Below are 57,671 nucleotides of genomic sequence, written 5' to 3' on the forward strand. Positions count from 1 at the left end.
AGTGAAGGATCGCTCTTTCAAACGGAACAAACAGACAAAAGCTAACAAATTCACGAAGACCAAGCGGCGGGGGCTATAACCGCTTAACCTGACAACATTGGGGGCAATTCCCCTACTTTCTCCATTAAAAAATTTAACCCCCGCACCGATGCGGGAGGACCTTTGCAGCCCGCGGTAAGCATCGATGAGCGTTTTAATTTTACCTACAAGGATTCGAATGGGTTCACGAACCATTTGATGCATTGGGAAGTACAGCCCACTGCCCTGTTCTACGATGAAGCCAGCGGCGAATTGTTCATTATGGCGGAGGCGGGCGGTCCTTCTGCAAAAATATCTATTTTCTACCAAGTACTACCGTCAGTGAAATTAATCGGCTACAGTCTGGATCATGCCCTGGACCCTGCAAGCAACTTCTTTTCCAAGATCGACGAGAATCGCTATTACTTTAGCGACAAGCTCCAGAAACAAATTATGGAGGTTGGAACGGATGGGACCGTTCACTCGTTGGCGTCTCTGCCGCGGGAAACGCAAGGCCGCCTTTCGTCGATGGTCAAGGACGGAAAGCTGTACTATTTGAATACCGACAGCAAAACGATTCATGTCGTAGAGCCCGGTTCGACCCGCGTTAAAACCACCTTAAACATGGATACCATCTCCGGCGCAATCGCAAAAAACGGGTATTTTTACGCTTACGACAGCAAAGGTTTTTACCGGATCGATTTGAACGGTACCGTTGAAAATTACGTCAAACTCGATCAATTGACTTATAACAAAGGAATCTACAATCCCGAGACTAACTCTTACGATCCGGTACCATTTTTTAGACAAAGCGTTCCGACATCGGGAGAGGCTACCCCGGACAATCCGAGAGAACCCGGCAAGCTGATTCTCGGAACCAGCGAACAGTTTACGGTCGATGCAGATGGAAACATCATCATTTATGACAGCCTGTCAAAGAACCTGCGAAAAATTAATGTTTACGGGAAAAAGCAATAGCACGGCTTCCTGGCGCGCCATTTCTTGAAATTCCAAAAAGACCGTTTCCGCCGCTTTTTGGCAGAACGGTCTTTTTTTATAAACAAGCTTGACCTTATCGCAGCGTCAACCTTCACGAGATTACGACAGAAATAATGCAGGTTCTTCGCCCCAATGGCATGGTCGTTATTATGGACTGCACATGCTCAAAATATAAAGGCCCCCTCTATCATTCTCATGACTTAAGGGGCAGCCCACCTAGTACCAAGCCGCTCTATTTCGAATCCATCTTGATGTTATATTTTTCGGTAATAGGCTTCAATTTCGCCACGAAATCTCTTTCGGACTTTTGTGCATCGGACAACAATTGGTTGGCATGTGTAATTTTTGACATATCGTCTGCCGCAATTGCAGCGAATATTTCAGAAAAAGCTTGTTGATTCTTCTCCAAAGATGCAATATAAAGCTCATGTGCTTGACGAACCTCTTCTGTAGGCGTAGCGACTTTTTTCACTTTTCCCGCTAGTTCCGTAGTAGCCGGTAAAAACTTTTCCTCAACCAGTTGGCCGAAAGTATCGTTGTCTACCGCTCCGCTCGCAGAAGACTGGCGAAGTTGCTCCCAGGCAGTATTGACTTTTAAAACTTCCGCGGTTAGCGATTTAATATCATCAATATATTTGCTGACAGCTTCTTTTTCTTTCTTCTCTGCCTCTTCTTTTGCTTTCTTTTCTTCTTCTACTTGTTTGTTAGCCTCGTCCAGCTTTTGCTTCGCCTCCGCATTTTTAGGTTCTTCAGCTACAGCAGCGGAGAAAGCCGTAACGGCATCGCTATATTTTTTATCAGTCAAAGCCTTATTGCCGGTGTCCATACTTTCTTTAAACTTTGCTGATGTACACCCGGATAAAATGAATAGCAGTACAATCGAACCAATAAGCAATTTCTTCATAACAAACCACTCCCTCTGTAATATATATGCAAACAAATAATATACTAGCATCATTTTCCAATAAAGTCATGTAAAATTTTGTATGATAAACAAGTAAATTGTCGAACATTGCAAACAACTGACGAAACCAAATTCCTTCGGGAAAATTATGACAACCTGTCAAAAAACCTGCGAAAAATTAATGTTTACGCGAAAAAGCAATAGCACGGCTTCCTGCGCACATTTCATGAAATTCCAAAAAGACCGTTTCCGCCGCTTCTTGGCAGAACGGTCTTTTTTATAAACAAGCTTGACCTTATCGCAGCGTCAACCTTTATTGTTAGGGAAACAAAGGAGGAACAACGATGCCGAACCATGATGAGATCTATAAAAATGAAGCTGAAACGTATCACCGATTAATTTCCAGGCAGCCTGACTTAACCGGATACTTTGAAGATATTAGGGGATTTAAGGGACTCGATATTATCGATCTGGGAGCAGGTTCGGGGAGAGTGACAACTCTACTAGCCCCACATGCAAAATCAATCATCGCTTTAGATGCTTCAGAAGCCATGCTTCGTATCACTGCAGAGCGCTTGGAAAAAGCCGGATGCACGAACTGGTCCACTCAAACAGCCGACCATAGAAGGCTCCCTCTAAAAAGCGCAAGCGCAGATTTGATAGTAGCTGGCTGGACTATATCATATTTAACGAATACAGACGTTCCGAACTGGAAACAAAACATCCGCGAGATTATGGCAGAAATCATGCGGGTCCTTCGCCCCAATGGCACGGTCGTTATTTTGGAGACTATGGGTACAGGAACGGAGACGCCAAACCCGCCCCAATTTCTGGAACAATACTATAAAACATTAGTTGAAGAGTATGGGTTCCAGCACAAATGGATAAGAACTGATTATCATTTTGAAAGTATTCATGAAGCCGAAGAACTAACCGGATTTTTCTTTGGAAAAGAACTGGCTGCCAGAGTTGTTGAAGAAAGTCTCGTATGTTTGCCGGAATGTGCGGGCATCTGGTGGCTTCAGCTGTAGTTCCACGCTATGATGGAATGAGGCTTCCGGCCGATAGTACACTGCGCCGTTTCGCGAAGAAAACCTGCAAAAGTGCATCTTTTTGCCCGTTGATACACCGACCACGAAACAATTCCTGCAATTGTGCAGGCTTTTCACCGATCCCATGGGCTCGGGTTCATTTCTTTCTAAAATTCCTGCACAATCGCAGGTTTTTCACCAAAATGAACCATTTTCACAGAAATTCCTGTACTTTCGCAGGTTTTCTCCCCGTTCTCGCCCTGCTTTTGTGAAGCTTCCGGTCTCGACTATTTTCACAAACAATTTCAATTGTGAATGGGTCATAACAAATTTGTTATCTCCCCGATAATAAACATTCATTTTATTTATTTTAAAAGTCGTTGTATCATGTTTTAAGAAATAAAACGACAACAGGAGTTGAAGAACATGCCGCAACTTTCGCGAACACGTACAACTGTTTATTTATTGTTTCTTGTTATTATGTGGGGAGTCAACTGGCCGCTTTCCAAATATGCGCTCGAATTCACGCCTCCGTTGCTTTTTGCAGGTTTGCGGACGTTGATAGGCGGGCTTTTATTAGTTTTCTTCGCTCTGCCCCGTTACAAAAGGCTTGCTCTGAAAAATACTTGGCACATCTATCTCATCTCCTCCGTGCTGAACATTATTTTATATTACGGCTTTCAAACCGTAGGGCTGAAATTTCTGCCCGCAGGGCTTTTTGCAGCGATCGTTTTCCTTCAACCCGTGCTCCTGGGCCTCTGCTCTTGGTTGTGGCTGGGGGAAGAAATGTACGGTTTGAAAATCATCGGCTTGATTGTCGGCTTTATCGGAGTCGCCGCCATCAGCGTAAGCGGGGGTTCCGGCCATATTTCGGCTGCCGGGATTTTGCTTGCCATCGGCAGCGCGATTAGTTGGGCTCTCGGCACCGTATATACGAAGAAAACGGCAGCCCGGGTAGACGCCATCTGGATGGTTGCCGTGCAGATTACCGTTGGGGGCATCGTCTTAATAATTACCGGATCTTTCACTGAAAGCTGGTCCGCTATCGTTTGGACAACGCCGTTCATATCGACGCTGCTGTTTATTTCGATTTTCGTCATAGCCTTAGGCTGGCTTGTTTACTTCAGACTTGTCAATTCGGGCGAAGCAAGCAAGGTGGGTTCATTTACTTTTCTGATCCCGCTCATTGCGATTATGATCAGCGTCCTCTTTTTCGATGAAACGATTACGTTTAAACTGGTGGCGGGGCTCGTTCTGATTGTGTCCAGCATAGTCCTCGTTAACACTAAGCCGAAATCGTTGCGCAGGACAGGACATGTATAGTGCATAGAGGTTTATCTCATTGGCATATATCCTTCAGTTTGGCAACCACCCGATACGTCCCACGCATGGGCTCATAGCCTAGGCGGCGATTGATCCGCAAAATGGGCTCGTTCGTGGATTCATTGTCCGTGCGGATATAGGCGGCATTTCGCTGCTTGGCAAGAAGTATGGCTTTCATTTTCAGAGCCAGAGCAATTTTACGGCCGCGGTAGTCTCTGCCCACACCGGTATATTCGTGGTACATGCCGTTTGTCAACTTATTGTGCAGAACATTGGATACACCTACAAATTTGTCGCGATCTGCTGCAATGATGACTTGATCCGGGGCATAGCCGTCAACCATCAGGTACCATTTTCGCCATTCGTCGATGACGGGAACCTCTCCGGTAAACCCGGGTATATCCACCAGGGTCTCTTTGTACAGCTCATAAAGCTTCTGCTCGCTCTCCTCGCCCGCCTCATCCGCTAACGTCGTGAATCGCAAACCTTCGCTCTCCAGCGCTCGAATAACACCATCATCGCAGACGCCCACCAGGTCGGCCTTCTCCAAGTTAAGCACCGATTGAAAATAATGCCGTTCAACTTGAAACCCTCTATGTTCAGCAAATTGAAGCGACTCCGGGCTGTCATCCCAAACCTCCGTAACGAGTGTTGTCGCCCCAAGCCGGCTGCCCCAATCTGCAGCATGCCGAAAGAGAAGCCGCCCAACGCCCTGCTCGCGGTATCGTTCATCCACGACAAGCGTGTTATTGAGATACCCCGGTTCCGTCCAGGGCGCCCGCCAAGACCACACGTAACCTACGATAGCGCCTTGATCGGTAACCGCCACTTGCCGGGTACGGTCATATCCTGCGAGCAGCCCATTTTGATCCATATAGGTATGGCCTACTTCAAAAAGCTTTGCATCATCTTCCTCAAGCCTCTCCGCCGTCGTCGGCTCTGACCAGTGAGTATTCAACAGTTTGGCCAAATCGGCATAATCGTCCGGCAACCGTAAAACCCTTAGTACAATAGACATTCCGCGACCTCTCCCTACAACAAATTTTATCGTGATAATCATACCAAAAAATACCATTCACTTAGTATGTAGAGTTTAAGTAAAACAATGATTACGTTAGGCTGCACGGCAAGGAAATTGGCTTTTCTTGTCGAAAGCTTTAATGGTTGAAGAATTTTCCCAGTCCTTATGAAACGAATACAATAGGAGGCATATAAGCGTATGGCTTTTACAATAAATAATCTGAAAAATAACGGCAACATCGTCGTCAAAGAGCAGTTGGGCGGGTTTACGGTACTGGAGTATATCGAGGATTTGAGCTGTACGTCCCTTGCGGACGCAGAAGCCAACTATTTTATGAGCAGAAGCAACATGCGCAAAAAGCAGCTTATGATCGAGCTCAACAACAACGAGATCATGATGAGCGCGGGAGCCATGCAGTATATGGTCGGTAACATTGAGATGACTTCAGGCATAAAAGGCGTGGGCGGGTTAATGCGAAATTTGGTAGCCAGTGCGGTGACCGGAACTAGCGCCGTCAAGCCTGTCTACAAAGGCACAGGTACCATTATGCTGGAGACCACCTATAAATATTTGTGGTTAATTGATGTCGACAATGATCACATTGTTGTAGAGGACGGCATGTTTTTAGCTTGCGAAACGTCGCTGAACGTATCGGTAAGCGCGCGCAAAACCCTTTCCTCCGCCGCTCTCGGCAAAGAAGGCTTGTTCAATTTGAGCGCCAAAGGCAAAGGGATACTGGCGCTGGAGGCGCCGATCCCGGCCGAAGAAGCAGTCGTCGTGGAATTGCACAACGATGTGCTGAAGGTGGACGGCAACTTCGCGCTAATGTGGTCCGACTCCTTGGAATTTACCGTCGAAAAATCCGGCAAAAGCATGCTGGGATCGGCTGTTTCGGGCGAGGGGCTGGTCAATGTGTACAGAGGAACCGGCATGGTCTGGCTGGCGCCGCTAATGGATTACAAAGCCGCTCCCTCCCCAGCCGCCTCCAGGCAATAGCATATTGGCAGCAGGTCGGCCGGACATCGGCGAAGCATTGAAAAAGGCAGTTAAGAACCGGCGGACCAGTTTAACTGCCTTAATTATTCATGTGGTTGACGACCGTCATGCGGCGCCACACCACGCGCTGGGAGCTGCGCGCCGCTATCGTTCCCGGTTAGTTCTTAAATTCGAAAATCTCATCAGCAGCTTGATGATACCCGCCTGATTTTTGAAAAGATTCCTTCATATTTGCAGCAGTTTTCTTGAAGGATGGGTGGCTTAACACATGTTCTACGGCTTCATGCAGCCCATTTGCAGTCAAGCTTTGCATTTGTAATTGAATGCCTGCTCCGAGATTGGCGACTTGTCCCGCAATTATCGGCTGATCCGCGCTTTGATGGGATTACAATGAGCGGAACCCCGTAATAGAGACCTTCATTAGTACTGTTCATTCCACCATGTGTAATAAATAATTTAGTGTACTGCAGTACATCAGTTTGTGGAACATAATTTTTTACGATGAAGTTTTCAGGAATTTCCCCTAAATCAGAAATTTGGGTTCTATTCCCAATAGACATGACAATCGTATGATCAGTGTTCCCCAAAGCCTCAAAACAAAGCTTATAGAAATCAATTGCTTGGTTAAAAACTGTGCCCAGTGAAATGTAAATTGGGTTTTTCCCCGTGATTGCAGTAAAGTCGAAGCTTTCTTGAGTTAATCGCGAAGAGATGGATGGACCTACAAATTTATAAGTCTGGTCGAATGTTTCTCCATAAGGCTGAAACTCCCTTGTTGTATAAACGATTGTAAGCGGTGCAGGATTACAAAACACTTCGTAAGGAGAATGGATCTCCACATCGTATTTTTCCTTCAGCATTTCCGTCAGGCTTTGGAATCTATCGGTTATAGGTTTAACGATGTCCGCAGGGACCTTTATGGAAAATTGCTCCAAAATCTTATCGAATGATTCTTTTGTCTGCGCAAAAGAAGTACAGGAGTTGATAGCAGGAAGCTTAAGAATTTGAGCAAGCAAACGTCCGCAACCAAACATGGAATCATGGATGATGTAATCAAAATGCTCTCCTTTGATCTGTTCAAGAACGCTTGGTATGACTATATCCGCTGTAAGTAACAGACCGTTGACTCTTTCGAGTAAATAATCTCTTCCGCCTGAGATAAAGGCTTTTATAAATTTTTGATCGTCAAATGTTCGTACTGAAGCTCCCGTCTTCTCAATACGCTCCCGAAAAGCTTCTATAGAAAAGTACACTACCTCTTCCCCACGCGAAATAAGCTCTTGCACAACTGCAATAGTTGGATTGATATGTCCCTCTGATCCGCCATTAATAAATAAAACACGCGCCATTTCTACCACTCCCTAGGTACCATCGCTCGAATCAAATAATGGAATCAAGTTTATCATAGTACAATATTTGAAAATTTCAAAACTTTAGGCCCTTTAGCGTAACAAATCCTTATGGCCTCCCCTCCGCCTGCGCGATCATACGATATCCGTGCCGACTGATAAAAATCAACATCATACGCGGAGAATCGGCAAAACCGCCATTCTACTGTCCAATGCTCCAACATTCGGAAAAAACACATCTGCTTGGCAGCGCGGAGAAAGCCTGCAAAAGTGCAGCCGAACCCAAAACCCTGAAACCCGCGCTTCGCTGCCGATCCGTTACGCCCAGGTAAGTAACTGAAAGAAATTTCAGCTCTTATGCTCGGTCCCGGCAGAGGTTATAATGAAGCTAATCCAAGGTTGGGAGGCCAAATGATGAAAGTAATGCCGCTTGAGAAACGAGGAATATCGGACAGCCGGATCGTCTTCGGATGTATGGGGCTGGGCGGAGATTGGAATTATGAACCTTATACGCAGGAAGACGTCAAAGTCGCTGAGCAGGCCGTAGAAGCGGCGCTATCCTCGGGAATCACGATGTTCGATCATGCCGATATTTATAAGATGGGCAAAGCCGAGGCTGTGTTCGGGCAAATTTTGAAAAACAGGCCGGAGCTCCGGGAACGGATCGTCTTGCAGTCCAAATGCGGGATTCGCTTTACGGACGGCGTGCTGCCTCAGCGCTACGATTTTTCGAAGAGCCATATTTTGAGCTCGGTGGACAGCATTCTGGAGCGGCTCGGCATCGAATATCTCGACGTGCTTTTGCTGCACCGCCCCGATCCGCTGATGGAGCCTGACGAAGTGGCGGAAGCGTTCACACAGCTGAAAACGTCCGGCAAAGTGCGGCACTTCGGCATTTCCAATATGACTGCCGCGCAAATCCGCTTCCTGCAAAAGTCGATCGAGCAGCCGCTCGTCGTCAACCAGTTGGAGCTGCATCTGGCGAGGCTGGACTGGCTCGACCAGGGCATTCTCGTCAACCGCGCCGAAGGGTCCGGCTTGAACTTCGATGACGGCATCATCCAGCACTGCCAGATGGAGGATATCCAGCTTCAGGCCTGGGGGCCGCTCTCGCAAGGCCGCTTCACCGGCAAAAGCCTCGAAGGCGCTTCCGAAGAAGTGAAACAGACCGCCGCGCTCATCTCCAAGCTGGCGCAGGAAAAAGAGACGACGCCGGAAGCGATTCTGCTCGGCTGGCTGATGAAGCATCCGGCCAAAATCCAGCCGGTGATCGGGACATCTTCGGCGGAGCGCGTGCTCGCCTGCCGGGACGCTGTCCGCCAATCGGAGCTCATGACCCGCGAAGAATGGTACGAACTGTATACAAGCTCAAGAGGCCGCAAAGTGCCATAACCCGGAAAGCCAAGCCGCATAACGATGCTCTCTTAACCCGCCTGCACATGCACGGCGGGTTTAATTGCGTGCAGATGGCCGGCCTGCAGCACTTCCGCCTCAAATGTTCATTTCTGCGGTTGACACATTAAGTTCAATTGACCGCCACTTTTACCATAATTATAATAACATTGTAAAATGTTTCAAATAAGACAAATAAGCTGCATGTAACATTATTACATTGAATATTATTCAGAAAGGAGGATTAGCTCTACAAGCCAAACAACCGTTGTGCCAGCCCGCCCGCTTGAGCTCTGCACTGGCAAGCCGCGATTGACAAAAATCCTACATGAACAATAGGAGGTATTATGATGAATATGAATGGACATTCAGAAGCAAACGTACAGGTCGCCGCGCTTAACATTCCCCCTAGAGGTTTGTTTGAAGCGGAAACCCCCTTTCATTGGTACAAGGAAATGAGAGAGAATGGCCCTGTCTGTTTTGATCCCGAGCGAAATTGCTGGGACGTTTTTCTTTATGACGATGTGAAAACGATTCTTGCGAACTACGAAGCTTTTAGCTCCGCCAACATTCCCGGACTGTCCGGATCCTCCATCCTTTCCATGGATCCTCCAAAGCACAAGCTGTACCGGGCTATCGTGAGCAAAGCTTTTACTCCCAAAGCCGTTGAAGATTTAGCGCCGCGCATTCAGGAGCTTACTGACGAGTTGCTTGATGAAATTGAAGCACAGGGAGAAATGGACGCTATCGCGAGCCTGTCTTTTCCGCTGCCTGTCATTATCATTGCCGAGCTGCTCGGGGTGCCTCGAAGCGGCCGGGACCAGTTCAAGCTCTGGTCTGACGAGGCTATAAGAGGAATCGACGTTGAACATGGGGAGACACGGGAACAGTATGCGGAAAATAAGATCAAAAACCGGTTGGCACTGAGTGAGTATTTCAAAGAAATTATTGAAGAAAAACGGAAAAATCCCGGCAATGACCTGGTTTCTGCCTTGCTTGCGGCCAAAGTGGAAGAACAATCCTTAAACTTGCCGGAGCTGATGGAATTTTGCCGTCTTCTCCTCATAGCCGGAAACGAAACAACGACAAACCTAATCGGTAACGCAATAGTTTGCTTTGCGGAGCATCCGGACAGTCAAAAGCAAATACGCGAAGATTTGTCTCTATTGCCTAATGCCATTGAAGAAGTCCTCCGATATCGTTCGCCGATACAATCGATAACACGCCGATGCAGCAAAAATACTAAAATAGCGGGACAAACGATCCGCGCAGAGGATACCGTTGTCTTGTGGTCCGGATCGGCCAACCACGACGACCGTCAATTCGAGCAGGCGAATCAATTCAACATCTTCCGTTCGCCGAATCCTCACATCGCTTTTGGAAACGGCATCCACTTCTGTCTCGGAGCTCCGTTGTCCCGCTTGGAAGCCCGGATTGCTTTGACGCAGGTTTTCACGAGATTTTCGGCCTTCACCGCAAAAGAAGGAGTGTCGTTCACCCCTGCCAAAGACCCGCTCATTTACGGCTACAAAAGCATACCTATTACTTTCCAAAAGTAACAGCAAGAACGAAATCACTCTGCGGATGAAAGAAAGCCTGCAAATGTGCAGGCTTTTTGCTCGTCCGTGGGCCGGGCGCGCAATATTCCTGCAAATGTGCAGGCTTTTTAGCTGCTGCGCGAGCTCGGGCCCATTTTTATCGAAAATTCCTGCACTTTTGCAGGTTTTTCCTTCGACCTGGCCTGTCGAGCCGCCTGATGGCCGCTCGCCGCCGTGCAGCGCCGCCACTCCGTACGCCGGGAGAGCCCCCCTACAAGCTAAATGCCGGGAATCGGCGCGCGCTTGTGCTCCGTTTTCAAATACTGCTTCTCCAGCTTCTCTTGAACGGCCGGATCGATTTGCTTGCCCTCCAAGTAGTCGCTGTTGTCGCCGTATGTAATGCCCAGCTCGTTCTCGTCGGTCTGCCCTTCCCACAGCCCGGCGGTCGGCGCTTTGTCGAGCACGCTTTGCGGGACGCCCAGCTTGGCTGCCAAGGAGCGAACCTGCCGCTTGTTCAGCGTGCTGAGCGGAGTAATATCTACCGCACCGTCGCCGTATTTGGTGAAAAAGCCGGTGATCGCCTCGGAAGCGTGATCGGTGCCGACAACGATAAGCCCCAGTTCAAAAGCGAGCGCATACTGCATCACCATGCGCGTTCTCGCTTTCACATTGCCTTTGCCGCCGCGGCTGATGTGCTGGTGAACGCCGATATGCTTCAGCCCGTATTCGACTTCGATGGCAATTTCATCGACAGCTTCCTGGATGTTGTTTTCGATCTGATATTTCAGGTCGAACGCCTTGGCCACCGCGTAGCTGTCCTCGATATCGACCTGCTCGCCGTAAGGCTGGAACACGCCGACGGTTTTGTACTCGGTGCCGCTCTCCTCGGTCAGTTCGTCCGTCGCCTTCTTGCAAAGACCTGTGGCTACGGCGCTGTCAATGCCGCCGCTGATCGCGATCAGAAGGCCGCGCGCGTTCGCGCCTTTTACATATTCCTTCAGAAAATCGACCCGTTTGCGGATTTCCGCATCGATATCGATCTCCGGCTTAACGCCCAGTTTCGCAATGATTTCCTGCTGCAAGCTCATGACTCTCTCCACCTTGTCTTTGGTATTTGAACAAAGAGCCCACACTTGCAAGTACCTGCAATGCGGGCTTTCTGCCTCATGTTGATATGAGATTATTTCATTTATTTGCAGTATTCGTTGAAAGCCCCGCTCAAGTCGCCGGCGATCATCTCCGCGGAACGGTCTTCGATTTGGTGGCGTTGGATAAAATGCACCAGCTCGCCGTTTTTGAACAGAGCGATGGATGGCGAAGACGGCGGATACGGCGCCAAATATTCGCGCGCTTTGGCCGTTGCGTCTTTCTCCTGGCCTGCGAACACGGTGTACGTATAAGTCGGCAGCGCATCGTTTTGCAGCGCCTTGGCTACGCCAGGGCGGCATTGTCCGGCGGCACAGCCGCACACGGAGTTGATGACGAGCAGCATCGTGCCGTCTTTGGAGCTTTCAATTGCCTGATCGACCTGTTCGGGAGTCAGCAGTTCCGTAATGCCCAGACGAGTCAAATCTTCTCTCATCGGTTTAACCATATCTTTCATGTAAGAATCAAAAGACATTGCCATATGTTCCACCCCTTGGATTTTGATGTAGTAAACATGCTTATTAAGTCATATTATACATCCGTACGCATGGAAAGCAAAGCGCGAAAACGCCCCATAACGAGCTAAAAGCCTCCCGGAATCATAAATTCCGGAAGGCGCTGCCTGCAGTCGGGCCAAAAACTTAATTGTAACCGCTATCACGAAAGATGCAAATTATTTTGTTCAGCCGTACTGTCTGCATGTTTGTTCATTTTTTTCAAATCGATCGGTTCCAGCTTGTCAACGATGAGCAGGAATGCAATGCCGCCACCAACAGCGACCGCCGCTGTATAATACATGGCCCCGTGAAAATTGCCTGTTCGCTGGATCAATGCGCCGATAACAATCGGGCTGATAATCCCCGACAAATTACCGCACAAATTCAATACGCCGCCAACCGTACCCACCATCTTTTTCGGCAGCACATCCCCCAGCGCTACCCAGCCCATATTGGAGTAAGCATTGGCGAAAAAAGCAAGCGAGAGAATAACGACAGCAGCTGCCGGCTGATTTTCAAAAAAGTTGGCGAAGGCTAAAAGCCCCGTTAAAATCATTCCCGAAACCATCAACACTTTGCGCGCAAATGTGGTCGTTTTCCCTTTTTTCAATAAATAATCGCTGGAAAAACCGCCGAACAACACTCCGGCCATCGCCATTAAATAAGGCAGCACGGCCGCGAACCCGGCTTTGTTGATCGGCAGATGCAGCCCTTTTTCCAAATAGACCATAAACCATGTCAAAAAGAAATATAACGTGGAAGAAGCGGCAAATTGCGCGATGAAAATTCCCCAAACCCTGCGCTGTTTAATGACATACATCACTTCGCTCCATGAAGACTTCTGCCCACGGCTGGAAACTTTGGAATCGAAGCCGCCGTTGTTTCGGATATACTCCAGCTCCTGCTCGTTAGCGCGCTTGCTCTCCTGCGGATCTCTGTACAAAATGATCCAGAAAACACCGAAGATGATGCCTGCCGCCCCGGTCGCGTAAAATACCGATTCCCAGTTGAATTTGGCAATGATCAAAGCGAGCGCGGGGGTAAAAATCGCCAGCCCGATATATTGCGCTGAGGAATAAATGCTTACGGCTCTGGCGCGTTCACGATTCGGAAACCACGACGTAACGATTTTGGTGTTGCTCGGATAGGCCGGCGCTTCCGTAAGCCCGATCAGCATGCGGCAAATGAACAGCATCGCAAATGACGCGCCGGTGCTGGCAAAAATATTGTGCGAGCTGAAAGCCATAACAAAAGTGAACACGCTCCACAAAATAATCGCCCACCCATAGAGCATTCGGGGACCGATCCGATCCAGCAGCCAGCCCACGGGAACCTGGGCGGCAGCGTACGCCCAGGTGAAAGCGGAGAACAGGAAGCCGAGCTCGGTAGCACTTAAGCCAAGCTCTTTTTGAATCGTGGAGCCTGCCACGGACAAGTTGGCCCGATCCATATAGTTAATGGCTACGGCAATAAATAGAAGAACTAATATAAAAAATCGGACTCTCGTAGGCTTGTTTTGCGAAATCATACATAACCCCTTCTTTCTGTACGGTTAATTAATGACGTTAAAATTACGGCTTTGCCGCCGTTCCGTCCGGCATACGCGCCAGCGTCCACTCCGGTATCGTGCCTTGGCACGGGTATTTCGCCGCCTCTTCTTCATCGAGATCGATGCCGAGCCCCGGCAGATCATTGACATAAGCATATCCGTTCTTGACAGTCGGACAGCCCGGGAATACGGTCTGCAGCTGCTCGTTAAGCGGCGTCCACTCCTGGATGCCGAAGTTCGGCGAGCTTACGGACAAATGCAGGTTCGCCGCCACGCCGACAGGCGAAATGTCCCCGGGACCGTGCCACGCCGTCCGCACGCCGTAGAACTCTCCGAACACGGCCAGTTTTTTCGCCGGCGTAATTCCGCCGATCGCGCTGACGTGTGCGCGTATAAAATCAATCTGACGGCTCGCGATAAGCGGCTTCCACTCGTTCACATTCGTAAACAGTTCCCCCATAGCGATCGGCGTACTCGTCTGCTGCCGGATCATGCCGATCCAGTCCAGATTTTCGGGCGAAGTCGGATCTTCCAGGTAAAAAAGATGGTACGGTTCCAGCTTCTTGGCCAATCTGACGGCTTCAATAGGAGCGATTCTTTCATGGATGTCATGAATCAGTTCAATGTTGTAACCGAGCTTGGCGCGAAGGTGCTTAAACAAGCTTTCGATGCTCTTCGCATACGCTTCCGGATCGAAATAGACCCCTTTTTGCAAATTGTCCGGCGAATGCTTCGGCTTCAAGTTATCGGCCCGCGAAATGACGCTGGCGATCAGCCGCGTATCCTCGGTGCCGCTCCCGCCGTACATGCCCATCTGCACGCGGAGGTGCTGGTACCCCTCGTCCATTAACTTTCTGGCGTTCTGCTCCACTTCGACTTCATTGCTTCCGTCAACATGGCGGTACAACGCAATCCCGTCGCGGCATTTGCCGCCCAGTAGCTCATACACCGGCAGGCCCGCCACTTTGCCTTTAAGATCCCAGAGGGCCATATCGACGCCGGACAGCGCGTTGTTCATAATCGGCCCGTTCCTCCAATACCCGCTAACGCTCGCGCTCTGCCATATATCCTCTATTCTTGCCGGATCCTTGCCGATCAAAAACGGCCTCAAGTAATCTTCAATCGCCGATTTCACCGCATATATCCGTTGGGTAAAAGTGGCGCACCCCAGTCCGTACAATCCTTTCTCGTTCGTCTCGATTTTTACGACGACCAGATCGATGCCGCCCGGAGCGGTTAAAATCACTTTTACATCTTGTATAATCAAGTTCCTCATCCCGGTACCATCCTTTTAACCGCACACTCAACTTGTCAGTTGTCCTACATGTAACCGGACAAATAAACGAAGCCTGCCTGCGGCTTTTATTTATTTGTTTTAATGATTTGCTTCATCTTGGTGACATTGCCTTCCATCGCTTCCTTGAGTATACGCTGGGCGGTGGCGCTGTCCCTTTTTTGAATCGCTCTCAAAATGTTGATATGCGTCTCGATGCTTTCGATCGTAACGCCAAAAACCCTGTTCAGCTCTTCCAAATAAAAATAATAAATATTTCGGATTCCCTGGGTCACTTTATAAAAAACGTCGTTCTTCGAAGCTTTAGCTATGGAGAGATGAAAATCGAAATCGGCTTCCGTATACTTCTTGTAATTGTTCCTGTTGTTAATCATTTCGTTTAACGTACGCTCGATTTCCTGAAAGTCTTCCTCCGTCCCGTGCAGCGCGGCGAGCTCTACGCTTTTGAATTCCACAGTTTGGCGAAACTCCATCATATCCAAAAATTCTTTCTCGCTCAGGCGCATAATCGGCGCCGAATCGATAAGCGTATACTCGCTGGGCACTTCGGAGACAAACGTTCCTTTGCCTTGATAAGTCGCTACAATGCCCATATCCCGCAGCTTTTGAATGGCGCTCCTGACGCTGACTCTGCTCACCTCGAACATGTCGCAAAGCTTGCTTTCGGACGGAATTTTGCTGCCCACTTTCCATTGTCCGCTGCGGATATGCTCATTCATTTGCTCGAATACGCTGTTTACAATATTATTTTTTTGAATGGACTTTATGCTCATGCGCGAACCCTCTTCCAAACATGTCATACAGGTAGCTTCAATTATATAACACGTTTTGAAATCCGTAAACGGTTTCACGCAGCCCGGTTTGCAAATGGCCCTGCGCTACCGGCCGAGCCAGCCTCCGTCGACGGCAAGCAAATGCCCGTGAATATAAGCGGCAGCGTCGGAAGCGAGAAAAACCGCCGGACCTTTGAAATCGTCAGGATCGCCCCATCGCCCCGCAGGAATTCGTTCCAAAATTTGCCGGCTCCGGACAGGATCGTTGATCAGAGCCTCATTCATGTCCGTAGCAATGTACCCCGGTACGATTGCGTTCACATTTACCCCCTGTGAAGACCATTCGTTGGCCAGCGCTTTGGTCAATTGCGCTACAGCTCCTTTGGCCGAGGCGTAGGCCGGAACCGTAATACCGCCTTGAAAAGAGGCAAGCGAGGCGATGTTAATAATTTTTCCGCTTTTTTGGGCGACCATATGCCGGCCCGCTTGCTGACACAGCACCCAAACCGCTTTCAAATTGACTTGCAGCACGGCGTCCCAGTCTTCTTCGGAAAAAGTGACAGCAGGCGAACGGCGCTGTATGCCCGCGTTATTAACAAGAATATCGATGCTGCCAAATTTCTTCAGAACCGTCGGCACGGCTTCTTTCACCTGCTGCATGTCGCTCATGTCGCAAGGAATGATCTCGCATTTGACGCCCAACCGCTCGATTTCCCGTTTGACCTCGTCCTGCTCGGGAGAACGTTGGAGCAATGCGATATCCGCTCCCGCCTCCGCCATGCCGAGAGCTATGGACCTGCCGATGCCGCGGGTGCCTCCGGTGATGGCGGCCGTTTTGCCTTTTAGGCTCAATAACATGTCGAATCCCCTCCTGTTGTTTACGGATGAAACAATACTTTCAACGAAATCTCGGTATTCTCCATGTATTCAAATCCTTGTTGGATCTGCTCTAGCGGAAGCTTGTGGGAAATCAAAGGGGCTACGTCAATGATTTTCCGCTCCATCAGCCGGATCGCTGCGGCAAAATCGCTCGAATTGGCGCATCTTGTCGTCGTTAAACCTATTTCCCGGAAATGCATCGCAGCCAAATCAACGGCGGGCGCCTGTTTGTACACGCTGACAACAACCGCTTTGCCTTGAAACTTAATACATTCAATCATTTGTTTCGCTGTGATTTGCGTGCCTGCGACTTCAAATACGACATCGGCCCCGACGCCCTTCGTATGGGCAAGGACGACTTCTTTGATATCGGTCTGTTTGGCGTCAATTGCCGTAAAACCCATTTGCCTGGCGATTTCCAGACGATAGGGGCTAATATCCGAAATGAAAATTTCACCGGCGCCGGCCTGTCTGGCTACCAAACCGATCAGCAAGCCGATTGGCCCTGCTCCCAAAATAGCTACGCTGTCTCCGATTTTTAAATCCGAGCGCCGCACCGTATGAACGGCCACAGCTAGCGGTTCGGTCAGCGCCGCCTCGGCGTCGGACACATTATCCGGCAGACGGTGAAGCCGGTTAACTGGAACCGCTACGTATTCGGCGAACCCTCCATCCCTGTCTATGCCGATACATCTCAAAACGGCGCACACATGATATTGGCCGGCCCGGCAAGCCGCACATGTCCCGCAAGTCAAATAAGGCTCGACGGTAACCCGGTAACCCGGCTGAAAATCATCGCTGCCGACGACCTTTTCAACCGTTCCGCTGAATTCGTGCCCCATTACCAAAGGCGCCTTGGCCCGGGGATGCTTGCCGGCATAGATCATCATATCCGTGCCGCAAATTCCCGCATAAGCTACCTTGATTAGCGCTTCGCCCTCCTGCACAACCGGAATCTCGACGGATGCCGGCTGCACCTGTTTCTCGGCGACATACATACCTGCTTTCATGTCTATTCCTCCACTCCAAACTTGTCATACAAATTTACTTTAACTTGTCATACAACTATTCTACTCCATTTCCCCTCACCTGTAAACGCTTTATTTATTTAATTGCCGTTTGCCCAAATAGTTGGCCGAAAAAAACGCTCCGCCCGCGTTAGCCCATCACTGGCTGCACACCGTGCAAGAACTAGCTCAGACAGCCTGTACACCATGCAGAAAAAAGCTTAGACAGCCCGTCCACCGAGCAGAAAACAACTCAACCAGCCGCTGGATCGGCAGCTGACAAAACCGTGCGCAGCTCCCAGCGTGCGGTGTTTCGCTGCATGACTTCAGTCGCTCGTCCACACTCCCACGGAGCCGCAGCCTGAAAACCTGCAAAAGTACATCTTTTTGCCCCTTGAATGCCCTCGCCTCGAAAAATTGCTGCAAATCTGCAGGCTTTCCACTCAAACTTAGGGTTCAGCCCCTTATGTTTGATAAATTCCTGTACATTTGCAGGCTTTGCTCCCAAATGAACCGATTCTTTCGAAAAGCCTGCACTTTCGCAGGTTTTATGCGCTGCCGCGGGGTTGGCATTCGCGAACAAGCCGCTTTGCGAACGGCTCGGCGCACAGCTCCCAGCGCGCGGCGTTGCGCTGCATGACGGCGGTCAGTCGACCACAACAGTAGTTTGCTGCATCCACACCTCTGCTTTTGCTACAGCAGCAGCCTCCCGCTGCCCCAAAACTTAAGGGTGTACAAAAAAAGCGAAAGCTACGCTTCCGCCTCGTCGTCCTTTTTGCCGGAATCATCGCCCGGTTCGGCCTGCCCCAGCTTATATTCGTATGCCACATCTTTATCCGGATGCATGAAAATGCCGCTTTGCGGGGAGATGCCCTTTTCGAAATAGTCCCGGTTCTCGGCTGTCTGAAAGCCGATATCCTTGTAAGGATGCACCCAACCGTCGCCCGCCATGACGAACGGGTCGGTTTCCTTGCTCCAATTCTCTAACGGGGAATTAGCGGATTCGTAGTTATGGTCGCCGATGATGACCCCGTGCTCGTTGACAAAAGCTTCGCGCGGACCGCGGCCGTGCTCGAATTGCGGCAGGAAGTCGATCTCGAACGGATCGAGCCCGCCGCCCGGCTCTTCATGCTCCCGCCCGGCCGCCTTCGGCTTCCGTTGCTCCTGGTCGCTCATAGTGTCCTCCTAATCTGCGGGTTGGTTCGGGCCATCCAGCTTTTTATCGACAAAGCCTTCTTTGCCGAATTCAGCGGATTGCTTTTGCAGCTCCTTGTTTTGCTGCTCGTGCTGAACTTGTTCTTTGGAATCATTACGATTCATGCTCGGTCAGCTCCTTTCTGCTTGTATTATGTGTCATTGTTGGAAGAAGCATTCGGGTTGCAAGAATCCGGGCAAAAACCTGCTGCCGCTGGCCCTAACAAACGGATCGTACCGCGTTCAGCTCCCAGTGCCCGATGTTCCGCTGCATGACGGCGGGCGGTCTATCACATGCGCCCAATGTTGCGCCGAATCACGACAGGCGGTCGACCACTTGCGCCCAATGTTGCGCCGAATCACGACAGGCGGTCGACCACTTGCGCCCAATGTTGCGCCGAATCACGACAGGCGGTCGACCACTTGCGCCCAATGTTGCGCCGAATCACGACAGGCGGTCGACCACTTGCGCCCAATGTTGCGCCGAATCACGACAGGCGGTCGACCACTTGCGCCCAATGTTGCGCCGAATCACGACAGGCGGTCGACCACTTGCGCCCAATGTTGCGCCGAATCACGACAGGCGGTCGACCACTTGCGCCCAATGTTGCGCCGAATCACGACAGGCGGTCGACCACTTGCGCCCAATGTTGCGCCGAATCACGACAGGCGGTCGACCACTTGCGCCCAATGTTGCGCCGAATCACGACAGGCGGTCGACCACTTGCGCCCAATGTTGCGCCGAATCACGACAGGCGGTCGACCACTTGCGCCCAATGTTGCGCCGAATCACGACAGGCGGTCGACCACTTGCGCCCAATGTTGCGCCGAATCACGACAGGCGGTCGACCACTTGCGCCCAATGTTGCGCCGAATCACGACAGGCGGTCGACCACTTGCGCCCAATGTTGCGCCGAATCACGACAGGCGGTCGACCACTTGCGCCCAATGTTGCGCCGAATCACGACAGGCGGTCGACCACTTGCGCCCAATGTTGCGCCGAATCACGACAGGCGGTCGACCACTTGCGCCCAATGTTGCGCCGAATCACGACAGGCGGTCGACCACTTGCGCCCAATGTTGCGCCGAATCACGACAGGCGGTCGACCACTTGCGCCCAATGTTGCGCCGAATCACGACAGGCGGTCGACCACTTGCGCCCAATGTTGCGCCGAATCACGACAGGCGGTCGACCACTTGCGCCCAATGTTGCGCCGAATCACGACAGGCGGTCGACCACTTGCGAGGCATCTAAAGTACCCGACGACGGTTTTGGAGTGGTAACTTAAAATAGGCATTATATTGTGATTTTTTTCACATACGTACAGGAAAAACGGGTTTATACTAAAACCATAGAAGAGAGGAGCTGGTTCAAATGATGAAATGGCTAAGAGAAAATAAGTACGCGGCGATGCTGCTGACTCTCGTTCGATTGTATGTAGGTTGGGAATGGGTCACTGCAGGCTGGCACAAAATTACAGGGGAAAAAGCGTTCGACGCAGCCGGTTATCTGCAAGGCGCAGTTACGAAGCCGGTGCTGGCTGCGGGGACAACGGATCTTGTATACCCGAACTTCGTGGCTTTCGTCAAAGGTTTCGCTCTGCCGAACGTAGGCATTTTCAACTTCCTCGTGCCTTGGGGCGAACTGTTGGTCGGTCTGGGCCTTATACTTGGCGCATTGACGACCGCAGCGGTATTCTTCGGGCTGATTATGAACTGCATGTACATGTTTGCAGGCACCGTTAGCACGAACCCTTGGCTGATGCTTCTCGGATTCTTCATTATTGCGGCAGGCGCGAACGCAGGCAAATTCGGCGTGGACCACTTGATCCTCCCTTACATTCACAAATGGATCGACAAGTTGTTCGTGGCGCTGCATCTAAAACCTAAATTGAGATAAAAGAGGGGCTGTTGCCCCTTCTTTTTTTGTTAGCTGTCACTCCAGGAAGTGAAACGTGAACGAAGACTTGGTCAGTTTTTCAAATCGAAAGCCGTCCTCTTTCAACCGGCGGATGATCACGGGAAGCGCTTCGACGGTCGTCGTTTTGAAGGAACTGTCATGCATCAGGACGATGATGTTTTGCTTGCCCCGGCTTGCGCCCAGCACCGATGCGATAATCATGTCTTTATCCTGCACGGGAGCCGCCGCGTCCGTCGAGCTGACATTCCAGTCGAAGTACTGGTAGCCGTCTTCCTGCATCGCTTTGACGATTTGGCTCATGATGCCCCTTCCGCCCGCCTTCCGGCTCAAATGATTGTTCGAGCCCCCCGGAAACCGGATAATATCCGGCCGGTAGCCGACAGTCTCCTCCAGCAGCCGGTCCAATCGGCGGGCGTCATTTTTAAATGCCTCCACGGATCTATAGATCGACCTGTAGTTATGGGAAAACGTGTGATTGCCCAGTGCGTGCCCGTCTGCCGCAATTCTTTTGTAAAGCGCCCTCCCCTCGCCGCTGTCCGAACCGACAACGAAAAAGGTCGCCTGCACGCCATTGTTTTTCAAAATGCGCAAAATTTTGTCCGTGCTTTGAGAAGGGCCGTCGTCAAACGTTAAGAAGGCCGTTTTTTGCCGGGCATGGGGTGTCGGCGAGGCTATCGGAGGTTTGTTCCGGCGGACGCCCGAATAAAAATGCTGCCTCTCCACGATAGAGTCATCCTCAAAAGCTGCGGCGCCGGGAGTAGTCAGGGCTTTTGCCTGAGCCTGGGGAGAGGCCTTGATTACAGGGGTGCCTGACGCCTCCGGCCGATGCGGTCCTGCGCTGCACCCGGCGAAGCCCGCACCTGCTAACACAAGCACAGCGGCAAAAGCGGATCGAATCATTAATGCCCTTAATGCAGGAGCTTCACCCATAACCACTTCCCTCCCCCGATGGAAATACAACCATTCAACGTCCTTATTATGGCTATACTGTGCCTTCCGGGCTCTGGTAATTTTTTGAAAGGCGCTCCCTACCCTAATGTTTCGACAATTCCGTTCATTATTTCCCAGGAAATGCGCCGAAATGCCGCAAATCGCCGAATTCGACGAGGCCCCATTGCAAATTGTGCAATGGCAGGCAGCCTCTTAGGCGCTTTCGGCGCTGCTCGTTGCATAGCAAGCGAAGGGCAAGATCGCCATCGAGCTAAAAGATTTAATTTGTTTGGCATCCGAGGCGGCATTGGCTCAATAGCTTGACGCCGAAGATGGCAAAGCCATTCGATAAGTGGCACCTGCAGCCAAGGGGGCCTCAATTGGAGGCGCTTCCAAACGTGAAGCGGCTTGCCAAGCCGAAAAACCTGCGAAAGTGCAGGCTTTTACCGGGAAAGTGGCTCATTTTTGGGAAAAACCTGCAATTGTGCAGGAATTCCTGATCCAAATGGGTCTGAGCGCATCTATTCGCTGAAAAGCCTGCATTTTTGCAGGAATATCTCGTTACAAGCACCTCAACGAGCAAAAACCTGCACTTTTGCAGGCTTTCTGCACGTAACGCTACCAAACGGACAGACTCCAACCTAGCCTGCGAGTTTTTCGACAGTCTGATGCATTGCCAACCAGATGCACCCTCTCCTCGCCTGCGAGTTTTTCAAGCAGTCTGATTTTTGCAGGCAGGCTTTCTGCGCACGAGTGCGGTGCAGTCGATGCCTTAACAACGAAAGCCATGTGGTCGACCGACCGCCATCATGCTGTGCAACACCACGCGCTGGGAGCTGTGCACGATGCGAGCGCTACGTGTCTGAACGCGGCTTTATCGTTGCACATTTTACAACGCCGCGGCTGCGAAGCAAAAAGACCGTTATCGGCCAAGTGTTACCGGCTTCAAACGGTCTTCCATATTCGAGCGAGCACCCGTACAGTGCCGCTTTCAAGCTACTTTTTCGCTAAATGTATCGTCTCCTCGCTGTCATCCCAATGGATCCGGAGGTTAAAGCCGTCCTCATCCGCATAAGGCGTATCCAGCGTAGATGATCCGCTAATTTTCAAGTTTTTCAAGCGAGTGTCGCTTTCGCCGTGCTGCTTGAAATTTTTGCTGTCTTCGAAGGAGTAACGAACATTTACAGGCTGAGTTTCTTTGCCGGTATATTTGATGACGTATGATTGTTCATTTGAGGATGGACGAACAGAACAATCGACGCTCCAGGATGCGCTCTTGCCGCTAAAATTTGCCGGCTTGGAATTGGAGCAGCCTACCAGGCCTATTATACCGAATAGGATCAGGCACACGATCCATGGTCTCATAGCCGGGCCGATTACTCCCCGGCGCCGCCGTTCAGCTTTTCTTTCAACAGGCTGAGCTGCTCGTCGACTTTCGCTTGCTTAGCCGTGTCGACCGGCGTGTAGCTGCTGACAGTTCCGGCTGGGACGTACGGTTTGCGGGCGATTTCCGCTTCCACTTCCATCTGCATAATTTTTTCTTCCATGCGTTGGAAGCCGCGGGATGCGTTGCCGCTTTCGATCACACCGTTGTAAGATACTTGGGCCATTTGTTTTTTCGCTTTCGCCAATTGGGCGCGGGATACGAGCTCGTTGCGCTTGTTGCGCATTTTGTAGAACTCATCCTTCATTTCGTGCAGCTGCTGTGTCAGCTCATCCGCTTGGGCTTTGGAGCCGGCGTGCATTTCAGTGTACTCGACGATTTTTTCTTCGTGGTACAGCTTTTCTTCAAGGTTTTGACGGGCGAGCGCTTCCTGACCGTTTTTCAAAGCCACCGCCGCTTTCGCTTCGCGGTCGGCCGCAAGGCGGACGGACTCTTCCAGACGCTGCTTCAGCTTGCGCTCATTGGCGATTTGACGGGCAACTGTGACTTCGGCTTGAGCGATTTCCTGCTCCATATCGCGAAGGTACTGGTTCAGCATAACGATCGGATCTTCGATTTTGTCCAGTACCTCGTGAATCGATGCTTTTGTCATATCTTTCATTCTTGTAAATACTCCCATGGTTTACACGTCTCCTTTGTTTGGATCATTTTTATTTTCGTAACGAGCGACTTTCGCTCTTAATTCTTCGATTTCTTTTTGCAAAGCTTTTTTCTCGATATCTTTCATCATTTCATCGATGCTGCTCGATTTGTCGGGGGCACCGTAAGCGGGGTTATAAGCTCCTGCTCCTGCTGGTCCGGGTCCCGGCTCCGCATGAGGCTTATGGGGCGTGTAGCCTCCGTTGTAAGCATGTCTGCCGTAAGATCCGGCATAAGGATCGTAAGGCGGGTGGTCATATCCCGGCTCTTTGGGGATCACGATCGCAGCAATAAAGTAGATGAAGATAACGGTGCCTCCGGTGAAAAATGCCGTAATAATCACCAGCAGACGCAGCAGCGTCGCATCCACATTCATCGCCTCGGCGAGTCCGCCGCAAAGGCCGGTCACTTTCTTGTCTCTCCTTGAGCGATACAATTTGCCCATGTTGTTTTTATCCCTCCTGCTTCAGTTTATTGCGCAAAGCTTCCATCTCGGCGTCAACCGCCGGATTGCCGACAGAGTAATAGCTTTCGCGGCTCATTCGTCTTACGTCGCGGAGCGTTCTGGCATGAAGCTCCATATCGGATACACGCTCTTCCAAGCGTCCGAACATCCGCGGTGTCGCATCCTGCGTCATGCTGCCCATCCGGGCGTTCAGTCTTTGCTGCAGGCGGGCGGATTCCATTCTCGCCAAATAGTAGCTGCGTTTGTCTGCCACTTCCTTGTAATCGGCTTTCAGCTGCTGCAGTTCTTCATCCAGCTCGAGGATGGATTGCTTGGCCTGATCGTAAAGCTCGCGATACTGCTCGCTTTTCTCCTCGGCTTGCAGCTTCTCTTGAAGCACGATCCGGGCCATATGTTCTTCCCCGGCTTTCAAAGCCAGCATCGCTTGATGCTCGCGCTTTTCCTTCGTTTCCAACGCCGTTAAGTATTGCTGCCGCAGCGCGGCTGCGTGACTTACGCATTGCTGGTACAGCTTCTCGGATTGATGCAGCTGCTCGCGCTGCGCGGCCAAGTATTGGTCAATTAATCGAACCGGGTCTTCCGACCGCTCCAGATGCTCATTCAGCGTTGCCACGGTTATGTCTCTCATTCGCCTGATCAGGCTCATCTCGCATACCACCTTTTTCCATCACTGTATTTCGTAAAGCCGATTATATTCTCGCTCTTCCCGACAACATCGACACTCCGTAAGCGATCAATCCGATCGCCAGCAGGATGATCACCCATCCGGCCAGTTTTCCCAGCAGGATGACAATGCCCAGCGCTGCAATGATCCAACCTAGTTTGCTTCCGTTTTTGATGCCGACATAGCCGAGTCCGATCATAATAATCGGAACGACATAGCCCATTACCGAACCTATGACCGGTCCCAGGTGAACGCCGAGCTTATTCAGCAAAATCAGCGCTCCGAAAGCGATCAGCAGAGCCGCGAAACCTGTGTTTCTGTTCATTGCTTGTCACCGCCTTTCTTCTTGTGTATGGTTTCTCTCGTTCATGTCTTTATTTTAGGCAAAACGGGGTCTGGGCAAAACGGACCCGCGACGGTTTTTGAACCTAGACCTAAGTCGGGGCGCCGGTCAGACCTAAGGACAAAACCATCGCCCAACCCGTCCGCTCCGGGATTTCCCAGGCTTATGGCGCGGCCGCCGCCCTCAACTATGGGGGCCCGGAACGCTCATGATTTTGACGAAAATAGGTAAAATTTGTAACCCTACCATTTTTCAGTGTATGATAGAATCGACGGACGTTATTTTTTTATAAATGAATAATCGGTTATGGAGGTTAATGAACATGAAACGATGGATTGGAACGGCTGCCGCTGCTGTGCTGACGGTTGCGATGGCCGGGTGCAACGGGGTGCAGTCTGCCGGCGGCAATACGGGGGCAGGGGCGCTTAAACAGCTTGGCAAAGACGAGAAGGCCACAATCAAGGTGATGTACTACGATAAGAATTCCTTTTTTCAGCAGTACGGAAATCTCTTTATTTCGAAGTATCCGAATATTGATATCGAAGTTGTGTCCAATCAGGGCATTTACGGCGAAGGTAAAGATCCGGAAAAAGAGATGGAAAAGCTGATCGAAGAGGAAAAACCGGACGTTCTGTTCATACAGAATCTCGAAACGCTGGAAAAATACGTGGAAAAAGGACAGCTCTACGCGCTTGACGATGTGATCAAGCAGGATAAGTTCGACATTGAGAACTTGCTGCCGGCGACGATTGAAACGATCAAATCCAAGGGCCAGGGCAAACTTTATGGCTTGTCCCCCGATTTTTACGGCCAGGCGCTCTTCTACAATAAAGACCTGTTCGAGCAAAACGGCGTGCCGCTGCCCAAAAATCAAATGAGCTGGGAGGAAGTGTTCGAGCTTGCCAAGCGCTTTCCTACCGATGGACAAGGCGACCAACGCATCTACGGAATAGCCCCATATTCATACATGTCGACCGAAGACATGGGCTTCCAGTTGATGAGCGGCATCGGCATGACGCAGGGCCTCTCCTACATAGACGCCGAGAATATGAAAGTCACTCTTCAATCCGACGCCTGGAAAAAAGCGCTCGAGATTGCGGTCGATGCGATAAAATCCGGCGCTATCTATACGCGCAAAGAAGAAAACAACAATGGCGCTGCCCGCATGTATGAAGATTATCTCCTGCAAAATCCGTTCGTTGCCGGCAAAGCGGCGATGACCATCGAAGGCAATTATTTGATTGACAATATGCAGCAAGCAAAAGAACGGCTCAAAGATAAATTCAAGCCTTTCAACTGGGAAGTCGTCACCGTGCCCGTGGATCCGCAAAACCGCGAGTATTCGAACAGCGTGAGCGTTTCGCAGTTGTTCGGAATCAACGCACAGTCGGCCAACACCCGCGCCGCATGGGAATTCGTGAAATACGTCAACAGCGAAGACTACGCCCGGGTAGTGTCCAAATCTTCGCAAAGCATGCTCACCCGCACCAAATACATCAAGGAGAAAGACGGGCATAATATGGAGGCTTTCTATCTCCTGAAGCCGAATCCCGATTCTCCATTTAAAAACTACGAAAAAATACCGAACGGCTTCTACCAGCCTTTCTCCATGGTGGCCAATCAAGAGATCAAGGCTGTGACGGAGGGCAAAAAGACCGCTGGCGAAGCGCTGCAAACGATTCAGCAGACTGGGCAGGAAGCTCTGATTAAAGCGAAACAGGAAGAAGACGCCAAAAAAGCGGCCGAACCGCAAAAATAGCAGTGACAGAAGCAGGCAGGCTTCGCCCGATAACGGGCGGGCCTGTTTTATTTGTATACGCCCCCCAGTTCGACTGGGGGGATGGGAGCGGTCTGCCAACCGCTACCACTTGCGAATCGTGGAAATCTGTTCGAAATTAAAAATCATATAGAAAAGCGCAAGAGGAATCGCACCGCGCGCAGTACCCAGCGCGCGGTGTTGCGCTGCATGACGGCTGTCGGTCGACCACAACTGCAAAAGGCCGTCTCATGGCAACCCGTTACAGCATCCGCCCGACGCAGCCCGATCGGAGATCGAACACGCCAGCGTGCATGCGCCGAACATCCCATTCCTGTCTGTCGCCAGGCGGACGAACCCAAATGATGGGCCAACCTGTTTGCAGGTGAGCCAGTGAAAAAGGGCGGGGAAAGAAGCTAGGGCTGATGGAAGTCACCGGCTAAACCGGTGGTTACGACTTGTATAAAATGATGCGGCGTAAGCGCACACTAGGAGTCTGTCCGATGCACCACGTTGAGGGTATGCACAAAAGTATCTCCGTCGGACAGACTCCTAGTTCATTATTCAGGAAAGCAGGTATACGCATTGATGAAAAGATCGCTTCGGCCCGCCGCGGCCGCCGCCGTCATAGGGCTGCTGCTTGCGGGAGCCTCGCTCGCGCATGCTGCGGGAGCCAGGCCGGCTTACGCCGCAGCGGCGGAGCTTCCCGCCGCGCCGCTCTTCTCCTTCTCCGTGCTCAGCGACATCCACATTACGCCGGCGGATGCCGAATCCCACAAAAGGCTGCGCGCGGCGCTAAGCGATCACGCGGCCGTCCGCCCCGACAGCAGGCTGTTCGTGCTGAACGGCGATCTCACGAACGGAGATGAAGCCGATTACCGCTGCCTGCTGGGGATTTTGGGCAAGCTGCCTCATCCTCCGGTTCACGCGACGATGGGCAATCACGAATACTACCGCATGTGGCGAAAGCCCGGCGGCGGCATGGATACGACCAGGCTCAACCCGGACTGGTCGAGCATGCGGGCCGTGGAACAATTCACCCGAATGTTCCACTATGAGAAGCCGTATCACGAGCTGCTCCTCGAGGGATACCGCTTTTTGTTCCTGAGCGGCGAAGCCTACCGCGATGTCGATCCGGCGGCAGGCGAGGACGCCTGGCTGTCCCGGGCGCAGCTGAGCTGGCTGCAGGCCCGGCTCGACGCGGCTGCCGGGGCCGGCAGGCACAGGCCCGTGTTCGTGTTCCTGCACCAACCGCTGCCGCGGACGCTCGACGGGAGCGGCCTGGAGCGTGGCGTAGTGCAGCACGAAGCGCTGCGGGCGCTGCTTGACGCGCATCCGAATGCAATCCTGTTCAGCGGGCACACGCACTGGAACCTGGAAACGACGCGGCAAGTGAAACAGCTTCGCTTTCTTGCCGTCTCCAGCGCGTCCATCCGTCAGGTGTGGAACGCCCGCGGCGAACCCGAGACCCGCCCCGTCAGCCAAAGCCTGATCGTGGATGTGTACCGGGACCGCGTCGCCATTCGCGGCCGGGAGCACTCCCGGAAGCGCTGGATCGAGCCCGCTTTCGAAAAGACTTACGATGCCGCCCCCTCTTAGGAGTCCGCAGCTCCGTCCGCCAAACTCCCAGGAGCCTGTTCGACGGAGTAGACTCCTAACTGATAAAACCCTGATCGTGCTCGCCGATCATCTCAAAACGGTAGCCGAGCCCTCGAATGGTTGTGAACACAATCTGATCCGACATCGCCCCCAACTTGCTGCGCAGTCTCTTGATATGTACATCAACCGTACGCTCGTCACCGGCATAATTCACCCCCCACACCTGTTCGATCAATTGGCTTCTCGTCAAAATCTGGTTGGGGTGGCTGGCCAGCGTGAAGAGAAGCTGGAACTCCTTGAGCGGCAGGCAAATGCTCTCCTGGCCGATCCTCACTTCATGTCTGGCCCGGTCGATCATCAAATCGCCGATCTCGATTCTTGTGGAAGCGATGATCCGGTACCGTTTGAGCAAAGCCCTCACCCTCATAACGAGTTCTCCGGAATGATACGGCTTCGTCAAATAATCGTCCGTGCCCAGTTGAAAACCTTTCATAATATCCTCATGCTCGCCTTTGGCCGTTACGATCAGCAAAGGGATGTTGGCATTTTTTCTCAGCTCGCGAACCAGCTGCCAACCGTCCCCGTTCGGCAGCATGACATCGAGAATAATCAAGTCCATCTGGATTTGTTCCAAGTACTCCAACGCCTGCTTGCCGCCGGATACGCAAGCCACCTCGAAACCTTCTTCAATAAGCGTGCTTTTGAGCCGCTGCCGAACGGATTCATCATCGTCAACGATGAGTATTTGCGCCATCACTCAGCCCACCTTTTTTATGTTTCATTTTGCCAACGCCAAAGGGGCGTATGTACATACTGCGCATACAACGCCCCATCGGTACGCGGGTGTGGAATAAAAATCGATAAACCGTTACTTCAGCTGTTTGACCAGACGTTTTGCCGTTCCGTTCGGCGTATTGATCGTTTCGTACACATTGACATGGTACGTGCTGGAATCCTGTTCTTCTTTCAGCGAGGAAAACGTAATTTTTTGCTTGCCGCTGATCAGTTTGTCTGTTCCGGTAAACGTCATTGTCGTCGTGCCGACCACCCGGTCAAACGAATCGACCAGATCGAATTCCATGTTCGAGAAGTTCGAATCCACGATCACCGGATCAGGATGCTGCAGATCCAAGTCCAGATTCAACTGGTACGTGTACGAGCCGCTGTTGTATATCCAGCTGAGATTGTAGTAGTTCAGCTTGATCTCGAACGGATAGAAGGAGATGGTGTCGCCGTCCGTATCCGGTTGAATGCTGACCTGATAATTGCCGAGCGTTACGCTGCCCTGCGAAACCGACTTGTCGTCAAACACGCGGAGCGCGAAGGAATCGTCTTTCTCCGATTGCGGGAGCAGGTAGGAGTAGCTGACCACATAGGAGGTGCCTGGCGTGATTTGCGTGGCAACCGAGCTTTGTCTCGTGCCTGTAAACGTGTTGCCTTTGCTGTCCACCAGCTCATTTTCCAAATCCGGCATTGCGATCGGGCTGGAGCCGTTGTTCGTAATTTTGTATTTGCCGATTGCCGTCTTGTACCCCAGATCCACATTATCGTGAACGTGGAATTCCACGAGAGAGACATCCAGATTTTTGTTAATAATGTTGTTGCTGTTGAATGTAAATTTGTCGCCTAATGTATACGAAGTTGCCGCTGTGTAACCGTTGTTCGCCGCAGCCGCGCCTTTTAACAGGAATATCGTAACCGGCATCTGATTGTCGGAACCGCCGGACGAAGCCGTGCTGGATGAAGTTGTCGACGTCGCAGTCGTGGTCGAAGCCGTAGAAGTCGTACTGGTCGTTGACGTGCCGCTGCTTGTGCTGCTGGACGTGCTGCCGGAAGTCGTAGACCCCGAAGTCGATTTGCTGGTCGTACCGGAGCTTGAGGTCTGCTTCCAAAGCACGAGCTGGGCTGTCTGCGGATCGACTCCGCTTGACAGAATGGCATTGAAGTAGTAGGAAACGGACTTCTGCGGGTCCAGATACGTGTCGCGGGCCGAGTTATCGGTTGACGAGACCGAAGCGCCGGCATCCCCGAACTGATAAGAAGCCAGGAACGTTGGAACCGCCGCAACGGAGTCTCCTTCATTGCTGAGCGTCACCACCGTTTGGATATGAACGCCGTCCGCTTGCGTTGTATAGGTCGCTTTATCCGCTTTGACCGTCAAATGCTCGCCCTCGAGCTGGCCGAGGTAGTCCTGCTTTTCCCCTAGCGCGGCAGTTTTGAAGGAAGCTCCCATGTTCATCGTGCCCAAAGACACTTCCTCGCTGGAGTTCATGTAATAAAATTCCAGGGAAAGCCCGCTTTCCGGCAGCTGTTTGGATACCGCCGATTGCAGCGTTATATAGCCCGTTTGCTTGGGAATAAATGTCTGGTCCCCGCCGTCCGCGACGGAAGCCGTATATTTCAAGCCGTTGGCGTCCACAAGGCGCACCAGAAGCCCGGAAGGAAGCTTCAGGCTGTCCGTGCCCAAATTGGTGACGGACAATTGCGTGTACGTGTACCATTTGCCGTCTTTGGAAGCTTTGACGCTTTGACCGAGCTGGAACGCGACGGAGGCGTCGTCCGCAAGCGTGCTGTCCAGGGTATGTAGGTTCAGGACTTCCTCAGGCGCGCTTGATTGACCTTCCTGAACTACATTAGCGACGGACAGCTTGCCCAAATGGTCCATGAAATCCGACTGGCTGTTGTCCCAGCGGAACACTTCCACTTGAAGCTGGTCCGCGGTTTCACCCGAAGCTATGCTGGAATAGAAGCGGAACGTTTGATCCTGCCCGGGCTGCACGCTCGCGCTCTTTTTCTCGCTGAGACGCGCCGTATAGTTGTGGCCGGAGGAATCCGTAACGCGAACGCCGTAATTGTTGAAATCGATAGCCTGATTGTCTCCGTTATGGAGTTTGACCCCGAATTGCAATGACGAGGACGACAGCGATACCTGTTCCAGGCTGAAGTAGGAGCTGTCGGAAATAAACACACCCTCGGCCGCCGCTGTTGCGGAAGGAGCCGGAACGGCCCAGGACATCGCCATAATGCCGCCGGATAATAAAAGTGCCAAACTGGTACGCTTGAGTGAAATGGACGTAAGTTTACGTTTCAAAATGAATACCCTCCTTGTAGTGTGTGGATAGTCGTGATGTCATCAATCAAAACGCAGCGCATCGATCGGTTTCAGTTTCGAAGCTTTGTTGGCCGGATAGAGGCCGAATATGACGCCTACCAAAGCGGAGAACAAGAACGCGTACAATCCGACGCTTATCGATAAGCTGGTTTCCTGGCTCGGGTTGATATACGGCCATGCCAGGGCGAGTCCTACACCGACAATGAGCCCGATCAAACCGCCCATTCCGCTGATCAACGTCGCTTCAACGAGGAATTGGAGCAAAATGTTGCGCCGCTTGGCGCCGATCGACTTGCGGATACCGATTTCCCTCGTTCGCTCGCTTACCGTAACGAGCATAATGTTCATAATTCCGATGCCGCCGACGAGAAGCGAGATCGCCGCAACCGCGACCAGCTGATTCGTCAGCGTGCTGGAAGCCGATTGCCGGGCGCTGATCAACTCGGAAGAGTTGAAAATGTTCCAGCCCGAGGTGCTTTTGAACTTGTTGGTCAGGTACATCTCGAGATAGGTCTGGACTCTGCTGACGGTGTCTCCCGACGTAGCTTCCACAGAAGCGGAACGGATGGAGCCCAGCTTGAAGTCCCTGCTCATCGTCGGCAGCGGCACCAGCACCGCGCTGTCCAGCGATGTGCCGCTGGTGTTGGAGCCTTTGCTTTGGAGCACCCCGATGATCGTATACATATAGCCGCTGACATTAAGCTCCTCATTGAGCGGGTCGTTCGTGCCGAAAAACTCCTTGGCGACATCGCTGCCGATCACGGCTACGTGATTGCGGAAATCCAGGTCCGCTTGGGCAAAAAAGCGTCCGCTCGCCATTTCGCCTTTCTGCAAGGTCAGGTAACGGTCATTGGTGCCGATGACGTTGTAAGTTTCCTGATCGCGGTCGTATTTAATATTCGCGCTGTTTTTGGTCATCGTAGGCGCGATGGCGCTGATGCCTGCCGTGCCTTCCAGCTGCATAATTTCATCGTACTCCAGCTTGGTCGCCCTCCCGCTTCCCATCAGGTTGATGGTGAGCAGGTTCGTTCCGAGACCCTCGTACTGCTTTTCGATCGACTTGGACGTTCCTTGTCCGATCGCAACGAGCGTAATCACCGAGCTTACCCCGATGATCACCCCGAGCATCGTCAGAATCGTGCGCAGCGGATTCGCCCGGATCGTTGCGAACGCCATTTGAAAAAGTTCCCATGGCCTCATGTATAAACCTCCTCCAGCTTGTTGCCGTGCAGGGCCAGAGGCGTATTCCTTACATCCCGAACAATTTCTCCATCGCGCAAAGTCACAACACGGCTCGCATTATCGGCAATATGATTATCGTGGGTAATCAGTACGATCGTATTGCCCTGTTCGTTCAACTGCTTGATCAGTTCCAGCACTTCGATGCCCGTCTTCGAATCGAGCGCTCCCGTCGGCTCATCCGCCAAGATGAGCGAAGGCGAGATGGCGAGCGCACGGGCAATCGCCACCCGCTGCTGCTGTCCGCCGGAAAGCTCGCTGGGCTTGTGGTGCCCGCGCGTTCCCATGCCCAGCTTTTCCAGCATGATTTGCGCCCGTTCCCTGCGGGCTTTCGAAGGTATGCCTGCGTAAATCATCGGAAGCTCCACATTTTCAATAGCCGAAAGCCGGGGCAGTAAGTTAAATTGCTGGAAAATGAAGCCGATCTTCTTGTTTCTAAGCTCCGCCAGCCCGTTGTCAGACATGTTCTCAGTCGACACGCCGTCCAGCGTGTAGCTGCCCGATGTGGGAGTGTCCAGCAGTCCGATCGTATTCATCAGTGTCGATTTGCCGGAGCCGCTGGGACCGATAATGGCTACAAAGTCGCCTTCCTGAATCTCAAGCGAAATTCCCTTCAAAATTTGAAGCGTGTCTTCGCCGCGAGTGTAACTTTTAACGATCTGTTTCAGTTCGATCATATTCATACGTCTTCGCTCCCTTCCTGCAGCCGGCTGTTAGCGTCCGCCGCCTCCCGCTCCACCGCCGCCGTTGCCTCCGTTGCCGCCTCCGCCGCCGGGGAATCCATCCGGAGGGCCGAACTGGTTCTGCTGAGTGGTCGTCGTTGTTTTTTTCGTCGAATTGACCACTTCGTCGCCTTCGCTGAGACCGCTTGCGACCTCGACCTGGGTTTTGCTTTTAATGCCGATGGTGATTTCATGATTCTCTTCTGTCGTACCGTCCGCCTTTTTCAGCGATACCGTACTTTTCCCTTTGGTCGTTTTGACCGCCTGGATAGGAAGCACCAAAATGTCCTTTTTGTCCTGGATATAAATTTCCGCAGTTGCCGTCATGGCGTATTTCAAATCCGTCGCTTCGGTATTTTTAATCGAGATCACCGCATCATATGTCGTTACTCCATTGGAAGTCGTACCCACGTTGGAAACCGATGTCACTTCTCCCTCAAAAGATTTGCCCGATATGGCGTCAACCTTGATCGTGGCCTTCTGGCCGACCTTGACACTGGTCAAATCAAGCTCGTCGACCGCGATGGCCAACTGCATCGTACTCAAACTTGCGACAGCGCCGAGCGTAGTGTTTGCTTCAACCGACGCGCCGACCGGATAGCTGTTCAGCACGTTGCTTTTGCTGTTGGCAAAATCGGCGGAGAAAATGCCGTCAAACGGAGCTGTGATCGTCAGTTGGTTCACCTTTTGCTGGGCGTCGTCCACTTTGATCTTTTGGCTGTCGATCGAAGCTTCTTTGCTGATGATATTGTTTTGCAGGTCATCGTTGAACAACGTCGCAATCGTATCGCCTTGATTCACCGAATCGCCGTCTTTGAATTTCAGATTCTTGATCGTGCCGCTCGCTTCAGCGAAAATGGCGGAAGTTCGGACATAATCCAGCGCAGCCTGTGAAGTCGAATCCGTTTTGCTGCTGCCGTTGGTGATAGTTCCTTTCACTTTGGTTCCAGCCGACAGCGTTCCGTCGTTCTTGACGTAAACTTCGATATTGACCAGCTTGTTGCCGTTGGCATCCGCCTGGATGTCCCGGTCGATCGATTGCACGGTGCCGACTTTGGAAAGCAGGAAACCGTCGACGGTCAGCTCGACCGGATCTCCCTGTTTCAGTTGAACGGCCTCTTGCAAAGCAAACGGCAGCTTCACCTTGAACTCGGATGTGTCGGATACGGTGCCGACTTTCGCGTTTTTATTGACCGTGCTGCCTACATCGAGGTTGGAGACCAGCGTCAGCTTCCCGCTAATGGGCGCTGCGATGCTCATGTGGCTCTGCTCGCCCTGCAGCTCGACCAACTCTTTTTGCATCTGATCGAGACTCACCTGCGCCTCCTTCAAATTCGTTTCCGTCGAAGGAACGGACAGTTCGACCAGAACATCGCCTTTTTTCACAGCCTGATTCTTCGTCAGATTCATCGTTTTAATGATGCCGTCGACAGGCACGATAATATTTTGCATATTTTGCGCCTGAAGCTGCGAAGTGCCGGAAATCGTGGAAGTGATCGAACCTTTCGTCACTTTCATCGTCGTCTGCTGGGACGTCGTGGTGGTCGGCTGCGATTTCTTATGTAAATAGTAATAAGTGCCCGCCCCGCATAACAACGCAGCCAAAACCACGATGATCCACTTTTTTTTGTTGCGAACTTTCATCCGTAAATCCCCTCTCCATGTCCTCGAACTTTTGAATGTCTCAGTCATTGTCGCTTGATAAATCCAAGTGTAAAGCTTGTAACTGAAACGCGTCTGAGCATAGGCTTAAAATAAGTTGAACGGAAGCTGAAAATTTGCTGAAAGAAATTGGAAGGTCGGGACAGGGGTCCCGTGCTTACAGAATCGCGCGGAGCTCCCAGCGCGCGGTGTTGCGCTGCATGACGACGGTCGGTTGACCCTATGGTGTATAATGGGTTGCAGGGTAAGAAAGGGGCGTTCGGACTTCATATGGGAGCAAGCTACGATGGTCTTTTTAGAAAAGCTGTACTTATTGGCTATATTGGCTGGGCTTTGCTGCTTCTCGATCTGCTGTTGTACATGGGGACGCGATTTGTTCGATCGATTGATGCTTGGAATCTTTTGATACTGATGTTCATCGCAGTTTGTGCGACCGTCTTTTGGGGGATTTTCGCCATTTTCGGATTGGCGTTGATTGCGCACGATCTTAAGCTGAAAAGATTGCTTGAGGAAGAAACTCCTGTTTCCGAACGCGAGTTGAAAGTTTTGAACAGCCGTTTTTTGAAAGGCATGCTGCTCAACGTGCTCTTTGCTGCGGCTGATTTGTTAATCGTTTACCGGATTTACAAAGACATATTTGAGATTCCAACGCTGGACATTACGGTTGGGGTGTGAGTACTGAAAAACCAAGCCGTGGGGGCTGCGCGATTTTTAGCCGCGTTCGGAATGGGCGCCTGCTCGGTTCCCCACCCGCAGGATAACTCCGGCGAAGATGGCGCCGCATGGAGGGATGACTCCGTGAAGATGGCGCTGCCCGGTATGAGGGGGCTTCGGTGAAGATGGCGCTGCCGTACGTGAGTCGGCTTTGCGGCCTTGTAAAGCCTGCGATTGTGCAGGTTTTGTGAGGGAAGCGGTTTGTTTTGGGGAAAGTCGAGTTGTGCGGGAATTTCCGGCTAGAATCGGCCTAAGGAGCGCGACCGTTTATAAAACGGCAAGGCTTGGCATCCCCATCAACCTGCGATTGTCAGGCAGTTGAGAAAACATACATTGGAGAGACACATCAGAAAGACGAATCTCTATAAACGCGTAGAAAACCTGCGAAAATCAGATTGTTGACAAAATGACGGGTTAGAGGAAACAGAGAAGGCAGCTGCTCTTCCCAACCCATGCCTCTCCTGTATGGGTTGTTGTAGCTGAAGTAAGCCTTGCTTCTCCTGTGAGGGCTGGTCGCTGAAGTAAGCCCCGCTTCTCCTGTGGGGGTTGGAGTGCTGAAGTAAGCCCCCACTTCTCCTGCGAGGGTTGGGGTGCGGGGCACAAGGCGGCCTGGTAGGGGAAAACCTGCAAAAGTGCAGGTTTTTCCCGTAGAAATGGTTCATTTTAGCGAAAAGCCTGCGAAAGTGCAGGAATTTTCTGCGAAAATGACTCTGAGCCCAGGTTCGCGGCGAAAAGCCTGCACATTTGCAGGAATTTGTCGTGGCCGGCGTATCCATCGAGCAAAAACTGCACTTTTGCAGGTTTTCTTTGCGTCGCTAGCCAGATGGGGTAGCGTTGGCGGGTGAGTTTTCCGGCGGTGGTGCTCATCGTTACCATCCCCGCCGGCGTCATCTTTGCAGCGGACCGTGAACCTTTGTTTTGAGCATACGGATGCCGGAACCTCTATAAACGTGGGGCTGCACACACCCAGCAAACACTCCTCCCCTTTTTCGCCAATATTCGCCACCCCTCCACCCCATGTCAAAAGTTTCCACCTCTTTGTGCAATATTTTTGGTTTCCAACTATATGCAAAATATTTAAAGTAAATCTTGTAAACGTTTACTTTATTGCTGTTTTTAGAGGAAACCGGTTTCGAAAAATCGCCGAGGAGGATGTGTATTTTGAATTCAAGCAAAAAAGTCTTGAGGAAATGTTATCAGTTACTCTTAAGTGTTTTCGTTTTTGTTTCGGCTTTTTTCGGCTCTTTTGCGGGGACGGCCAGCGCGGATGTAGCGAGCGATTTTCAGGTTTCGGTCATGGCGCCTTTGACGAAAATAACCGATTGGAACGCTTTTAAAAACCAGCTGAAAACATTGAAAAACAACGGCGTCTACGCGCTTACGACCGATGTGTGGTGGGGCGATGTAGAGGCGGCGGGCGACAATCAATTCGACTGGAGCTACTACAAAACGTATGCCAACGCTGTAAGCGAATCCGGCTTGAAATGGGTTCCTATTCTTTCCACTCACACATGCGGCGGAAATCCGGGGGACGATTGCAATATCCCGCTCCCTTCCTGGCTGTGGAGCAAAGGAACCGCGGACGAAATGAAGTATAAGAGCGAAACCGGTTATGTAAACAATGAAGCGATCTCTCCGTTTTGGAGCGGTATCTCGCAGCAGTACAATGAGCTGTATGCCTCTTTTGCGCAAAATTTTGCCGGATATAAAGCTATCATCCCCAAAATCTACCTTAGTGCCGGGCCGTCCGGCGAGCTGCGCTATCCTTCCTACTATAATGCGGCCGGCTGGAGCTATCCTTCCCGGGGAAAATTCCAGGTGTACACGGACACGGCGAAAAATGCGTTCAGAACCGCAATGATCGGCAAATACGGCTCTTTAAGCGGCGTGAATCAGGCATGGGGCTTGCAGCTGACGAACACGAGCCAGATTAATCCCCCAAGCGACGGCGACGTGTTTTATTCGGGAGGCGGTCACAACACGGCTTATGGAAAGGACTTCCTTTCATGGAATCAGAGCGTACTCGAAAATCATCTCGGCGTAATTGCGGCGGCAGCCCACAATAACTTCGATTCCGTATTCGGCGTTCGGATCGGCGCCAAAATTTCCGGCATCCACTGGCAGATGAACAACCCCGCGGCCCCTCACAGCGCAGAACATGCCGCAGGCTACTACGATTACAGCAGGCTTATTCAGAAATTTAAGGACAGCAATCTGGATCTGACATTTACCGCTTTGGAAATGTACGACAGCGGCACCGCTCCGGCTTATTCGCAGCCCTCTACCCTTGTCGATACGATCTCCTCGATCGCGGGTTCGAAGGGCGTCCGTTTGAACGGCGAGAACGCGCTGCCCACCGGCAACTTCCAGAAGATCGAAGAGAAAATTACAAAATGGAGCTATAACGGCTTTACACTGCTGCGCCTCGCCAATATTGTCAACAGCGATGGCTCGCCTACCGGCGACATGGCGAATTTCAAACAGTACGTGATCAGCCACGCGAAACCAAGTGAAACGGAGCACAATCAAGTTACCGTTTATTACAAAAAAGGATTCGCTACGCCGTATGTTCATTACCGGCCCGCAGGGGGCACCTGGACCACCGCACCCGGCAAGCCCATGCCGGATTCGGAAATAAGCGGCTATGCCAAAATGACCATCGACATCGGCTCCGCCACCCAATTGGAAGCTTGCTTCAATAATGGCAGCGGCACTTGGGACAGCAACAACACCCAGAACTATTTCTTCGGTGTCGGCACATCCACCTACACGCCGGGCACGAACGGCGCAGCCGGTACAGTCACGGCCGGAGCGCCTCAAGGCGGCGACACGACTCCGCCTACCGTGCCGACAAACTTGGCCGTGACCGGCAAAACAAGCGCTTCCGCTGCGCTAAGCTGGACCGCATCCACCGATGCCGTCGGGGTGACCGGCTACGAAATCTGGCGCAATGGCGCCAAAGTAGGCACCACTTCCGCGACAACCTACACCGATACAGGCTTGACAGCCGCAACGGCCTACAGCTATTCGGTAAAAGCTTTTGATGCGGCAGGCAACATTTCCGGTCCGAGCGCAGCCGTCAGCGTCACTACAGACCCGGTTTCCGGCGGCAACAGCGTCACCGTCTATTACAAAAAAGGATTCGCTGTCCCGTACATCCATTACCGGCCCGCAGGCGGCACCTGGACCACCGTACCCGGCAAGCCCATGCCGGATTCGGAAGTAAGCGGCTATGCCAAAATGACCATCGACATCGGCTCCGCCACCCAATTGGAAGCCTGCTTCAACAATGGCAGCGGCACTTGGGACAGCAACAATACCAAGAACTATTTCTTCGGTATCGGCACATCCACCTACACGCCGGGCACGAACGGCGCAGCGGGTACAGTTGCGGCCGGAGCGCCGAGCGGAGGAAATCCAGGGGGCAACAACCCCCTGGGTACGGATTGGAGCAAACAAAGCATCTACTTCATCATGACCGACCGTTTCAGCAACAGAGACACTTCCAACGACAATTACGACGGCTTCAACTCCGACAAGAGCAACCCGTCCCAATGGCACGGCGGCGATTTTCAAGGAATTATCAACAACCTCGATTACATTAAAAATCTCGGAAAAAATCTCGGTTATGCTGGATGTCGTCCCCAATCACACTGGGGACTTCCAGCCCAATAACGGCTTCGCCAAAGCCCCATTTGACAAATACGATTGGTATCATCACAACGGCACCATCACAGACAGCGACTACAGCTCGAATAACCAGTGGAAAATCGAAAACGGCGATGTTGCCGGCCTGGACGACCTGAATCAGGAAAATCCGGCTGCGGCAAGCGAGCTGAAAAACTGGATCAAGTGGCTCGTCGGCGAGACGCAAGTCGACGGCTTGCGCGTCGATACGGCCAAGCATGTTCCAAAATGGTTCCTCAAAGATTTTGACACGGCCGCCAATACGTTTACGATCGGGGAAGTGTACAGTGGCGACCCGGCTGCAATCGGCGATTATTCCAACTATTTGGACGCCGTTCTCGATTTTCCGATGTATTACACGATTAAAGATGTTTTCGGCCATGACGCGTCGATGACTAACATCAAAAACCGTTACGCGCAGGATTCGAATTACCGCGACGCCAAGTTGAACGGCGTGTTCATGGATAACCACGATGTCAAACGGTTCCTGAACGACGCCTCCGGCAAGCCGGGAAACAGTTCGGACAAGTGGCCGCAGCTCAAAGCCGCATTAGGATTTTTGCTGACATCGCGCGGCATTCCGATTCTTTATCAAGGTACGGAGCTGGGCTACAGCGGCGGCGCCGACCCGCAAAATCGCGAGGATGTGAACCCTAATCCGAATCACGGGCTGTACAAGTATATCGCCAAAATCAACGCCGTCCGCAACAGCCACCCTGCCCTGCAGAACGGCACCCAAAAGGAAAAATGGGCGGACAATACGTTCTACAGCTTCCAACGTTCCAAAGACGGCGATGAAGCGATCGTCCTGATCAACAATTCCTGGAACCCGGAAACCCGGACCATCGGCAATTTCGAAAATTTCTCGAACGGCGTTACGCTTACGAACCAACTAGGCACGGATACCGTTCAAATTAACAACGGTTCGATAACAGTCACCCTGGCTCCCAAGGAAGTGAAAATATTTACAAAGACTAATTAACGCCATTAAACAAAAAGCATTGCCCTGGCGGCAATCCGGGTGCAGTGCTTTTTGTCGGCCGACCACCGTCATTCAGCGCAACACCGCGCGCTGGGAGCTTCCGCGCGGTGCGAATTTGGCTGTTATTTAGTTTGCGGATGTGCTGCCGGATGCATCTGCTGTCGGTGCAGCGGGAGCGTCGGCAGGTTTCTGGTGCTTATCTTCCACGAATTTTTTCAATGTGTCGGTCAGGCTGTCTTTGAGCTTGCTGATCAAATCGTCTTCGCTGATGCCTTTGGCCGCAGCAACCTCGGCGATGGATTTGCCGGACTCCAGCTCAGTTCTCAACTCATCCTGCGTAATTCCCAAAATAGTTGTCAGCGCCTCAGAATTTCCGAAGAAGCCGCCGCCAAAGCCAGGGCCGCGTCCGGGACCCGGACGGCCTTCGCCATCGCCTTGTGTTTTTGTATTCTCAATTTGCTGTTTCAGGCGGTCGGACAGTCCGGAGATGATTTTGTCGGCCTGCTCCTGAGTGAGGGTTCCCGCCGTAACTTGAGCGGCGATAGCCGTTTTCTCGGCTTCGGTCAGCTTAGCCAAGAAGTCGTCCGCAGTCAATCCGGCCGCTTGCGCGATTGCCAGCAGCGTCTTGCCTTCTTTCAGCGAGGCCTGGATCGTACTTTCATCTACGCCCAGCACGGTTGCCGCTTCCTTCACGATGCTGCCACCGCCGTGAAATCCGCGTCCGCCTTGGAACGCTCCACGGTCTCCGCCTTTGCCGCCAAAGCCTTTATTCTCGATTTGCTGCTTCAGGCGGGTCGAAAGATCCGTTTTCAGCTTGTCGGCCTGTTCTTGCGTCAGCTTGCCGGCTGTAACCTGCTCATCGATCGCCGCGCTCTCGGCAGCTACCAGCTTAGCCAGGAAATCGTCCTCGGTCAATCCGGCCGCTTGTGCGATTGCCAGCAGCGTTTTGCCTTCTTTCAGCGATGCCTGAACCGTGCTTTCCTCAACGCCCAGCACCGTCGCCGCCTCTTTCACGATATTGCCGCCACGGAAGCCGAAGTCGTGCCGAGCGCCGCGCTCTTTTGCCGTAGTGTCGGATTTTTGAACGGACGATCCGCTGACTGTATCTGCAAATGCTTGATTATGTAAGGTGCCAACAAAACCTGCTCCAAGAACAAAAGTTGCTGCAATCGTACCTGCAAGAATTTTTTTGTTAATTGCTTTCATCAATGTTTCCACCTTTTTCTTATAATTTTTACTTACATGTTGAAGTATAGCCCCCTTTTCTGAAACCATCCTGAATGAAAACTTAAGAAACGATGAGCGTTTCCTGAGAATTGGCTGAAAGCGGTTCATACGGAAAAACGCCCCAGCCGCATCGTCGGGCGCACCGCTTGCAGCTCCCAGGAGTCTGTCCGATGAACCACGTATGCACAAAAGCAACTCCGTCGGACAGACTCCCAGCGCGCGGTCGCATCGCCCTGCAAAAGTCCGCCATGGTGCTAGGCGGCCACACACACTGAGAGGCGAGGCGCATCTCTAAGTAGAAAAACCTGCGGGGGCACAGGCCGCCTCTTCCCCGTCCCATGCCTCTCTTGTACGGATTGCGGCGCTAAAATGGTGGGTTAGTGGAACCGGAGGGGCGCAGGCCGTCTCTTTCCCGCCCATGCCTCCTCCTGTGCGGGTTGCAGCGCTAAAGTGGTGGGACAAGATGGGTTGGTGGGGATGCGGAGCAGCTTCCCGGCCAGCAAAACCTGCAAAAGTGCAGGTTTTTTTCGCAAAAAAGGTTCATTTTCGCGAAAAGCCTGCGATTGTGCAGGAATTTTCGATGAAAATGAACCTAAGCACGGATTCGCGGCGAAAAGCCTGCACATTTGCAGGAATTTTCCGTAGCCAGCGTATCCATCGTGCAAAAACTGTATTTTTGCAGGTTTTTTCGCGCGCCAGGCATATAGCGCGACCGGCACGCAAACAGCAGATCGTGCGATCGGTGGCGCGTAACCAGACAGATGGCCCGACCATAGAGCAACCAGACAGAAGGCGCGACCGGGTACTGGCGTGTGGGTTTCCGGACAGCCTACACTTTATACTAAAATAGATCGCAGTAGATCTGATTATTTTCATTCCGTGGGGCGAGGTCCACGACGACGTGGGGGGTTTTCCAGGTTTGCGGGGCTTGCGGGGCTTGCGGGGGGTGCGGGTCTTCATAACCGGCTAGGGTCAGCCAGCTAGGGGCTACCAGCTCAGTCACCGGCACTCCTCCCCGCCACCGGCCCGCCTATCGGCTGCGCCGTCTTTTAGCCGCGCAACGGCAAAAAGAACCTTAACCCCATTAACAACCAATCGGGTTAAGGTTCGGTTCAATGCAAAGGCAGCCGGATGCGGAACGTGCAGCCTTCTCCTTCTTTGCTCTCCACATGAATCGTGCCGCCGTGCAAATCCACGATGGACTTCGTGATGGACAGGCCGAGTCCGGCTCCGCCATTTTTTCTGGCGCGGGAGGAATCGATGCGGTAAAACCGGTCAAACACGTGCGGGAGATGGTCCGCCGGGATGCCCGGGCCGTTATCCTGCACGGCAAGCTCAACGGCATCGGCTGTCTGGCTCAGCTTGATCTTGATTTGTCCGGTTGCGGCATTCGTATGCTGGACCGCATTGTGGAACAAATTAAGCACGACCTGCTTGATCTTGTCGGAATCGAATTTGTACCGGGTTCCCGGCGCCACGTCGAGCGTCACGGCCCGGTCTCCCGCCAACAGCCGCAGCTGCGGCTCCATGTCGCGGATCACTTCGTCGAGCTGGCCGTCGGCCAACTGCGATGTCGGCGTGCGGTCGAGCCGGACGAGCAGGAACAGGTCGTTGACCAGCTTGTTGATCCGCTCGGACTCTCCGTGCATGCTTTTCAGCGCTTTCAGCAGCTGCTCGGGCTGGTTGTATGCGCCGCGCAGCAGCACCTCGAGAAAGCCGTGGATCGAGGTAAGCGGCGTGCGCAGCTCATGGGACGCGTCCGCCAAAAATCGGCGCATCTGCTCTTTGGCTTCTTTTTCCGCTTCGAAGGAAATTTCCAGCCGCTCCAGCATGCCGTTGAACGAAGCGGAGAGCCGGTCGATCTCCATCTGTCCCTGATGGGCGGGCAGGCGCTCTTCCAGATTGCCGGCATCGATGCGCTTCACCGTCTCTATCATATTGGACAGCGGGATCAGCGTCCGTCTCAGCACAGGCAAAAATGCAAGCAGTCCTGCCACCAGCGCAAGCATGGACAGCGAAAGAAAAGTGATCAGCTGACGAATCAGCACATCTTTAATTTGCTTCGTGCTGACGCTGCCTTGAAGGATCCCCTGCGAACGATCCGGGAACCCGAAGACGTGAAAAACAACCAACTGTTCGTTGCCGCTGCTGTCGGTGATGCGGCTGAAATTCCTCTTGTCCCCGGACTTCAGCAAATCCTGGTATTCCGCGTTCGACAATTGCGGGGTTACCATCCCGTCGGGCGTCGATACCAGCGTAAAGTTCCCGTTCTCGTCGATCCACGCGAGCGACAAATCGATGAACCGCGGCCCTCCGTCGTTGCCGCTGCCGTCGCCGCCGGTCAGGTCCCGTCTGGGAGGAATCGCAGCGCCGTCCCGCTCCGCATTGTTGTCGTTTCTCGAATTATTCCCCCTGCCCAGGCCTTCCTTGCCCCTCATCCAAATGTTCGGCGGAAGCGACTTAAGCTGGGTAGTAATGCTGTCGACCTTGTTGTTATATAAAAATTGCTGCATAAAGATGTATTGAAACACACCGATAAGCAGCAGCAAAATGGAAAGAATGAATAAAGAACGGGACAAGAGCTGAAATCTTAAAGAATGCGGGACAAAAATATCGGCGAACCTGCCCCTGGTTTTCATGCCAGGTCCATCCGATAGCCCGCGCCGCGAATCGTGCGGATCAATTTATGCTCCCGATCGTTCAATTTATCCCGCAGAGACCGTATGTAGACCTCTACAATATTTTCTTCCCCGCCGAAGTCATAGCCCCATACCTTATCCAAAATCATCGTTTTGCTGAGCACCAGCCCGTGATTGATCGCCATAAATTTAAGCAGCTCATATTCGGTTGGCGAAAGCTCCAGCACCTTGTCGTGCAAGCTGATCTCCTTGCGGCGGTCATCCATGCGCAGCGGACCGATCACAACCTCGCCGAACAAGTTCGGAAAATGGTTGCGGATTCTCGCATAAATTCTCGCCAGCAGCTCCTCAAAGCTGAACGGCTTGATCATGTAATCGTCGGCGCCGAGCGTAAGCCCTTTGACCCGGTCGTCCACTTCATCCTTGGCTGTCAGCATGATGACCGCTATGTTATCTGTCTTTTTGATCATACGGCAAACTTCAAAACCGTCCATTCCCGGCATCATCACGTCCAGAACGGCAATATGCGGCTGGAACTTGTTGCAAAGCGTTATGGCGGACAGTCCGTCTTGCGCCGTCATCACCTCGAACCCTTCGTTTTGCAGCCCCAGCTCCAGAAACTCGAGAATGTGCGGTTCATCGTCCACTAGCAATATTTTTATCCCTTTTAATTGGCGCATATTATCATTATCCCCCCAGCCATCATTGTACACCTAATCTATATCCATTATCCATTCCCTAGCTGAATAGGCTCTGAGAGAAACCTGAAAAGTTGCTGAATGTTCGGCACTCGAAAACCGGGCCCTTCCGGCATCTTGTACGTCGACGATGTTCCTTTCCAGCTCCGCCACAGCACCCATGACTTGCAGCATGAATTTGCCGGAAGCAATAGGCGTTGCATCAGATTCAGGAGGGGATTTGAAAAAATTGTCGAATATTGTGAATGTGCGCTAATTTTGTTGACCATAGTTTCCATGTATATCCATTTATTACATTATTTGTTAAGGAGCGGGAACTATGCTCAAACGGACTTTGGTCATCTGTCTTATTGGCTTGATTTCTTTTTCGTTAATTCCGCTGTCCATTATCTTGGATAAGGGTAAACAAATGAACGATCTGCAGGTTCGTGATGGAGTCATGGATCTCTCTGCGTGGAATTACGAACAGAATAAAAGAATCAAATTGGATGGCGAATGGGAATTTTATTGGAACCGATTGCTAGTTCCCGAGGATTTCAAGCAAGCAGGCCCGGACAAGCCCTCTTCCAACAATTTTATAAAAGTGCCCTCCCAGTGGAATGGAAAAATAGTCAACGGCCACCCCTTGCCCGCTTATGGTTTTGCCACTTACCGCATGGTACTGAAAAACGTGCCTTTCAGCGGGGTTTTTGCTTTGAAAAAGACGAATATACGTTTTTCAAGCGCGATTTATGTAAACGGTCAAAAGCTCTTTGAGGATGGCAAACCCTCAGAGCAAGCAGCGGGTTACCGATCAGGGAATGTTCCGCAAATCGGCTTTTTTTCGTCTGAAAAGGGAGACGTCGAAATTATCGTTCAGGTTGCCAATTATGATTATGTCAACGCAGGTATTCCGGCATCCATCTATTTTGGCGAGCAGGCTGCGATGATTGCGTTTCAGCAGAAGAGCATGGCGCATGAATTCGGAACCTTTGCCATTCTCGGGACCCTTGCGCTTATATATTTCATCTGCTTTGTAACGGCAGCAATATACCGTAAAAAAGACTTCACTTTGTTGGTTTTCGCAATTTTTTGTTCAATCTATGCGGTCTATAACGGATTGATCGGAGAGCGGCCCCTCTTATTGCATGTACCCGGAATTTCATTCGACGTGGTATATAAAGTGAAGGATATTTGTTCAACTGCCGGATTTATTGGTCTGGTCATCCTCTTTTATCAATTGCATAAAAACATGATTTCATTAAGGGCGACTCAAGCCGTAACCATTGTGCTGGGCAGCTATTTGGTTCTGATAGCAATGCTTCCCATTCACGCTTACATGTCCATCCATCCTTATATCATTGTTTTATATCAGTCGATGATGATTGGGCTGCTTCTGAGAATTGCCGCACATCATATCAGGAGCGTCGAAAGCGATCGCTTTAAGTCTTTCCTTCTGTTCATGGCGATTCTCTCAATTAACCTTTACTCCATAGACCTTATCCTGTTTGCTTTATCATATAAAGACACTCTATGGCTAGGGCAATTTTATATCGTTTTGTTTAACCTCATCATGATCTTTCTGATTGTCCTCCGTTTCTTCGAGGCCTATCATACGATAGACGAAATGAAAAATCAGCTTCTCCAATTAGACAAGATCAAAGACGACTTTCTGTCCAACACGTCCCATGAGCTGAAAACGCCTTTGAATGCCATAGTGAGCATTACCGATACGCTTCTCAAGGGGGTAGAGGGGCCGGTTAGCGAAAAACAAGCGCAGAATCTGGCCATTGTATTGGGGAGCGGAAGAAGATTAACCCATCTCGTCAACGAACTGCTCGATTATTCAAAAATGAAACATGGAGATATTGCGCTGTATAAAAGCAGCCTCGATTTGAAAGCTATTGTCGATTCGGTCATCGGGATTCATTCATTTCTGCTCGGAGGCAAACAAATTACGCTTGTTAACGGGGTCTCTGCGGAGCTTCCCGCGGTGTATGCGGACATCAACCGGTTGATTCAAATTTTGCACAATCTGATCGGCAATGCGATCAAATTCACCGACCGGGGGGTGGTAAACATAAGCGCAGAGGTTATTCGCGAAATGATTGAGGTTCGCGTAAGAGATACGGGCATCGGGATCGCGGCGCATATGCAGGAACGCATTTTTAACGCTTTCGAACAGGCGGATACTTCCGAAACCAAGAAATATGACGGAACGGGTCTCGGATTAAGTATAAGCAAGAAGCTGGTGGAGCTTCACGGCGGAGAAATTCATGTGGAATCCAGTCCAGGGCAAGGATCGGTTTTTATGTTCACCCTTCCGTTAGCGGGCAAGCGTGCGGACAAAATCACAAGACAGACGGATGAGAAGGAACGGCTGAAAAATGATGTACCCCCCCTCTCTTATTCGGAGTATCCTATCCATGTCGAAGGGGAAAAGAAAGAACATATTCTGGTGGTGGATGATGATTTCGCCAACCTTCAGTCCATGATTAACCTGCTCAAGCTGGAGGGGTACTCCATTGTGGTTGTCAATCGCGGGCAAATGGCGTTGGATGAACTGGCCAAAAGACCGGATTTCTATCTGGTTGTACTGGACATCATGATGCCGGACATGTCCGGGTACGAGGTACTGAAAGCCATTCGGGAAAGGTTCTCTCCCTTTGAACTGCCGGTGCTGATGCTGACGGCCAGAAACAGGGTTGCCGATATCATCTTGTCGATGGAAAACGGGGCCAACGATTTTGTCGGGAAACCGTTTGAAGCGGAGGAATTGACAGCGCGTGTCCGAAGCCTGACCCGACTGAAAGCTTCCGTGAAAAATGCCAAGGATGCGGAAATCGCCTTTTTGCGTTCGCAGATCAAACCACATTTTCTGTACAATGCTCTGAATTCCATTGCCGCGCTATGCATCGACGAACCGCAAAAGGCAGAGCAATTGACGCTGCAGCTTTCGCAATATTTGAGAAGCAGCTTCGATTTCAAGCAACTGGATTCGCTAACGACCTTAGACAATGAAATGGAGCTTGTACGAGCGTATATCAACATCGAAAAGGCGCGTTTCGGCGCCAGATTGCAAGTGGAATACGATGTAAACGCCGATCTTGAAATACGAATTCCCCCGCTGATTCTGCAGCCTTTGGTGGAAAATGCAATCAGACATGGACTAATGTCCAATTTACGAGGGGGAACTGTAAAAATAATCGTAAAAAAGGAAGCAGACGCCGTGGTCTGCTTTGTCGTAGAGGACAACGGATGCGGGATGAGCGAACAAAAGCTGGAAGAAACGTTAAGAGCGGGTGTGGATAAGAAAGGCGTAGGGTTGTGGAACATCAGTCAGCGGATCAAGCTTCTTTACGGAAAAAGTATTCGTATTGAAAGCGCAGAAGGAAAAGGTACGAAGGTTTCTTTCGATATCCCTGCACAGCCGAATCAAGCGGATCGGAGGTTGAGGCATGCTGCGGGCCATGATCGTAGATGATGAAGAATTATCGGTGAAACGGTTGAAAAAGATACTATCCGAGAGCGGCGAGATCGAAGTTTGCCATACGTTTCTGAGCCCGTTAGAGGCATATGAATTTGCGAAAGCGAACCCGATACATATCGCGTTTCTGGATATTTCTATGCCGGAAATTAACGGCATGAAGCTTTCCAGCCTGTTGATGGAACTTGATGAATCCATAGATGTGGTTTTTGTAACCGGTTATGACAATTATGCGGTGCAGGCGTTTGAGACGAACGCACTGGATTATCTTTTGAAGCCTGTAACCGTAGAGCGAATGTCCAAAACGTTGGACAAGATCAGAAAAAGACATCGGATCGCAGCTGTCGAACCCTCCGTAGAGATTCTCCTGTTTAATGGATTTAAAATTTATCTGCGGGATCAGGATAAAGTGCCATTAAAGCTGAGGAGCCCTAAAACCGAGGAGCTGTTTGCCTTTCTTGTTTGCAAAGGAACCGTCAGCCGGGAGGAAATCATCGATACATTGTGGAGCGACCTGGAACCTGACAAAGCATGGAAAAATTTGAACTCGACTCTGTACTATATTCGAAAAGCGATCAATGCGGGCAAAACAGATCATTGGATTATTGCGGAAAAAAATGAAATCCGGATTGAAGGAAACGGCGTTTATTGCGATTTGTATGAATTTGAACAATTGCTGAAGCGAATCCGATCGATCCCTGAAATAAACGCGGATTTGTTCGAGCGAGCGGAAGCGCTGTATACAGGGTCGTTGTTGAAAGGAAAGGCCTACGAATGGGCAATCGAAAAGGCGCGTCGACTGGAGCAGGATTACATCACGTTGCTGGAAGCCGCCGGAAGATTCCATATGAAGATGAACGAGCCGCAAAAATCGTTGCATCACTATTGCGAAATTTTGAAATTGGATGCCATTAGAGAGGATATCCATCATGAGGTCATCCGTCTGTACGCAGCGCTGGGGAGGAAAAATGAGGCGTTTCGGCAATATCGCATACTGGAGGATGTGCTGCTGCAGGAGCTTGGAACGAAACCCGATCCCCGAATCCGGGATTTTGTCATGAATTTGACGCAATAGAAACAAGCTGAATGAAGAGCCTTCGGAATCGACCGGGATCCCAGGGCTCTTTCTTGTTTATTCTCTGTTTATTGTGTTTTTGTATAATAAACCCGACTTCTGTCGAAAGAGGGGACGAGATTTGTAAATCACCAAAGCTTTGAAGCAAGGCTGGATTTTTATCGGAGAAGAACAATACGAAGGAGGAGAAAGAATGCTTAAAATGATAAAACAGCTTATGGCCTGTGTGCTGGCCATTCTGTTGATGGCGGCACTGCTGCCTGAACTGTCCGGAGGAAAAGCCTATGCTGCGGGCAGCGGCATCATCAGCACGGTAGCGGGCACGGATACAGCGGGCTATTCGGGAGACGGAGCAGCGGCGACGTCGGCCCAATTGAGCTTCCCGACAGGAGTAGCTGTGGACAGCAGCGGGAATCTGTTTATTGTGGATAGTGATAACAACCGGATCCGGAAAGTAGATACGTCGGGGAAGATCACCACGGTGGCGGGCACGGGTACAGCGGGCTACTCGGGAGACGGAGGAAAGGCGACGTCGGCCCAATTGAACAACCCGTTTGGAGTAACTGTGGACAGCAGCGGGAATCTGTTTATTGCGGATACTTCTAGCCACCGTATCCGGAAGGTAGATACGTCGGGGTACATCAGCACGGTAGCGGGGACGGGTACACTGGGCTACTCGGGAGACTTAGGATTGGCGACGTCGGCTAAATTGTATAACCCAAAAGGAGTAGCTGTGGACAGCAGCGGGAATCTGTTTATTGCGGATTGGTCTAACAACCGTATCCGGAAAGTAGATACGTCGGGGTACATCAGCACGGTGGCGGGCACGGGTACATACGGCTATTCGGGAGACGGAGAAGAAGCGAAGTCAGCCCGATTGTTCTCCCCGAATGGAGTAGCTGTGGACAGCAGCGGGAATCTGTTTATTGCGGATTGGTCTAACAACCGTATCCGGAAAGTAGATACGTCGGGGTACATCAGCACGGTGGCGGGCACGGGTACATACGGCTATTCGGGAGACGGAGAAGAAGCGAAGTCAGCCCGATTGTTCTCCCCGAATGGAGTAGCTGTGGACAGCAGCGGGAATCTGTTTATTGCGGATTCTTCTAACAACCGTATCCGGAAAGTAGATACGTCGGGGTACATCAGCACGGTGGCGGGCACGGGTACAGCGGGCTATTCGGGAGACGGAGGAGCGGCGACGTCGGCCCAATTGAACAACCCGTTTGGAGTAACTGTGGACAGCAGCGGGAATCTGTTTATTGCGGATTCTTCTAACAACCGTATCCGGAAAGTAGATACGTCGGGGTACATCAGCACGGTGGCGGGCACGGGTACAGCGGGCTATTCGGGAGACGGAGGAGCGGCGACGTCGGCCCAATTGAGCTACCCGTATGAAGTAGCTGTGGACAGCAGCGGGAATCTGTACATAGTGGATACGAATAACCATCGGATTCGGAAAGTAGATACGTCGGGGTACATCAGCACGGTGGCGGGCACGGGTACAGCGGGCTATTCGGGAGACGGAGGAGCGGCGACGTCGGCCCAATTGAACAACCCGTTTGGAGTAACTGTGGACAGCAGCAGGAAACTGTTTATAGCGGATAAAGACAACAGCCGTATCCGGAAGATAGAACTCGCATCCGGCAATGCGAATTTGAGTGGCTTGGTGCTGTCGAGCGGCACGCTAAGTCCAACGTTTGCGTTGGGCACGACCAGCTACACGGCGAGCGTGGCCAACAGCGTGAGCAGCATCACGGTAACACCGACGGTGAGCGACGGCAACGCGACGGTGACGGTGAACGGCACGGCAGTGACGAGCGGTACAGCGTCGGGCGCACTTAGCCTGAACGTGGGCAAAAACCAGATACCGATCGTCGTAACGGCACAGGATGGGACGACGAAGACGTATACGGTGACGGTGAGGCGAGCAGGGAGCAACGATGCGAATTTGAGTGGCCTGGCGCTGTCGAGCGGCACGCTGAGCCCGGCGTTTGCGGCGGGCACGACAAGCTATACGGCAACCGTGCTGTATAACATCAGCAGCATCACGGTGACGCCGGCAGTAGCGGAGAGCCATGCGACGGTGACGGTGAACGGCACGGCAGTGACGAGCGGCGCGGCGTCGGGCGCAGTTAGCCTGAACGCGGGCGACAACCCGATACCGATCGTCGTAACGGCACAGGATGGGACGACGAAGACGTATACGGTGACGGTGACGCGAGCAGGGAGCAACGATGCGAATTTGAGTGGCCTGGCGCTGTCGAGCGGCACGCTGAGTCCGGCGTTTGCGGCGGGTACGACAAGCTATACGGCAACCGTGCTGTATAGCGTCAGCAGCATCACGGTGACGCCGGCGGTGAGCGACAGCCATGCGACGGTGACGGTGAACGGCACAGCAGTGACGAGCGGTACAGCGTCGGGCGCACTTAGCCTGAACGTGGGCAACAACCCGATACCGATCGTCGTAACGGCACAGGATGGGACGACGAAGACGTACACGGTGACGGTGAGGCGCGCACCGAAGGGCGACGCGAACGGGGACGGCGCGGTCACTTCCGCGGATGCGCAGATCGTCTACCAATATGTGAAGGGGCAGATTACGTTAACGAACGAACAACTGCAATCGCTGGACATGAACGGCGATGGTGTAGTCGATGCCAACGATGCGAAAATCATCATGAACATTTACTTGGGTAAAGGAGTCTGAGACGCTTGAAACATCGGACATGGTTTGGACAAGCTTTTCATTTTAAACGGGTAATTTCGAGTATCCTGGTGTTTTGCATGATGGTTTCCTTCAGTGCGTTAACCATTGCCCGTGCCGATCCTGCGATTGAGGTGGGCAGCGTGTCGGGAAATCAAGGGGATACCGTCAGCGTAGCCGTGTATTTGGATCCCAGCAGTTATACAATCGTTTCCTACGGCATTAATGTAGCATACGATCCCAACGTACTTGAGCTTCCGTCGAGCGACGCAGTTACGAATCAAACCTCGACGGATACAGAGTTCGATACTTTTGAGTACAACACCACAAGCCAGAGCGGTATCGTCAATGTTAACTTTACAGGTATTGCGACTACCATCACGCAGAAACAGAAGGTATTTACGATTCAGTTTAAAATTAAATCCGGTGCCGCATCCGGCGATTCGAATGTGACTATCCACTCCTATGATGTGAGTGATAATAATGCCCAACCGCTAGCGGTGCAAACGGCTGCAGGTAAAGTAACCGTCAATAACGACGCGCCGAAGGCAAGCGCTGTGAGCATTACAGGAACGGCAAAAGCGGGCTACACGCTGACAGGGAACTATACGTACGCAGACGCGAACAATGATGCGGAAGGAGCGAGTACGTTCCAGTGGTACGCGGCGGATGACGCGAGCGGAACGAACAAAGCGGCGATCGCGGGAGCGACAAACCGGGCGTTCGTGCCTACGTCCGCGCAGGAGGGCAAGTACATCACGTTTGAAGTGACGCCGGCAGCTTTGACAGGCCAAACGCCGGGAATCGCAGTTTCCAGCGCGGCGTTAGGACCGGTGACGATGAATACCGTAACGGTGGCCATCGGCAGCGCGAGCGGGGCTGTGGGGCAAACGGTCGATGTGCCGGTTTCCGTAACCGCCGCATCAACAGGCATCGGTTCATACGGCATGCAAATCGATTTTGACAAAAACGCGCTCGAAGTGACGAGCATCCGGGAAGAGTCCGGCGGGGAGCTTTTCGGATCCAACTTCAACAACACAGACGGGTGGTTGAAAGCCGGTTGGGCTGACGCAACAGGCGGCGATCGCCCGATTGCCGCAGGGCAGAAGCTGTTTACGGTAACGTTTAAAATTAAAGACGCGGCATCGTCAGGAGATAAAGCTTTAGCAGTGGCGACCGGAGAAGTAGCGAATTTTTCGTTCACGGATACAGCGGCCATTGAGATGGGCAAAACGTTGAACGCGGGAAAAGTGACTGTAACGCCTTACGTGCCGAGCAGCAACGCGGATTTGAGCGCATTGAGCTTGAAAGACGCAGCATCGGGAGTAGCGGTATCGCTGAGCCCGGCGTTTGATGCGGCGACGACCGCATATACGGCGAACGTGGCGAACAGCGTCTCGTCGGTGACGGTGACGGCGACGGTGTATGACAGCGTCTATGGCACAGTGACGGCGAGCGTGTACAATAGCACAGGGACGCAGGCGGGTAGTACGCTAAACCTGACGAACGGTGTGGCGTCGGATGCGCCGCTTCCGCTGAACGTAGGCAGCAACACGATCAAGTTGGTCGTGAAAGCACAAGACGGCGCGGTGAAGACGTATATGGTGACGGTGACGCGTGAGGAAGCGTCTGGCAACAATTCATCCGGGAGCTCGTCCGGCGGCAGCGATAGCAAGCCCTCCGACAGCTCAGGCTTCCGCGTCATTGTGAACGGCAGAGAGCAGGAACAAATCGCCACGGGCGCAACAACGAAAGAAGACGGGAAAACGGTGCTAACGGTAACAGTGGATACGGCCCAATTGGCAGCGCAGCTTGCGAAAGAAGGAGACAAACCGGTCATCGTCATCCCGGTAACGACGTCGGGCGCGGACAAAGTGACGGCGGTGCTGACCGGGGCGGCGGTGAAAGCGCTGGAAAACAAGCAGGCCGTGCTGGAAATTCAAACGCCGAACGGGAACTATACACTTCCGGCAGCGGAAGTATTCATCGATCAAATATCGAAGCAGCTTGGCGGGCAAGTGAACTTGGCAGATATCGTCCTCCATGTGGAGATTGCCAAGAGCGGCGCGGCCACGGCTACCCTGATGCAAAATGCGGCGGACAACAGCAAGTTTACCGTTGTCGTTTCGCCGGTCGATTTTACGATAACTGCTTCGTATAACGGCCAAACGGTGACCGTGGACAAGTTCAGTTCGTATGTGGAGCGGGAAATTCCGCTGCCGGACGGTATCGCCCCCGGCAAAATCACGACCGCCGTCGTGCTCGATGCGGACGGAACAACCCGCCACGTGCCGACTTACGTGACAGCACGCGACGGAAAAAGTTACGCGGTCGTGAACAGCTTGACGAACAGCGCGTACTCGCTCATTTGGCACCCGATGACGTTTGCGGATGTGGAGGGGCATTGGTCCAAGGCTGCTGTTAACGACATGGCGTCGCGTCTGGTCGTGAACGGAGTCGATGCGACGCATTACAATCCGGATGCCTCAATCACCCGCGCCGAGTTCGCAGCGATCATGGTACGGGCGCTCGGCCTTGCCGACAACGGCAAAACCGCCGCGTTCGCGGATGTGAAGTCCGGCGACTGGTACGTCGGTGCTGTGGCGAAAGCGCAGGAGTACGGTATCATCAACGGGTACGAGGACGGCACGTTCCGCCCGGGCAAAACAATCACGCGCGAAGAAGCGATGGCGATGATGGCACGGGCGATGAAGTGGACGGGACTCGACACGAACGTCAGCAGCGCAGACGCGGCAACCGTACTCGCCCCGTTTGCAGACGGCGCAGCGGTAGACGTGTGGGCGAAGCAAGCAGTCGCGGCCACGGTGAAGAGCGGATTGGTCCAAGGCCGGGAAGCAGGGCTGAAGCCGACGAGCGAAATCACTCGGGCGGAGACGGCGGCCATCGCGCAGCGGATGCTGGAAAAGGCTAAGCTGATCGACAACAGAAATTCCAAATAATGCGCAGTCCGAGCGGGGCCGTCCGAAAGCAGATATGAAGCTGAGGGACGGCCCTTGCTTTAGGTGCAGAAGGTAAACATCCGAATCATCGCGACGGCGGATTGTGGTTTTGCCAAGCCACGGTTCGTCATTTGGAATTTCTTAGTCAAGATGCCGAGACCCGCCCGTGAACCAGAAGACGATATTTTTAATACTCTTTCGATCAGCTTCAATATGGATTTCTTTTATCAAGGCTCTCAATAAAGCCCGTTTTTCTTCGTTCGTTGCTTCTTTCTTCCTGAAAGGAGCTTACCGCGGTAAGCTCCTTTGCTCTTTTTTCGACACGCACTCATTCGAATAAATTTGCGTCTCTTTCAACTTGAAATTTCTGAATCGCTTGCTGTAATTCTTCCACTAAATTAGATAAATTGCTAGTATATTGCGCCACTTGTTGGAGAGATTCAGCCTGCTCGGCCATAGAAGAAGATATTTCCTCCGCGGAAGCTGCCGTCTCCTCCGACAATGCCGCAATATTTTCGACAGCCCCGATGACCACCACCTTCTTTGACTGGATGTTCTCAATCGATTGAAGCTCCGCTTGGATTTCTGCCGTAATTTTATCAAATGAAGTGATCATTTGTTTCATGGTGACACTTACATGGGCAACGGCTTCCTTTTGAACCTTGTTGATTTGATCCGTATCATGTACAACTTCAACCAAGCGGTTCGTTTCAGTCAATATCTGACCAATGGTAGTGTTAATTTCATTGGCTGATGTTTGAGATAGCTCGGCTAGTTTTCTAACCTCGTGGGCAACAACTGCAAAGCCTTTGCCGTGTTCGCCTGCCCGGGCCGCTTCAATCGAAGCATTCAACGATAAGAGATTCGTCTGACCGGCGATTTCAAAAATAGCTTGTGAAACAGAAGAGATCGATTTCGATTTCTCATTTAAGTTATTTACCAGCGAGGTAACGTGCTGAAACGACTGTTCCAGCTTGCCGTACGAATCTTCCAGATACTGCACCTGCTGGTTTGCCGTTTCAATTTGGGTGCTTGAATCCTCGGCAGTTTTGCTGATATCCAAAGATTGGGTAATCAATACTTCGATTTCGCTGCTAAGCTGATGCACTGCATCCGACGCGCTTTCGATATCCGTAGCAGTATTGGATGCGCCATGGGCAATCTCCTCCGTAGTCTGGACGACATCGTTAGCGGCTGCGGCGTTTTTGTCGGAAATCATTTGTACGCCTTCCGCGGCCGTTTTCACCGAAACTGCGCTAGTTTGGACTTGCCAAACCAAGCTGTTTATATTGGATACCATCGTATTATAATCCACAGCCAAATCGCCGATTTCATCGTTGGAAGCGTAACGAACTTTGGCAGATAAATCTCCCTTGGCGGTCTTCCGAATGACTGAACTAAGGTCCTTCAAAATTTTAACAACATATCGGGAAATAAAATAACTGGAAATTAGGGCCAAAAGCAATCCAATAATCGCTGCGACTAGCGCATCTTTTTGGATCAGTTTAAGTTTATTCGCAAGACGGTCTGAAGGGACAAGTGAAACAATTTTCCAGTTCAGTTCAGGCAATTGCGTGAAATGAGGCGTATAGGATTCACCGCTCAATGTCAACTGCTGGGGGATGCTTGGTTCAGACTGATAAAGCTTCTTGACCCAACCGTAATTCGATTCAAATTCGTTGGCATCCTTCGTCACATCTTCAACGGACTTAAGTTTACCGGCCTGCTCCGGGTTGATGTTTTTTGAAGTCAACTCTTGTAAAGATGAGGTGATCACCACTCCCCTGTTGTCCAGAATGATAAACTTATCTCCCGTAGATTTCTCTAACTGCTCGCGAATGATGTAAAAATTGTCCAAGCCCATCTGTATCCCGACAGCGCCAACCATCTTATCCTTAACCATTACGGGGGTTGCAACAGTGATGATCATCTTCCCCGCACGGTTTGGTACAGCATAGGTAAAAGCTGGCTTCATGGCTTGTTTGGCTGCTGAATAAGCCAGTCTTTCCGTTACCGGAACATCAGATTTATCGTTATTTAAGTCCAATATTTTGTTATTCACAGCGTCCAAGAACAAGACATTACTTCTAACGGGGTCAGACTCTTTAA

44 protein-coding genes and 1 pseudogene (1 of these 45 running past the window's edge) are annotated in these 57,671 nt (G+C 51.7%); 17 read left to right on the forward strand and 28 right to left on the reverse strand.

Going from position 1 to position 57,671, the window contains the following annotated elements; all coding sequences use genetic code 11:
- Positions 1-162 precede the first annotated feature (162 nt).
- Entirely contained in the window at positions 163-996 is an 834-nt protein-coding gene (locus tag AC0LWT_RS32060) for a hypothetical protein (protein WP_474685359.1), read from the forward strand.
- Positions 997-1,249: 253 nt separating this feature from the next.
- On the opposite strand, the gene AC0LWT_RS32065 is transcribed toward AC0LWT_RS32060, so the two are convergent.
- Complete coding sequence (locus AC0LWT_RS32065; protein ID WP_474685360.1) at positions 1,250-1,921, reverse strand: hypothetical protein; 672 nt, start codon at positions 1,919-1,921, stop codon at positions 1,250-1,252.
- Positions 1,922-2,265: 344 nt separating this feature from the next.
- Here AC0LWT_RS32065 and AC0LWT_RS32070 point away from each other — a divergent pair, with 344 nt between their 5' ends.
- Positions 2,266-2,952: a class I SAM-dependent methyltransferase gene (locus tag AC0LWT_RS32070; RefSeq protein ID WP_474685361.1), complete on the forward strand. Its 687-nt coding sequence runs from the start codon at positions 2,266-2,268 to the stop codon at positions 2,950-2,952.
- Positions 2,953-3,378: 426 nt separating this feature from the next.
- Complete coding sequence (locus AC0LWT_RS32075; RefSeq protein ID WP_474685362.1) at positions 3,379-4,275, forward strand: DMT family transporter; 897 nt, start codon at positions 3,379-3,381, stop codon at positions 4,273-4,275.
- A 16-nt stretch (positions 4,276-4,291) separates the two neighbouring features.
- Here the strand turns inward: AC0LWT_RS32075 and AC0LWT_RS32080 are convergent, their stop codons facing one another.
- Positions 4,292-5,293 carry a GNAT family N-acetyltransferase gene (locus AC0LWT_RS32080; RefSeq protein WP_474685363.1) on the reverse strand — a complete coding sequence of 334 codons (1,002 nt, stop codon included), beginning with the start codon at positions 5,291-5,293 and terminating at the stop codon, positions 4,292-4,294.
- 201 nt (positions 5,294-5,494) lie between these two features.
- On the opposite strand from AC0LWT_RS32080, the gene AC0LWT_RS32085 reads away from it, so the two are divergent.
- Positions 5,495-6,292, forward strand: coding sequence for an AIM24 family protein (locus AC0LWT_RS32085; protein WP_474685364.1), 798 nt, complete (start codon positions 5,495-5,497; stop codon positions 6,290-6,292).
- 157 nt (positions 6,293-6,449) lie between these two features.
- Here AC0LWT_RS32085 and AC0LWT_RS32090 read toward each other — a convergent pair.
- Positions 6,450-7,641: pseudogene (locus tag AC0LWT_RS32090) on the reverse strand (macrolide family glycosyltransferase).
- Positions 7,642-8,055: 414 nt separating this feature from the next.
- Here AC0LWT_RS32090 and AC0LWT_RS32095 point away from each other — a divergent pair.
- On the forward strand, positions 8,056-9,033 hold the full coding sequence (locus AC0LWT_RS32095) for an aldo/keto reductase (protein WP_474685435.1): 978 nt from the start codon (positions 8,056-8,058) through the stop codon (positions 9,031-9,033).
- Positions 9,034-9,389: 356 nt separating this feature from the next.
- Complete coding sequence (locus tag AC0LWT_RS32100; RefSeq protein ID WP_474685365.1) at positions 9,390-10,592, forward strand: cytochrome P450; 1,203 nt, start codon at positions 9,390-9,392, stop codon at positions 10,590-10,592.
- A 257-nt stretch (positions 10,593-10,849) separates the two neighbouring features.
- On the opposite strand, the gene nadE is transcribed toward AC0LWT_RS32100, so the two are convergent.
- From nadE to AC0LWT_RS32145, 9 genes are all read right to left on the reverse strand, one after another.
- Entirely contained in the window at positions 10,850-11,659 is an 810-nt protein-coding gene (gene nadE, locus AC0LWT_RS32105) for an NAD(+) synthase (protein ID WP_474685366.1), read from the reverse strand.
- Between the two features lie 101 nt (positions 11,660-11,760).
- Positions 11,761-12,198 (reverse strand): BrxA/BrxB family bacilliredoxin, encoded by a 438-nt coding sequence (locus AC0LWT_RS32110; protein WP_474685367.1) that lies wholly within the window; start codon positions 12,196-12,198, stop codon positions 11,761-11,763.
- A gap of 176 nt (positions 12,199-12,374) precedes the next feature.
- Complete coding sequence (locus tag AC0LWT_RS32115; protein ID WP_474685368.1) at positions 12,375-13,742, reverse strand: MFS transporter; 1,368 nt, start codon at positions 13,740-13,742, stop codon at positions 12,375-12,377.
- Between the two features lie 43 nt (positions 13,743-13,785).
- On the reverse strand, positions 13,786-15,039 hold the full coding sequence (locus AC0LWT_RS32120) for an enolase C-terminal domain-like protein (RefSeq protein WP_474685369.1): 1,254 nt from the start codon (positions 15,037-15,039) through the stop codon (positions 13,786-13,788).
- 86 nt (positions 15,040-15,125) lie between these two features.
- Positions 15,126-15,830: a FadR/GntR family transcriptional regulator gene (locus AC0LWT_RS32125; RefSeq protein ID WP_474685370.1), complete on the reverse strand. Its 705-nt coding sequence runs from the start codon at positions 15,828-15,830 to the stop codon at positions 15,126-15,128.
- 105 nt (positions 15,831-15,935) lie between these two features.
- Complete coding sequence (locus AC0LWT_RS32130) at positions 15,936-16,688, reverse strand: SDR family oxidoreductase (protein ID WP_474685371.1); 753 nt, start codon at positions 16,686-16,688, stop codon at positions 15,936-15,938.
- A 20-nt stretch (positions 16,689-16,708) separates the two neighbouring features.
- Entirely contained in the window at positions 16,709-17,719 is a 1,011-nt protein-coding gene (locus AC0LWT_RS32135) for a zinc-dependent alcohol dehydrogenase (protein WP_474685372.1), read from the reverse strand.
- A 747-nt stretch (positions 17,720-18,466) separates the two neighbouring features.
- Positions 18,467-18,892, reverse strand: a complete 426-nt coding sequence (locus AC0LWT_RS32140) for a DUF3905 domain-containing protein (RefSeq protein ID WP_474685373.1) — start codon at positions 18,890-18,892, stop codon at positions 18,467-18,469.
- A 9-nt stretch (positions 18,893-18,901) separates the two neighbouring features.
- Complete coding sequence (locus AC0LWT_RS32145) at positions 18,902-19,036, reverse strand: hypothetical protein (protein ID WP_474685374.1); 135 nt, start codon at positions 19,034-19,036, stop codon at positions 18,902-18,904.
- A gap of 1,249 nt (positions 19,037-20,285) precedes the next feature.
- On the opposite strand from AC0LWT_RS32145, the gene AC0LWT_RS32150 reads away from it, so the two are divergent.
- Complete coding sequence (locus AC0LWT_RS32150) at positions 20,286-20,810, forward strand: DoxX family membrane protein (protein WP_474685375.1); 525 nt, start codon at positions 20,286-20,288, stop codon at positions 20,808-20,810.
- 36 nt (positions 20,811-20,846) lie between these two features.
- Here the strand turns inward: AC0LWT_RS32150 and AC0LWT_RS32155 are convergent, their stop codons facing one another.
- The 6 genes from AC0LWT_RS32155 to AC0LWT_RS32180 all read right to left on the reverse strand — a co-directional run bounded on the left by AC0LWT_RS32155 (position 20,847) and on the right by AC0LWT_RS32180 (position 25,299).
- Positions 20,847-21,761 (reverse strand): polysaccharide deacetylase family protein, encoded by a 915-nt coding sequence (locus AC0LWT_RS32155; protein ID WP_474685376.1) that lies wholly within the window; start codon positions 21,759-21,761, stop codon positions 20,847-20,849.
- Between the two features lie 996 nt (positions 21,762-22,757).
- Positions 22,758-23,126, reverse strand: a complete 369-nt coding sequence (locus tag AC0LWT_RS32160; protein WP_474685377.1) for a hypothetical protein — start codon at positions 23,124-23,126, stop codon at positions 22,758-22,760.
- Between the two features lie 11 nt (positions 23,127-23,137).
- A complete protein-coding gene (locus tag AC0LWT_RS32165) occupies positions 23,138-23,824 on the reverse strand; it encodes a PspA/IM30 family protein (RefSeq protein WP_474685378.1) in 687 nt (228 codons plus the stop codon).
- Positions 23,825-23,827: 3 nt separating this feature from the next.
- Positions 23,828-24,289: a PspC domain-containing protein gene (locus AC0LWT_RS32170; RefSeq protein WP_474685379.1), complete on the reverse strand. Its 462-nt coding sequence runs from the start codon at positions 24,287-24,289 to the stop codon at positions 23,828-23,830.
- A 7-nt stretch (positions 24,290-24,296) separates the two neighbouring features.
- On the reverse strand, positions 24,297-24,956 hold the full coding sequence (locus tag AC0LWT_RS32175) for a PspA/IM30 family protein (RefSeq protein WP_474685380.1): 660 nt from the start codon (positions 24,954-24,956) through the stop codon (positions 24,297-24,299).
- 43 nt (positions 24,957-24,999) lie between these two features.
- Complete coding sequence (locus AC0LWT_RS32180) at positions 25,000-25,299, reverse strand: LiaF transmembrane domain-containing protein (protein WP_474685381.1); 300 nt, start codon at positions 25,297-25,299, stop codon at positions 25,000-25,002.
- A 340-nt stretch (positions 25,300-25,639) separates the two neighbouring features.
- Here AC0LWT_RS32180 and AC0LWT_RS32185 point away from each other — a divergent pair, with 340 nt between their 5' ends.
- Both AC0LWT_RS32185 and AC0LWT_RS32190 read left to right on the forward strand, forming a co-directional pair.
- Complete coding sequence (locus AC0LWT_RS32185; RefSeq protein WP_474685382.1) at positions 25,640-27,076, forward strand: ABC transporter substrate-binding protein; 1,437 nt, start codon at positions 25,640-25,642, stop codon at positions 27,074-27,076.
- A gap of 585 nt (positions 27,077-27,661) precedes the next feature.
- Positions 27,662-28,672: a metallophosphoesterase family protein gene (locus tag AC0LWT_RS32190; protein ID WP_474685383.1), complete on the forward strand. Its 1,011-nt coding sequence runs from the start codon at positions 27,662-27,664 to the stop codon at positions 28,670-28,672.
- A gap of 55 nt (positions 28,673-28,727) precedes the next feature.
- Here the strand turns inward: AC0LWT_RS32190 and AC0LWT_RS32195 are convergent, their stop codons facing one another.
- From AC0LWT_RS32195 to AC0LWT_RS32215, 5 genes are all read right to left on the reverse strand, one after another.
- Positions 28,728-29,426 carry a response regulator transcription factor gene (locus tag AC0LWT_RS32195; RefSeq protein ID WP_474685384.1) on the reverse strand — a complete coding sequence of 233 codons (699 nt, stop codon included), beginning with the start codon at positions 29,424-29,426 and terminating at the stop codon, positions 28,728-28,730.
- 114 nt (positions 29,427-29,540) lie between these two features.
- Complete coding sequence (locus tag AC0LWT_RS32200; protein WP_474685385.1) at positions 29,541-31,763, reverse strand: hypothetical protein; 2,223 nt, start codon at positions 31,761-31,763, stop codon at positions 29,541-29,543.
- 42 nt (positions 31,764-31,805) lie between these two features.
- Entirely contained in the window at positions 31,806-32,984 is a 1,179-nt protein-coding gene (locus AC0LWT_RS32205; RefSeq protein ID WP_474685386.1) for an ABC transporter permease, read from the reverse strand.
- The gene (locus AC0LWT_RS32210; protein WP_474685436.1) at positions 32,981-33,700 is read right to left on the reverse strand and encodes an ABC transporter ATP-binding protein; all 720 of its coding nucleotides are present in this window, start codon (positions 33,698-33,700) and stop codon (positions 32,981-32,983) included. Before AC0LWT_RS32210 ends, AC0LWT_RS32205 begins: the two co-directional genes overlap by 4 nt.
- A gap of 36 nt (positions 33,701-33,736) precedes the next feature.
- Positions 33,737-35,389: a permuted SH3 domain-containing protein gene (locus AC0LWT_RS32215; protein ID WP_474685387.1), complete on the reverse strand. Its 1,653-nt coding sequence runs from the start codon at positions 35,387-35,389 to the stop codon at positions 33,737-33,739.
- A gap of 255 nt (positions 35,390-35,644) precedes the next feature.
- Between AC0LWT_RS32215 and AC0LWT_RS32220 the strand changes: the two genes are divergently transcribed.
- Positions 35,645-36,082 carry a hypothetical protein gene (locus AC0LWT_RS32220; protein ID WP_474685388.1) on the forward strand — a complete coding sequence of 146 codons (438 nt, stop codon included), beginning with the start codon at positions 35,645-35,647 and terminating at the stop codon, positions 36,080-36,082.
- 702 nt (positions 36,083-36,784) lie between these two features.
- Here the strand turns inward: AC0LWT_RS32220 and AC0LWT_RS32225 are convergent.
- Positions 36,785-36,988 carry a hypothetical protein gene (locus tag AC0LWT_RS32225; protein WP_474685389.1) on the reverse strand — a complete coding sequence of 68 codons (204 nt, stop codon included), beginning with the start codon at positions 36,986-36,988 and terminating at the stop codon, positions 36,785-36,787.
- Positions 36,989-37,273: 285 nt separating this feature from the next.
- Between AC0LWT_RS32225 and AC0LWT_RS32230 the strand changes: the two genes are divergently transcribed.
- Together AC0LWT_RS32230 and AC0LWT_RS32235 are read left to right on the forward strand one after the other, a co-directional pair.
- Entirely contained in the window at positions 37,274-39,796 is a 2,523-nt protein-coding gene (locus tag AC0LWT_RS32230) for a family 14 glycosylhydrolase (protein ID WP_474685390.1), read from the forward strand.
- Positions 39,750-40,790 carry an alpha-amylase family glycosyl hydrolase gene (locus AC0LWT_RS32235; RefSeq protein ID WP_474685391.1) on the forward strand — a complete coding sequence of 347 codons (1,041 nt, stop codon included), beginning with the start codon at positions 39,750-39,752 and terminating at the stop codon, positions 40,788-40,790. Before AC0LWT_RS32230 ends, AC0LWT_RS32235 begins: the two co-directional genes overlap by 47 nt.
- Positions 40,791-40,916: 126 nt before the next feature.
- Here the strand turns inward: AC0LWT_RS32235 and AC0LWT_RS32240 are convergent, their stop codons facing one another.
- Positions 40,917-41,996 carry a hypothetical protein gene (locus AC0LWT_RS32240; protein ID WP_474685392.1) on the reverse strand — a complete coding sequence of 360 codons (1,080 nt, stop codon included), beginning with the start codon at positions 41,994-41,996 and terminating at the stop codon, positions 40,917-40,919.
- A 484-nt stretch (positions 41,997-42,480) separates the two neighbouring features.
- Between AC0LWT_RS32240 and AC0LWT_RS32245 the strand changes: the two genes are divergently transcribed.
- Positions 42,481-42,867 (forward strand): hypothetical protein, encoded by a 387-nt coding sequence (locus AC0LWT_RS32245; RefSeq protein WP_474685393.1) that lies wholly within the window; start codon positions 42,481-42,483, stop codon positions 42,865-42,867.
- 262 nt (positions 42,868-43,129) lie between these two features.
- Here AC0LWT_RS32245 and AC0LWT_RS32250 read toward each other — a convergent pair whose 3' ends face one another.
- The gene (locus AC0LWT_RS32250) at positions 43,130-44,656 is read right to left on the reverse strand and encodes a sensor histidine kinase (RefSeq protein WP_474685394.1); all 1,527 of its coding nucleotides are present in this window, start codon (positions 44,654-44,656) and stop codon (positions 43,130-43,132) included.
- Positions 44,653-45,336 carry a response regulator transcription factor gene (locus AC0LWT_RS32255; protein WP_474685395.1) on the reverse strand — a complete coding sequence of 228 codons (684 nt, stop codon included), beginning with the start codon at positions 45,334-45,336 and terminating at the stop codon, positions 44,653-44,655. Before AC0LWT_RS32255 ends, AC0LWT_RS32250 begins: the two co-directional genes overlap by 4 nt.
- 337 nt (positions 45,337-45,673) lie before the next feature.
- On the opposite strand from AC0LWT_RS32255, the gene AC0LWT_RS32260 reads away from it, so the two are divergent.
- The 4 genes from AC0LWT_RS32260 (at position 45,674) to AC0LWT_RS32275 (ending at position 55,562) form a co-directional block, all read left to right on the forward strand.
- Positions 45,674-48,817: an ATP-binding protein gene (locus AC0LWT_RS32260; protein WP_474685396.1), complete on the forward strand. Its 3,144-nt coding sequence runs from the start codon at positions 45,674-45,676 to the stop codon at positions 48,815-48,817.
- Positions 48,792-49,895, forward strand: coding sequence for a response regulator (locus tag AC0LWT_RS32265; RefSeq protein ID WP_474685397.1), 1,104 nt, complete (start codon positions 48,792-48,794; stop codon positions 49,893-49,895). Before AC0LWT_RS32260 ends, AC0LWT_RS32265 begins: the two co-directional genes overlap by 26 nt.
- Before the next feature lie 193 nt (positions 49,896-50,088).
- On the forward strand, positions 50,089-52,605 hold the full coding sequence (locus AC0LWT_RS32270) for an NHL domain-containing protein (protein WP_474685398.1): 2,517 nt from the start codon (positions 50,089-50,091) through the stop codon (positions 52,603-52,605).
- Positions 52,606-52,610: 5 nt separating this feature from the next.
- Positions 52,611-55,562 carry an S-layer homology domain-containing protein gene (locus tag AC0LWT_RS32275; protein WP_474685399.1) on the forward strand — a complete coding sequence of 984 codons (2,952 nt, stop codon included), beginning with the start codon at positions 52,611-52,613 and terminating at the stop codon, positions 55,560-55,562.
- Positions 55,563-55,890: 328 nt separating this feature from the next.
- Here the strand turns inward: AC0LWT_RS32275 and AC0LWT_RS32280 are convergent, their stop codons facing one another.
- Positions 55,891-57,671, reverse strand: the 3' portion of a protein-coding gene (locus AC0LWT_RS32280) for a methyl-accepting chemotaxis protein (RefSeq protein ID WP_474685400.1). 307 nt of this gene lie beyond the right edge of the window; only the last 1,781 of its 2,088 coding nucleotides appear in the window; its start codon lies beyond the right edge, outside the window — the gene reads right to left on this strand; it ends in the stop codon at positions 55,891-55,893.

It is taken from the genome of Paenibacillus sp. sgz302164, assembly GCF_056120505.1.

Bases quoted from the DNA above. Each gene is read 5' to 3' on its own strand.
- AC0LWT_RS32125 (WP_474685370.1), bottom strand. From the start codon at position 15,830: ATGAGCATAAAGTCCATTCAAAAAAATAATATTGTAAACAGCGTATTC.
- AC0LWT_RS32160 (WP_474685377.1), bottom strand. From the start codon at position 23,126: ATGAGACCATGGATCGTGTGCCTGATCCTATTCGGTATAATAGGCCTG.
- AC0LWT_RS32270 (WP_474685398.1), top strand. From the start codon at position 50,089: ATGCTTAAAATGATAAAACAGCTTATGGCCTGTGTGCTGGCCATTCTG.
- AC0LWT_RS32205 (WP_474685386.1), bottom strand. From the start codon at position 32,984: ATGAGGCCATGGGAACTTTTTCAAATGGCGTTCGCAACGATCCGGGCG.
- AC0LWT_RS32065 (WP_474685360.1), bottom strand. From the start codon at position 1,921: ATGAAGAAATTGCTTATTGGTTCGATTGTACTGCTATTCATTTTATCC.
- AC0LWT_RS32075 (WP_474685362.1), top strand. From the start codon at position 3,379: ATGCCGCAACTTTCGCGAACACGTACAACTGTTTATTTATTGTTTCTT.
- AC0LWT_RS32265 (WP_474685397.1), top strand. From the start codon at position 48,792: ATGCTGCGGGCCATGATCGTAGATGATGAAGAATTATCGGTGAAACGG.
- AC0LWT_RS32195 (WP_474685384.1), bottom strand. From the start codon at position 29,426: ATGGCGCAAATACTCATCGTTGACGATGATGAATCCGTTCGGCAGCGG.
- AC0LWT_RS32230 (WP_474685390.1), top strand. From the start codon at position 37,274: ATGTGTATTTTGAATTCAAGCAAAAAAGTCTTGAGGAAATGTTATCAG.
- AC0LWT_RS32260 (WP_474685396.1), top strand. From the start codon at position 45,674: ATGCTCAAACGGACTTTGGTCATCTGTCTTATTGGCTTGATTTCTTTT.
- AC0LWT_RS32180 (WP_474685381.1), bottom strand. From the start codon at position 25,299: ATGAACAGAAACACAGGTTTCGCGGCTCTGCTGATCGCTTTCGGAGCG.
- AC0LWT_RS32175 (WP_474685380.1), bottom strand. From the start codon at position 24,956: ATGAGCCTGATCAGGCGAATGAGAGACATAACCGTGGCAACGCTGAAT.
- AC0LWT_RS32215 (WP_474685387.1), bottom strand. From the start codon at position 35,389: ATGAAAGTTCGCAACAAAAAAAAGTGGATCATCGTGGTTTTGGCTGCG.
- AC0LWT_RS32240 (WP_474685392.1), bottom strand. From the start codon at position 41,996: ATGAAAGCAATTAACAAAAAAATTCTTGCAGGTACGATTGCAGCAACT.
- AC0LWT_RS32080 (WP_474685363.1), bottom strand. From the start codon at position 5,293: ATGTCTATTGTACTAAGGGTTTTACGGTTGCCGGACGATTATGCCGAT.
- AC0LWT_RS32100 (WP_474685365.1), top strand. From the start codon at position 9,390: ATGAATGGACATTCAGAAGCAAACGTACAGGTCGCCGCGCTTAACATT.
- AC0LWT_RS32115 (WP_474685368.1), bottom strand. From the start codon at position 13,742: ATGATTTCGCAAAACAAGCCTACGAGAGTCCGATTTTTTATATTAGTT.
- AC0LWT_RS32225 (WP_474685389.1), bottom strand. From the start codon at position 36,988: ATGAGCACCACCGCCGGAAAACTCACCCGCCAACGCTACCCCATCTGG.
- AC0LWT_RS32210 (WP_474685436.1), bottom strand. From the start codon at position 33,700: ATGATCGAACTGAAACAGATCGTTAAAAGTTACACTCGCGGCGAAGAC.
- AC0LWT_RS32170 (WP_474685379.1), bottom strand. From the start codon at position 24,289: ATGGGCAAATTGTATCGCTCAAGGAGAGACAAGAAAGTGACCGGCCTT.
- AC0LWT_RS32165 (WP_474685378.1), bottom strand. From the start codon at position 23,824: ATGGGAGTATTTACAAGAATGAAAGATATGACAAAAGCATCGATTCAC.
- AC0LWT_RS32255 (WP_474685395.1), bottom strand. From the start codon at position 45,336: ATGCGCCAATTAAAAGGGATAAAAATATTGCTAGTGGACGATGAACCG.
- AC0LWT_RS32085 (WP_474685364.1), top strand. From the start codon at position 5,495: ATGGCTTTTACAATAAATAATCTGAAAAATAACGGCAACATCGTCGTC.
- AC0LWT_RS32245 (WP_474685393.1), top strand. From the start codon at position 42,481: ATGGGTTGGTGGGGATGCGGAGCAGCTTCCCGGCCAGCAAAACCTGCA.
- nadE (WP_474685366.1), bottom strand. From the start codon at position 11,659: ATGAGCTTGCAGCAGGAAATCATTGCGAAACTGGGCGTTAAGCCGGAG.
- AC0LWT_RS32145 (WP_474685374.1), bottom strand. From the start codon at position 19,036: ATGAATCGTAATGATTCCAAAGAACAAGTTCAGCACGAGCAGCAAAAC.
- AC0LWT_RS32150 (WP_474685375.1), top strand. From the start codon at position 20,286: ATGATGAAATGGCTAAGAGAAAATAAGTACGCGGCGATGCTGCTGACT.
- AC0LWT_RS32070 (WP_474685361.1), top strand. From the start codon at position 2,266: ATGCCGAACCATGATGAGATCTATAAAAATGAAGCTGAAACGTATCAC.
- AC0LWT_RS32250 (WP_474685394.1), bottom strand. From the start codon at position 44,656: ATGAAAACCAGGGGCAGGTTCGCCGATATTTTTGTCCCGCATTCTTTA.
- AC0LWT_RS32120 (WP_474685369.1), bottom strand. From the start codon at position 15,039: ATGAGGAACTTGATTATACAAGATGTAAAAGTGATTTTAACCGCTCCG.
- AC0LWT_RS32235 (WP_474685391.1), top strand. From the start codon at position 39,750: ATGCTGGATGTCGTCCCCAATCACACTGGGGACTTCCAGCCCAATAAC.
- AC0LWT_RS32110 (WP_474685367.1), bottom strand. From the start codon at position 12,198: ATGGCAATGTCTTTTGATTCTTACATGAAAGATATGGTTAAACCGATG.
- AC0LWT_RS32095 (WP_474685435.1), top strand. From the start codon at position 8,056: ATGAAAGTAATGCCGCTTGAGAAACGAGGAATATCGGACAGCCGGATC.
- AC0LWT_RS32155 (WP_474685376.1), bottom strand. From the start codon at position 21,761: ATGGGTGAAGCTCCTGCATTAAGGGCATTAATGATTCGATCCGCTTTT.
- AC0LWT_RS32185 (WP_474685382.1), top strand. From the start codon at position 25,640: ATGAAACGATGGATTGGAACGGCTGCCGCTGCTGTGCTGACGGTTGCG.
- AC0LWT_RS32130 (WP_474685371.1), bottom strand. From the start codon at position 16,688: ATGTTATTGAGCCTAAAAGGCAAAACGGCCGCCATCACCGGAGGCACC.
- AC0LWT_RS32140 (WP_474685373.1), bottom strand. From the start codon at position 18,892: ATGAGCGACCAGGAGCAACGGAAGCCGAAGGCGGCCGGGCGGGAGCAT.
- AC0LWT_RS32190 (WP_474685383.1), top strand. From the start codon at position 27,662: ATGAAAAGATCGCTTCGGCCCGCCGCGGCCGCCGCCGTCATAGGGCTG.
- AC0LWT_RS32135 (WP_474685372.1), bottom strand. From the start codon at position 17,719: ATGAAAGCAGGTATGTATGTCGCCGAGAAACAGGTGCAGCCGGCATCC.